The sequence below is a fragment of the Hydrogenophaga sp. FW305-3-2-15-A-LB1 genome (assembly GCF_058787875.1).
The window spans coordinates 1-53625 of sequence record NZ_JBYTAE010000034.1 but is presented as its reverse complement, the minus strand read 5'-3'; the positions used below and the strand labels follow the sequence as shown (position 1 = coordinate 53625).

49 protein-coding genes are annotated in these 53625 nt (G+C 63.2%); 14 read left to right on the top strand and 35 right to left on the bottom strand.

All coding sequences use genetic code 11. The features are described from left to right. Positions 1 to 206 precede the first annotated feature (206 nt). The 3 genes from AC3WPZ_RS12525 (at position 207) to hutC (ending at position 2497) form a co-directional block, all read left to right on the top strand. Positions 207 to 593 (top strand): RidA family protein, encoded by a 387-nt coding sequence (locus AC3WPZ_RS12525; protein WP_492439880.1) that lies wholly within the window; start codon positions 207 to 209, stop codon positions 591 to 593. A gap of 53 nt (positions 594 to 646) precedes the next feature. Then, the gene (locus tag AC3WPZ_RS12520; protein ID WP_444688952.1) at positions 647 to 1633 is read left to right on the top strand and encodes a Bug family tripartite tricarboxylate transporter substrate binding protein; all 987 of its coding nucleotides are present in this window, start codon (positions 647 to 649) and stop codon (positions 1631 to 1633) included. An 84-nt stretch (positions 1634 to 1717) separates the two neighbouring features. Next, positions 1718 to 2497, top strand: coding sequence for a histidine utilization transcriptional repressor HutC (hutC, locus tag AC3WPZ_RS12515; RefSeq protein ID WP_492439878.1), 780 nt, complete (start codon positions 1718 to 1720; stop codon positions 2495 to 2497). Positions 2498 to 2801: 304 nt separating this feature from the next. Here the strand turns inward: hutC and AC3WPZ_RS12510 are convergent, their stop codons facing one another. Continuing rightward, on the bottom strand, positions 2802 to 3518 hold the full coding sequence (locus AC3WPZ_RS12510) for a TetR/AcrR family transcriptional regulator (protein ID WP_492439876.1): 717 nt from the start codon (positions 3516 to 3518) through the stop codon (positions 2802 to 2804). Positions 3519 to 3646: 128 nt separating this feature from the next. On the opposite strand from AC3WPZ_RS12510, the gene AC3WPZ_RS12505 reads away from it, so the two are divergent. Both AC3WPZ_RS12505 and AC3WPZ_RS12500 read left to right on the top strand, forming a co-directional pair. Continuing rightward, a complete protein-coding gene (locus AC3WPZ_RS12505; RefSeq protein ID WP_492439874.1) occupies positions 3647 to 4411 on the top strand; it encodes a hypothetical protein in 765 nt (254 codons plus the stop codon). 19 nt (positions 4412 to 4430) lie between these two features. Continuing rightward, on the top strand, positions 4431 to 5429 hold the full coding sequence (locus AC3WPZ_RS12500; RefSeq protein WP_492439872.1) for a LysR family transcriptional regulator: 999 nt from the start codon (positions 4431 to 4433) through the stop codon (positions 5427 to 5429). On the opposite strand, the gene AC3WPZ_RS12495 is transcribed toward AC3WPZ_RS12500, so the two are convergent. The 16 genes from AC3WPZ_RS12495 to AC3WPZ_RS12420 form a co-directional block, all read right to left on the bottom strand. Next, a complete protein-coding gene (locus AC3WPZ_RS12495; RefSeq protein WP_492439870.1) occupies positions 5430 to 6464 on the bottom strand; it encodes an isopenicillin N synthase family dioxygenase in 1035 nt (344 codons plus the stop codon). 27 nt (positions 6465 to 6491) lie between these two features. Beyond that, complete coding sequence (locus AC3WPZ_RS12490; protein WP_492439868.1) at positions 6492 to 7355, bottom strand: NAD(P)-dependent oxidoreductase; 864 nt, start codon at positions 7353 to 7355, stop codon at positions 6492 to 6494. Then, a complete protein-coding gene (locus tag AC3WPZ_RS12485; protein ID WP_492439866.1) occupies positions 7356 to 8315 on the bottom strand; it encodes a Bug family tripartite tricarboxylate transporter substrate binding protein in 960 nt (319 codons plus the stop codon). A gap of 37 nt (positions 8316 to 8352) precedes the next feature. Next, entirely contained in the window at positions 8353 to 9501 is a 1149-nt protein-coding gene (locus AC3WPZ_RS12480) for an alpha/beta hydrolase family protein (RefSeq protein WP_492439864.1), read from the bottom strand. Between the two features lie 10 nt (positions 9502 to 9511). Then, on the bottom strand, positions 9512 to 11179 hold the full coding sequence (locus AC3WPZ_RS12475; protein ID WP_492439862.1) for a GMC family oxidoreductase: 1668 nt from the start codon (positions 11177 to 11179) through the stop codon (positions 9512 to 9514). A gap of 10 nt (positions 11180 to 11189) precedes the next feature. After that, complete coding sequence (locus AC3WPZ_RS12470) at positions 11190 to 11495, bottom strand: Dabb family protein (RefSeq protein ID WP_492439860.1); 306 nt, start codon at positions 11493 to 11495, stop codon at positions 11190 to 11192. 5 nt (positions 11496 to 11500) lie between these two features. Continuing rightward, on the bottom strand, positions 11501 to 11803 hold the full coding sequence (locus AC3WPZ_RS12465; RefSeq protein ID WP_492439858.1) for a YciI family protein: 303 nt from the start codon (positions 11801 to 11803) through the stop codon (positions 11501 to 11503). Positions 11804 to 11822: 19 nt separating this feature from the next. Next, entirely contained in the window at positions 11823 to 12785 is a 963-nt protein-coding gene (locus tag AC3WPZ_RS12460) for a sugar ABC transporter substrate-binding protein (RefSeq protein ID WP_492439856.1), read from the bottom strand. Next, positions 12782 to 13783 carry an ABC transporter permease gene (locus AC3WPZ_RS12455; RefSeq protein ID WP_492439854.1) on the bottom strand — a complete coding sequence of 334 codons (1002 nt, stop codon included), beginning with the start codon at positions 13781 to 13783 and terminating at the stop codon, positions 12782 to 12784. Before AC3WPZ_RS12455 ends, AC3WPZ_RS12460 begins: the two co-directional genes overlap by 4 nt. After that, positions 13780 to 14766, bottom strand: a complete 987-nt coding sequence (locus AC3WPZ_RS12450) for an ABC transporter permease (protein ID WP_492439852.1) — start codon at positions 14764 to 14766, stop codon at positions 13780 to 13782. Before AC3WPZ_RS12450 ends, AC3WPZ_RS12455 begins: the two co-directional genes overlap by 4 nt. Next, complete coding sequence (locus tag AC3WPZ_RS12445) at positions 14759 to 16261, bottom strand: sugar ABC transporter ATP-binding protein (protein ID WP_492439850.1); 1503 nt, start codon at positions 16259 to 16261, stop codon at positions 14759 to 14761. The genes AC3WPZ_RS12450 and AC3WPZ_RS12445 overlap by 8 nt, the downstream gene beginning before the upstream one ends. Beyond that, a complete protein-coding gene (locus AC3WPZ_RS12440) occupies positions 16258 to 17658 on the bottom strand; it encodes an amidohydrolase family protein (RefSeq protein WP_492439848.1) in 1401 nt (466 codons plus the stop codon). Before AC3WPZ_RS12440 ends, AC3WPZ_RS12445 begins: the two co-directional genes overlap by 4 nt. Before the next feature lie 44 nt (positions 17659 to 17702). Further along, on the bottom strand, positions 17703 to 18575 hold the full coding sequence (locus tag AC3WPZ_RS12435; RefSeq protein WP_492439846.1) for a dioxygenase family protein: 873 nt from the start codon (positions 18573 to 18575) through the stop codon (positions 17703 to 17705). A gap of 361 nt (positions 18576 to 18936) precedes the next feature. Then, positions 18937 to 19818 carry a plasmid partitioning protein RepB C-terminal domain-containing protein gene (locus AC3WPZ_RS12430; RefSeq protein WP_492439844.1) on the bottom strand — a complete coding sequence of 294 codons (882 nt, stop codon included), beginning with the start codon at positions 19816 to 19818 and terminating at the stop codon, positions 18937 to 18939. After that, positions 19815 to 20714: a plasmid partitioning protein RepB C-terminal domain-containing protein gene (locus AC3WPZ_RS12425; RefSeq protein WP_492439842.1), complete on the bottom strand. Its 900-nt coding sequence runs from the start codon at positions 20712 to 20714 to the stop codon at positions 19815 to 19817. The genes AC3WPZ_RS12430 and AC3WPZ_RS12425 overlap by 4 nt, the downstream gene beginning before the upstream one ends. Then, entirely contained in the window at positions 20711 to 22270 is a 1560-nt protein-coding gene (locus tag AC3WPZ_RS12420) for a recombinase family protein (RefSeq protein ID WP_492439840.1), read from the bottom strand. Before AC3WPZ_RS12420 ends, AC3WPZ_RS12425 begins: the two co-directional genes overlap by 4 nt. Before the next feature lie 1385 nt (positions 22271 to 23655). On the opposite strand from AC3WPZ_RS12420, the gene AC3WPZ_RS12415 reads away from it, so the two are divergent. Continuing rightward, the gene (locus AC3WPZ_RS12415) at positions 23656 to 24255 is read left to right on the top strand and encodes a helix-turn-helix domain-containing protein (RefSeq protein WP_492439838.1); all 600 of its coding nucleotides are present in this window, start codon (positions 23656 to 23658) and stop codon (positions 24253 to 24255) included. A gap of 22 nt (positions 24256 to 24277) precedes the next feature. Here the strand turns inward: AC3WPZ_RS12415 and AC3WPZ_RS12410 are convergent, their stop codons facing one another. Next, a complete protein-coding gene (locus tag AC3WPZ_RS12410; protein ID WP_492439886.1) occupies positions 24278 to 24832 on the bottom strand; it encodes a hypothetical protein in 555 nt (184 codons plus the stop codon). On the opposite strand from AC3WPZ_RS12410, the gene AC3WPZ_RS12405 reads away from it, so the two are divergent. The 3 genes from AC3WPZ_RS12405 to AC3WPZ_RS12395 are packed head-to-tail and all read left to right on the top strand — an operon-like array spanning position 24731 to position 28906. Continuing rightward, a complete protein-coding gene (locus tag AC3WPZ_RS12405; RefSeq protein WP_492439884.1) occupies positions 24731 to 25390 on the top strand; it encodes a TnsA endonuclease N-terminal domain-containing protein in 660 nt (219 codons plus the stop codon). The two genes, AC3WPZ_RS12410 and AC3WPZ_RS12405, sit on opposite strands and share 102 nt — an antisense overlap. Further along, on the top strand, positions 25381 to 27633 hold the full coding sequence (locus tag AC3WPZ_RS12400; protein ID WP_492439836.1) for a TnsB C-terminal domain-containing protein: 2253 nt from the start codon (positions 25381 to 25383) through the stop codon (positions 27631 to 27633). The genes AC3WPZ_RS12405 and AC3WPZ_RS12400 overlap by 10 nt, the downstream gene beginning before the upstream one ends. A 4-nt stretch (positions 27634 to 27637) precedes the next feature. Next, positions 27638 to 28906: an ATP-binding protein gene (locus AC3WPZ_RS12395; RefSeq protein WP_492439835.1), complete on the top strand. Its 1269-nt coding sequence runs from the start codon at positions 27638 to 27640 to the stop codon at positions 28904 to 28906. A gap of 39 nt (positions 28907 to 28945) precedes the next feature. On the opposite strand, the gene AC3WPZ_RS12390 is transcribed toward AC3WPZ_RS12395, so the two are convergent. From AC3WPZ_RS12390 to AC3WPZ_RS12380, 3 genes are all read right to left on the bottom strand, one after another. After that, the gene (locus AC3WPZ_RS12390; RefSeq protein WP_492439882.1) at positions 28946 to 29884 is read right to left on the bottom strand and encodes a TniQ family protein; all 939 of its coding nucleotides are present in this window, start codon (positions 29882 to 29884) and stop codon (positions 28946 to 28948) included. A 13-nt stretch (positions 29885 to 29897) separates the two neighbouring features. After that, positions 29898 to 30248 (bottom strand): hypothetical protein, encoded by a 351-nt coding sequence (locus AC3WPZ_RS12385; protein WP_492439834.1) that lies wholly within the window; start codon positions 30246 to 30248, stop codon positions 29898 to 29900. A 64-nt stretch (positions 30249 to 30312) separates the two neighbouring features. Further along, on the bottom strand, positions 30313 to 32049 hold the full coding sequence (locus AC3WPZ_RS12380; RefSeq protein WP_492439832.1) for a TnsD family Tn7-like transposition protein: 1737 nt from the start codon (positions 32047 to 32049) through the stop codon (positions 30313 to 30315). 288 nt (positions 32050 to 32337) lie between these two features. Between AC3WPZ_RS12380 and AC3WPZ_RS12375 the strand changes: the two genes are divergently transcribed. Together AC3WPZ_RS12375 and AC3WPZ_RS12370 are read left to right on the top strand one after the other, a co-directional pair. Further along, positions 32338 to 34086 (top strand): AAA family ATPase, encoded by a 1749-nt coding sequence (locus AC3WPZ_RS12375; protein WP_492439830.1) that lies wholly within the window; start codon positions 32338 to 32340, stop codon positions 34084 to 34086. Between the two features lie 369 nt (positions 34087 to 34455). Continuing rightward, positions 34456 to 35103: a hypothetical protein gene (locus AC3WPZ_RS12370; protein ID WP_492439828.1), complete on the top strand. Its 648-nt coding sequence runs from the start codon at positions 34456 to 34458 to the stop codon at positions 35101 to 35103. A 10-nt stretch (positions 35104 to 35113) separates the two neighbouring features. Here AC3WPZ_RS12370 and AC3WPZ_RS12365 read toward each other — a convergent pair whose 3' ends face one another. From AC3WPZ_RS12365 to glmS, 9 genes are all read right to left on the bottom strand, one after another. Beyond that, on the bottom strand, positions 35114 to 35515 hold the full coding sequence (locus AC3WPZ_RS12365; RefSeq protein ID WP_492439826.1) for a hypothetical protein: 402 nt from the start codon (positions 35513 to 35515) through the stop codon (positions 35114 to 35116). Then, complete coding sequence (locus AC3WPZ_RS12360) at positions 35512 to 36909, bottom strand: ubiquitin-activating E1 family protein (protein ID WP_492439824.1); 1398 nt, start codon at positions 36907 to 36909, stop codon at positions 35512 to 35514. Before AC3WPZ_RS12360 ends, AC3WPZ_RS12365 begins: the two co-directional genes overlap by 4 nt. Continuing rightward, positions 36906 to 37421, bottom strand: coding sequence for a Mov34/MPN/PAD-1 family protein (locus AC3WPZ_RS12355; RefSeq protein WP_492439822.1), 516 nt, complete (start codon positions 37419 to 37421; stop codon positions 36906 to 36908). Before AC3WPZ_RS12355 ends, AC3WPZ_RS12360 begins: the two co-directional genes overlap by 4 nt. Then, positions 37378 to 37836 carry a DUF7665 family protein gene (locus tag AC3WPZ_RS12350; protein WP_492439820.1) on the bottom strand — a complete coding sequence of 153 codons (459 nt, stop codon included), beginning with the start codon at positions 37834 to 37836 and terminating at the stop codon, positions 37378 to 37380. Before AC3WPZ_RS12350 ends, AC3WPZ_RS12355 begins: the two co-directional genes overlap by 44 nt. Before the next feature lie 10 nt (positions 37837 to 37846). After that, a complete protein-coding gene (locus tag AC3WPZ_RS12345) occupies positions 37847 to 38344 on the bottom strand; it encodes a hypothetical protein (protein ID WP_492439818.1) in 498 nt (165 codons plus the stop codon). A gap of 100 nt (positions 38345 to 38444) precedes the next feature. Continuing rightward, positions 38445 to 41690 (bottom strand): UvrD-helicase domain-containing protein, encoded by a 3246-nt coding sequence (locus AC3WPZ_RS12340; protein WP_492439816.1) that lies wholly within the window; start codon positions 41688 to 41690, stop codon positions 38445 to 38447. A 74-nt stretch (positions 41691 to 41764) separates the two neighbouring features. Then, positions 41765 to 42406, bottom strand: a complete 642-nt coding sequence (locus AC3WPZ_RS12335; RefSeq protein ID WP_492439814.1) for a hypothetical protein — start codon at positions 42404 to 42406, stop codon at positions 41765 to 41767. Next, entirely contained in the window at positions 42403 to 43134 is a 732-nt protein-coding gene (locus tag AC3WPZ_RS12330; RefSeq protein WP_492439812.1) for an RNA polymerase sigma factor, read from the bottom strand. The genes AC3WPZ_RS12335 and AC3WPZ_RS12330 overlap by 4 nt, the downstream gene beginning before the upstream one ends. 970 nt (positions 43135 to 44104) lie before the next feature. Beyond that, on the bottom strand, positions 44105 to 45961 hold the full coding sequence (glmS, locus tag AC3WPZ_RS12325) for a glutamine--fructose-6-phosphate transaminase (isomerizing) (RefSeq protein ID WP_492439810.1): 1857 nt from the start codon (positions 45959 to 45961) through the stop codon (positions 44105 to 44107). Positions 45962 to 46094: 133 nt separating this feature from the next. Between glmS and AC3WPZ_RS12320 the strand changes: the two genes are divergently transcribed. Both AC3WPZ_RS12320 and AC3WPZ_RS12315 read left to right on the top strand, forming a co-directional pair. Further along, positions 46095 to 46601 (top strand): Lrp/AsnC family transcriptional regulator, encoded by a 507-nt coding sequence (locus AC3WPZ_RS12320; RefSeq protein WP_382323077.1) that lies wholly within the window; start codon positions 46095 to 46097, stop codon positions 46599 to 46601. 149 nt (positions 46602 to 46750) lie between these two features. Continuing rightward, positions 46751 to 47509: a DUF2726 domain-containing protein gene (locus AC3WPZ_RS12315; RefSeq protein ID WP_382323076.1), complete on the top strand. Its 759-nt coding sequence runs from the start codon at positions 46751 to 46753 to the stop codon at positions 47507 to 47509. 102 nt (positions 47510 to 47611) lie between these two features. On the opposite strand, the gene glmU is transcribed toward AC3WPZ_RS12315, so the two are convergent. Continuing rightward, positions 47612 to 49033 carry a bifunctional UDP-N-acetylglucosamine diphosphorylase/glucosamine-1-phosphate N-acetyltransferase GlmU gene (gene glmU / locus AC3WPZ_RS12310; RefSeq protein ID WP_382162214.1) on the bottom strand — a complete coding sequence of 474 codons (1422 nt, stop codon included), beginning with the start codon at positions 49031 to 49033 and terminating at the stop codon, positions 47612 to 47614. 94 nt (positions 49034 to 49127) lie between these two features. Here glmU and AC3WPZ_RS12305 point away from each other — a divergent pair, with 94 nt between their 5' ends. After that, positions 49128 to 49952, top strand: a complete 825-nt coding sequence (locus tag AC3WPZ_RS12305) for a DUF6279 family lipoprotein (RefSeq protein ID WP_382323075.1) — start codon at positions 49128 to 49130, stop codon at positions 49950 to 49952. 6 nt (positions 49953 to 49958) lie between these two features. Here AC3WPZ_RS12305 and AC3WPZ_RS12300 read toward each other — a convergent pair whose 3' ends face one another. Genes AC3WPZ_RS12300 through AC3WPZ_RS12285 form a run of 4 tightly spaced genes read right to left on the bottom strand, consistent with a single transcriptional unit; the run spans position 49959 to position 53560 of the window. Then, a complete protein-coding gene (locus AC3WPZ_RS12300; RefSeq protein ID WP_492436135.1) occupies positions 49959 to 51239 on the bottom strand; it encodes an SLC13 family permease in 1281 nt (426 codons plus the stop codon). 34 nt (positions 51240 to 51273) lie between these two features. Then, positions 51274 to 52458, bottom strand: coding sequence for a cyanate transporter (locus AC3WPZ_RS12295; RefSeq protein ID WP_492439807.1), 1185 nt, complete (start codon positions 52456 to 52458; stop codon positions 51274 to 51276). Between the two features lie 4 nt (positions 52459 to 52462). Continuing rightward, positions 52463 to 52936: a nucleoside deaminase gene (locus AC3WPZ_RS12290; RefSeq protein ID WP_444688896.1), complete on the bottom strand. Its 474-nt coding sequence runs from the start codon at positions 52934 to 52936 to the stop codon at positions 52463 to 52465. Positions 52937 to 52942: 6 nt separating this feature from the next. Further along, complete coding sequence (locus AC3WPZ_RS12285; RefSeq protein ID WP_492439805.1) at positions 52943 to 53560, bottom strand: ankyrin repeat domain-containing protein; 618 nt, start codon at positions 53558 to 53560, stop codon at positions 52943 to 52945. Between the last annotated feature and the right edge of the window lie 65 nt (positions 53561 to 53625).

Here is a 53625-nt window from a genome sequence, read left to right as displayed (position 1 = left end):
TGTACGAGATCGGTGCGGGCACGAGCGAAATCCGCCGCATGCTCATCGGTCGCGAACTGTTCGCCGAGACGATGTGAGGGCCGGCGTCCATTCCGCCGCAGAACCGCCGGCCATCGGCATCCGGCCTGCAGATAAGTATTTACCCTGTATATACAGGAATAGCCTGCCCTATACATTGACAAAAATTTTCGTGATCAAGGACGACCATGCCCAAACGCGCTATCGCATCAGAACGAGTCTTCAAGCCTTCCTTGCCATTCGCGCAGGCCACCCTTGCGGGGGGATTCCTGTTCGTCTGCTCGACGGGGCGCAACCTGCAGGGCCAGTTCGTCGTGGGCGACGTGCGCGCGCAAACGCAGCAAGCCATCGACAACATCCAGGCACTGGTCGAGGAAGCAGGTGGCAGCCTGCGCGACATCGTCAAGTGCACGGTATACGTGACCGATCGCACCAACTGGGCGCCCATGAACGAGGTCTATTTCGCCAACTTCAACACGGACCCTCCTCACCGCGTCTCCTGCATTGTGAGTGGACTGGGGTCGCCCGATTGCCTGGTGGAGATCGACGCCACGGCATACATCGGCAATGAATAACGCACTCCGTCTTCCTCCCTGAGATCCAAAAACATCTTCACAGGACCACCACCATGTTCAACCGCAGATCCCTCCTGTCGCTCGCCCTTGCCTCACCCTTTATGGCAAGCGCCCAATCGACTCCCGGTCGCAGTGCAATGCGCTGGGTGGTGCCGTTTCCGGCCGGTGGGGCAGCCGACGTCATCGCCCGCAATTGGGCGAGTTCATATTCGGCGACTTCCGGTCAGACCATCGTTGTTGACAATCGAGGAGGTGCCAGTGGCCTGATAGGCATTCAGGCGATCAAGTCAGCGCCGGCGGATGGCAGCGTGCTGGGGGTTCTGAACGTCTCGTTCTTCACTGCACTGCCCTTGATGCTTTCACAGGCACCCTACGATCCAGCAAAAGATCTGACACCCATTGCCCGCCTGGTGACATCCACCGTCGTGTGCTGCGTGACCGCCGAACGAGCAAAAGAAAATGGTTGGACAAACTTCCGCAGCTTGATTGAGTGGAGCAAAAAGCCGGGGCACCAGTTGAGCAAGGGGTCCGCGGGCAATGGCTCGCCAGGGCATCTGCTGATTGCCACTGTGGCCAAGCGCACGGGCGCCAACATACTGCACGTGCCCTATCGCGGTGGCGCACCTGCCTTGAACGACCTGCTGAGTGGGCAAATTGACATGGTGTTCGACTTCATGCCGGCCTTGATGCCCCACATCAATTCCGGGCGGTTGATACCCATTGCTGTTGGAAGCCGAGAGCGCAGTCCCTTGATGCCCGATGTACCGGGGATGGGAGAGTTTGCGGATCTCGGACTGGCGGATGTGGACTTGCAATCCTGGAATGCGCTGACTGGCCCAGCCAACATGAGCCCCGCCGTGACGAGTGCCATTGCGCAAGTCGTGGCCCGAAGCGCCACGCCAGATCTGGCTGCCCGCCTCAAGAGTTCCGGTTTGGTGCTTGCCACGACCGACGGTGTCGAATCCACACGCGCCTTGATCGCAAAAGACGCCAAATTCTGGAAGGAAATGGTCCAGATCTCGGGGGCAAAAATTGAGTAGTCACCGACCCTCGTGCAGAGGGCGTCCCCATGGGCGCTCAAGGGGAGATCAGGCTGTCAAGCCGATCCCCGGGATGCATGGCGCATGAATTCGAAGACACCGCATTCGTTTCCAGCGTCAGCCCCAGCGGCGCCTTCCCCGACGCCCGGGCTTGCGCTGTATGCGCAAGTAAAAGAGCACATCGCACGCCGAATTCAGGATTGTGAATGGCCACCCGGTCATCGACTGCCATCGGAGCAGGAGCTGGTAGCCCAGTTCGGCGTGGCCCGGATGACCGTCAACCGTGCGTTGCGGGAGCTGGTAGGCCAAGGCAAGATCGTGCGGGTGCCAGGCGTGGGCAGTTTCGTTGCGGAAGCGAAGCCGCATTCAACGCTTCTGCAGGTGGCAAGCATTGCCAGTGACATCCGAGGACGAGGTCACGAATACGGCTTCTCGTTGATCAGCGCGGAACAAGTTCCTGCCGCACCCGACGTTGCAGCATGGCTCGACATCCGTGTTGGCGAGAACGTGTTTCACTGCATCTGTTTGCACCTCGAGAACGGCTTGCCGGTTCAGTTCGAAGACCGTTACGTCAATCTGCGCGCTGTTCCAGCCATACTCGATCAGGATTTCTCGAAGATCACGCCCAGCGAGTATCTTGTGCGCCACGTTCCATACGATGAGATCGAGCATCTCGTCGATGCCGTCCTACCGACGCCAGAGCAGGCACAGAGACTGGCAATGGATCCAGACGGCCCCTGCCTGCAATTGACGCGCCGGACCTGGAAGCGAGGAACGGTTATCAACTACCTTCGTTTGCTGCACCCTGGCCTTCGCTACCGGTTGGCGAGCCGTTTCGCGGCAGATGGCACTCATGTTGCCTGAAAGGGCCCCAGCAGCCGATGCTTGGGCTCAGCGCCACTGTTCTCGCCAAATAAAGTCGGAAACGGGGATCAAGCATTGACGCGGTCTGCCAAGGGATTGCTGCCAAAGTGTGCGCGACCAAAGTCGAAAACCCATGGCTGCCCGAACTTGTCGTCCAGAGACTCGCGGTAAATATTGTCGAAAACCGGAGTTCCTCCGCCTCAGGCCCCCAAAGGCACTTTTAGCAACGCTGATCGGAGGAGCGGCCCACGCTTCTTCAGTGCTCCGTTCACCTGACGGAGGTGTCCGATCGGACTCGCGGGAGTCAGGCCCGCATGACGATCGTCGAAGAAGCCAGGTCCCTGAATCCCGCCACCAGGAACGGCAGCATGGTCGCAAACACGCGCTCCAGGTCATGAGACACATAGCGGCCTGACGACAGGCTCTCCACGCGCCCGGGTTCGGCCACCAGCGACAGCATGGTGCCCACCATGAAGCTGAAGGCGTGATAAACCCGCTCCTCCTCCACGTCAGGAAGTGCGCGGAGAAACTCGGCCAGAAACAGCCGCGCCACGGCGTTGTAGTGCACGCCGATCACCTTGGCGTAGTCGGGCGCATTCGAAGCGCGCGCCACGAGCAGGGCGTAGTGCTTCCAGCCCTGGCCACCATTGCTGCTGCGCTCGACGAAGGGGTGCACATAGCCATTGACCAAGTCTTCCAGCGCCATCGGCCCACTTCCCGCTCGACCACGCGCCGCGTCCAGCAGTTGCATGCGCTGGTGCGCCATGTAGGAAGCCCGGCGCTCCACCACGCGATCGAACAAGGCCTCCTTGGTGCCGAAGTGGTAGGCCACCAGCGCCAGGCGCGCGTCGGATTGCACGGCCACCTCCCGCATCGACGTGCCATGAAAGCCATGCAGCGCAAACAAGACCTCGGCGGCGTCCAGCATCCGTTCGCGCGTCGCGTCTCCGGACTTGCGCCCATTCGGACGGGCCGCTCCGGGCAGGCTGGCACGTTCACCCGATGTGGCTGGCTTGATCATGGCTCCATATTAACTGAACCATTGACCAACCACTTTAATTATTGCCATTCCATGTGTATCTCACCTATACTTGGTCATTCGTTCAGTTATTAAACCGACTACCCGCCACCGCGTGAGGAGACAAGTCCATGAGCAACCGCCTGGAAGTAAGAATCGACGGCGACCTGGTCACGCCGGTCCAGATCGACGAATGGGAGCGCCGCCGCAGCCAGGTGGTGCTCGCCCAGCTGCGGCGCGCGCTCAAGATCCAGGCCCCCGCCCAGGGCAATGCGAGCGACCTCTCTTCCTTGCGCGAGGAACTGCTGCGCCTCAAGGAGCAGCTGGGCCGTCCCGGCCTGCGCGAACGCCTGCAAGGCAAGCTGCGCATGTCTGCCTTCTCCACCAAGCTCATCCTTAGACTGTCCGGTGCGCGGCGCAAACCGTGCGTGGTCGAGATGCGGGTCGCCGGTTGCAACGCGCAACAGCTGTCGCAGGGCATCGACGACCTGATGTCGGTCGACTCCCCGGCCAACCGGAGAATCAACCTCTTGGTCTGCCCGGACCACTACGTGCTGGAGCCGCGCGCAAATGTGCTGGAGGTCATCGAGACCACCGGTGGCTCGCCCTTCCCGGCCCAGTTCTTCATGCGGTTCGATGACGATTCGGGCTTGAAGACGCCGCGCGATGCCGCGTTTCCCTACCAGTCGACCGGCACCGCCCGCCTGGGCGATGGCACGGTCATCGGCGGTGTCCGCCATCAGTTCCGCGACGATGGGCACGGCGCACTTGCCCGCCTGATGGTGGAGTTTCCGCAACCCACGCCCGGGCACATGATCCGGGAACACCAATGGCATCTCGCCTGCGAGTTCTCCCACTGGATCCGCGAGGTCCAGCGCCGGGTCGAGGCCGCCTGAGGCCGAAGCGGGAGTCGACATGGACCGATGGACCGAGATGGAGCTGCTGGTGCGGACCGCGGAGCTCGGCAGCATGTCGCGCGCGGCCGAAGCCCTGAAACTTTCGAACGCGGCGGCCAGCCGGCACCTCACGTCGCTGGAGAACAGGGTCGGCGCCCGGTTGATTCACCGCAGCACGCGCTCCCTCACCTTGACGGAGGTCGGCAAGGACTTCTACCAGCGCTGCCGAGGCTTGCTTGCCGATATGCGCGAGGCCGAAGCGGCGGCCAACGCCTCGGCGCTCAGCCCCGCCGGCACGCTGCGCCTGACGGCGTCGCTGTCGTTCTCGGTGCACCACATCGCACCACTTCTCAAGGCGTACACGAACCGGTATCCGCAGGTGAAGGTCCACGTGGAAGTGGCCAACCGGTACTACGACCTGATCGACAACAATATCGACGTCGCCATCCGCACGCGCGAGTTCGAGAACGACTCCAACGTCACCATCCGCCGCCTCGCCTCCACCCGCCGCATCCTGGCGGCTTCACCGGGCTACCTCGACGCGCATGGCGCGCCGCGCAGCATCGAAGAGCTGGCGAACCGGCCGATCCTTCTCTACACCTACAGCAACCACCCCAACGATCTCACCTTCCGCCGCGGCGACGAAGTCCGCAGCATCAAGGTCCATGGCCTGCTGGAGTCCAACGAAGGGCAGGTTCTTCGCGCGGCCGCCCTCGACGGCATGGGCATCCTGGTGCAACCCAAGTACATCCTCTACGACGATCTCGTCGCGGGCCGGCTCGTGTCGGTGCTGGACGAATGGGACCTGCCCCGGCTCAACATCAACATCGCCTTCCAGAGCCGGCGGCTCATGTCCGCAAAGGTCCGGACCTTCATCGACTTCATGGCCGAGCACTTCGAGCGCATGGACCACGACCGGAAATGGACCAGCTTCGATCGAACGCCCGGGTACCCTGAAGGGGGCCGGCGTGGACCATCGAAGGAGCACCCCCTGTCGATGGCCGACGCCGCGCACTAGCTACGCCTTCTTCTCGGCGTACCCGAAGTTGCTGGCGGCGTAGCGCGCGTAGAAGTCCGCGAAGCTCTGATCGGCATACCGCTTCGGGAAGTCTTCGCTGCAGCAGGTCGGCACGCAGGAAATGGTGGCATCCAGGTTCGGGTACAGAAAAAAGATCGCCGAATAGCGCTCTTCCTCGGTCGATGCGAGCACACGGTGCGGCGTGGCGATGAACTGGTCGTTGGACCAGGTTCTCAGGGTGTCCCCCGTGTTCACCAGAATGCCGCCTTCCACGAGCGGTTGTTCGATCCAGGTCCCGGCCGCGGTCAGGATCTGCAGTCCGGGTGCCGTGGCCGGCGGGATCAGGGTCAGGAAGCTCAGGTCGGTGTGCCCCGGCAGGCCGAACTGGTTTTCTTCCGGCTGGACCACCGGGTAGTAGGCGCTGCGCATCACCGAGTCGGTCCGGCGGAACGGCGCGTCGAAGAAGTCCGGCGCCTGACCCAAGGCCACCGCCACTGGTGCCAGCAATCGCTTCGCCAGCGCATCGAATTCGGCGTAGTAACGCAGGAAGGCCTGCTTGTCCTCTTCCGGCAGCGCCTGGGGCCACTGGTTGTGACCGCGAAAGCGCCGCTCGCCCCGATGGTCGGGATCCGATGACTCGAGCTCCTGGCCGAACTTGAAGGCCTCGGTGGCCTGGGGCTTCACCACCTTGTCGAAGCTGTCGCCATGAATGGCGACATTCGGCGCCTGCCAACCCGCCTGGTGCTCGTTCATGCGCACCTTGTTCTTCTCCGATGCCGGCAGCATGAAAAAGCTCTCCATGGCCTTGAACGCACCGCTCACGGTGTCCGCGGACGCACCGTGGTTCACGATGTAGAAGAAGCCGATCTCGGTGCAGGCCTTGCGGATCTGGCTGGCCACGGCCTCCAGTGCGCCCGGCACACCTTTCAGGTAGGCCCCCACGTCGATGATAGGGATGTCCTCGGTGATGGCCTGCGATTGCTGCCCACCGACGTTGATGGAGGTCACTTCCTGCCGACGAAGAATGTCATTCATGTTTGTTGTCTCGTTGTTTCAATTCATTCACACCAAGCCCGCCGAGCGCTCCGCGCAGCGGATCACCGCCGCGTAGTCCGCGCCCGCATCGCCGTTGGCCGCGGCGGCGTGCAGTGCCTGCAAGGTCAGCGCCGTCTGGGGCAACGGCACCTGCAGCCGCTGGGCCTCGTCCAGGATCAGGCCGATGTCCTTGACCATCTGCATCACGGTGAAGGTCGGCGAGAAATCGCGCTGCACCAGTTGCGCGGACTTGGCCTTCACGATGGGAGAGGCCACAGCGCTGTGCGTCAGCACGTCCCACATGTCTTCCCAACGCAGGCCGCCTTTGCTGCCCAGGGTCAGCGATTCGGCCAGCATGGCGCTGGTCTGCGCGATCATCAGGTTCACCACCAGCTTCATGAGCCGGGACTGCTCCGCCTCGCCCAGCCAATACTGGTTCGGCCCGAGGAGCCTCAGCAGCGGCAGCATGCGTTCGTAAGCATCCTTTGGCCCCGAGACCAGCAGCGTCAGCTGGGCCGCCTCCGCCATCACGTTGTTGCCTGACACCGTGGCGCGCAGGTAGACGATGCCCTGTTGTGCCAGCAGGTCTGCCACACGGGCCGACATCGCCGGCGACACCGTGCTCGTGTCGATGTAGGTCGCGCCGGGCGTTGCGCGGCAGGCCACCGCTTGTGCCGCGCTCCAGAGCGCATCGTCGTGCGGCAGGGACGACAGCAGGACCTCCGCCCCCTCGATGCCCGCCGCCCCCAGCGCCGCGGTCATGCCCCTCGCCACGGCCTGCCTGAGCTGCGCTTCGCTCACGTCGTCCACCGTCACCACATGGCCCGCCGCCATCATGTGCCGGCCCATGGGCAGGCCCATCTTGCCTGCGCCGATCAGATGCACACGCATTCAATCCCCCTTGATGCCGAGTTCGGGCAACACTTTGCGAAAGCGCACCACGTCGGCTTCCAGCGATTTGCTATATGCCTGCGGCGACGACAGCACCACCTGAGCCTTGGTCATCTTCAGGTTGTTCTGATACGCGGGCTGCTTCACCGCCTCCGAGGCCTGGCGGAACAGTTCCTGTGCTTTCTCGGGTGGCAGGCCAGCGGGCGCCAGCAAGCCCGACCAGGCGGGCACGTCCACGTCGTTCATGCCGAGCTCGCGGAAGGTGGGCACGCCCGGGAACCCCGGATCACGTTCTTCCGACGAGATTGCCAGCGCCCGCACCCGACCATCGTTGAGCAGTGGCAATGCCGTGGACGCTCCCATGAACAGCATATGGATGTGTCCACCAATGAGATCGTTGACGGGCGACTGGTGCGGAACGTGGATCAGCTTGAGGTTCGCCGCGCGCGCGAACATGGCGGCGATCACGTGGGTGGTGTTGCCGTTGCCGAACGATCCGTAGTTCAGATGATCGGGCTGCGCCTTGGCCGCAGCGATGAGGTCCTGAATGGTCTTGTACGGCGAGTTGGCCGGCACCAGCAACGCAAAACCGGACGACTTGCTGACCACCGTGACCGCCGTGAAGTCCTTGACCGGGTCATACGAGAGATTGCTGTAGAGACCCGCGTTGGTGGCATGGCCAGCCGTTGTGAACAGCAGAACCGACCCGTCGGGTTTGGCTTTGGCGACCTCAGCGGTCGCGATGCGCCCACCTGCTCCAGGCTTGTTCTCGACGATCACCGTCTTGCCCGACACCTTGGACAGGCCTTCGGCGAACGCGCGCGCCGCGGTGTCGAACGGGTTGCCGGCGCCGATGGGCACGATGATGCGGACCAGGTCGCCTTGCGCGAACGCCAGGCCCGGCACCAGCGCGGCGACCAGTGCCACGCGCTTGCAAGCGGATTTCAGATGGTTGAACATGGTGTCTCCTTGTGTGGAACGGGTGGGGGGAATGGGATCAGACGGCCTTCAACACATCGGCGATCCAGTCGGCCATGGCGTTCGTCGCCAGGCTCATGTTTCCGATGCTGCAATGCTGTTCACCGCCCTCTTCGGCGCTGAAGATGCGAAGCTCCCTGCGGGGCGCGTTCACACAGCCCTCGTACGTCCGGTGGGCCTCGGCCACGGCGATCTGGCGGTCGTCCTCGCCGTGGGTGATGTAGATCGGCACGCGGATGCGCTCCACGACGCCGTCGAGGTTGAAACGGTCGAAGACCTCGGCGCAGGCCTCCACGCTGTCTTTCCCGAACACCCATTTGACGTGCTCGAAGTAGTGGGGCACCGACTTCTGTGCGTGGAGGGTTCCCGCGATGCGGGCGCGGAAGCGTTTGCCGCTGTCGTGGTTGGCCCCCCAGGCCACGCAGCAGGCGAAGCGCGGCTCGAAGGCCGTGGCGCGGGGCGCGTGGTAGCCGCCCAGGCTGAGCGCCATCATGCCGATGCGCCGGGGGTCCACGTCCGCGCGCGTCTCCAGGTAGTCGACACACGCGCCGGCCGGGATCTCGGCCTCGGGTGCGTTGTGCAGGCCGTTCTTGCGCAAGGCCTCGCCCACGCCCGGGTTGTCCACCAGAAGAATCGATATGCCACGCTGCGAGAGCATGGCCGGCAGGCCGCAGAGGTACAGGTACTCCTTGACGCCGTCCAGACCGTTGAAGTGCACGATGCAGGGCGCTGGCGTCTGCGCCGTGCCCACCGAGACCATCAGCGCCGGCAGGAACGACTCGCCGAACGGCACGGACACCCGCTCGCAGTTCGCCCCCACGCATTCGATGTATTTGCGGAAGGTCCACAGCAGCTCGTCGTAGGCGGCGAGCCGGGGCGCGTGGTCGTGCGCCGGAATGCGTTCGGCGGTGATGTACATCACACAGGCGCGACGGTACTTCTCGGCCGCCGACAGGAGGTGTCCGGCCTGCTCGTCTTCGGCAGCGGCGCGGGCCAGCTTCGCGGCGCCAGCTTCCCAGGCGCGGAAGAAATCGTTGGCATGCGCCTGGTCGTCGTCCACGTCGCGCAGGTCCCGGCACGCGCGGTCGACTTCGTCCATGTTGGCCCCGGCATCCAGCGCCATGGAGAGCGCGAGATTCCAGGAATAGACCTTGAAGTAGTTGAACATGGTGTGGTCCTCAGTTGGAAAGGTTCGCGATGCGCTCGGCCGCCATCTCGGCCAGCATCAGGGTGGGCAGGTTGGTGTTCGCGCTGGGGATGCGGGGCATCACCGAGGCGTCGGCCACGAAGAGGTTGTGGGTGCCGTGCACGCGGAATGACCCATCGACGACCGCCATCGGGTCCCCGGTTCGGCCCATGGCGCAAGTGCCGCAGGGGTGTCCCATCGGGCTGATCGACGACAGGATCTGTTCGTCCGAGATGGCGCGGCCGCCACCGTGCCGAACCACCGGTCCACCGCTCTTGAAGGCCCGCCCGAAAATCGCGCGACGCAACGGTCCCGGCGCGTTAGACGCGGCCGACGCGGCCAAGGCAAGCGCCTCGCCGGTCCACCCCGATCGGTTGAACTGCTTCACCGACAGCGCGCCCGGCAACAGGAAGGCCTCCTGGTATTGGGCCGCGACACCCGGGTCGCGCAGCAAGCGCTCGGCCCACCGCGCGGCCTGGAGCATACGCGGCGCATCGGCGGGATCGGACAGAAACCGGAAGTTGATCGACGGGTGGGCCCGTGGGTCAGCCTTCGACAGCTGGACCGTGCCGCGCGAGTTCGGTGAATACAAGGCGCTGCCCACCAGCGCGAAGTTCGGCCCGAACACCTGGCCGCTCACGCGCCCGATCACGAAGTTGAAGAGGTCCCCCTCTGGCGCACCGGGGAGATGAGAAGAGGATCGCATCCCCGCCACGGCGAACCGCCGCAGGTTCGCAGCCATGCGCTTGCCTCTGGGCAGCGTGAGCGCGAAGAACATGTAGGGGTGGTTCTGCAGGTTGCGCCCGACGCCGGGCCGATCCCTGGCCACGGGAATGCCAAGCGAGACCAGGTCGTCGGCCGGTCCGATGCCGGACCGCAGCAACAGGGCCGGTGACTGGATGCCACCCGCGGACAGAATCACGCGGCGGGCCTGCAGCCGGACCGCAGCGCCGTCGCGCACCGCCTCCACGGCGGACACCCGTCCCTCGCTGAGGTGCAGACGCGTCACCTGGGTGTTCGGCCAGATCACCAGGTTCGGTCGCGCCCGGACCGCTGCCGTGAGGTAACACGCCGCCGTGGTGACCCGGGTGTCCGTGTCGATCGCATTGGGCATGGGGAAAAATCCATCCCCCGGCTGCGCGTTGATGTCGGGCACGAGCGGCAGCCCCAGGCGGTGCGCCGCCGAGGCCATCGACCGAGCGAACGCCGGCCATTGCGCCTGAGGCACGCGGGCGATGGCGTGCGGCCCGCCCGCGGCATCCCGCCGGTCGAGGTCGTTCTCGACCCTGCGGAAATACGGCAGGACGGTGTCCCACGAAAAGCCCGAGGCGCCCGCATCGGCCCAGCGCGCATAGTCGGAGGGCACGCCACGCAACGCGAACAGCCCATTGATGCTGGAGCCGCCACCCAGCACCCGCGCCTGGGGGTATGGGGCCGGTGCACCGCCGTCCCTGGCCACGGCCGTCAGGCCGTCCCAGAAGTAGTGCGGGTTCAGCGTCGCGGTCGGAAAAGCATCCCGGATGTCGGCCGGCTCGCGGCCGGGCAGCACATCGCGACCGGCTTCCACCAGCAACACGCGGCGCGCCGCGTTTTCCGACAGGCGTGCCGCGAGCGCAGCGCCCGCGGTGCCGCCACCGACGATCAGGAAGTCAGGCTCCATGGACAGCGTCTCAGCCAACGACATAGTCCACCTGATGGCGGCTGATGCGCAAGTCGCCCAGCTCGTCACGCACGCGCAGGTGGGCCGGGTGGGTGGCGTACGAGACCAGGGATTCCTGGCTGTCGAAGACGCTGTAGAGCACCACGTCGCAGGCGTAGTCCGCGCCGCTGGAGTCCACACCCACCTCCAGGTGCAGAAGGCCCGGGATCTTTCCCAGCAGGCTCTCGAACTTGCCGCGCAGCAGGTCGATGGCCTTCGCCTTCTCCTGCGGCGATTCGCCGCGCAGGTTCCACATGACGATGTGCTTGATGGCCATGCTGCTCAGACCGGTGGAAAGCCGGCCTTCTGCGTCCAGAGGTTGGTGAACGGCAGCACCGACACCGCCTGGTACAGGCCGGCCTTGGTGAAAGGTTCGTCGGCCATCCAGCGTTCGGCGGCCTCGCGGCTCTCGAAGTCGATGACCAGCAGGCTGCCGATCATCGTCTGGCCATCGTCCTCGGTCAGCGGCCCGGCGAAGGCAATGCGGTCGGCCACGGCCGCCAGGTAGGCCTTGTGCTCGGGCCGCACGCGCTGGCGCAGATCGCCGGCGCCGCTGCGGTCGATGAGGTGGAATGCGAAGATCACGAGTGCTCCCTGCAACGGTTCATTTGATGGCTTCTTCCCACGTGGGGCAGCTGCGGGATTCGACGGGCGTCTCCCAGCGCTGGTAGTTGCTCTTGTCGATCACCGTGGCGGGAAAGACGATCTCGCTCTGCACCGGCAGCTTGCGCAGGTGCCGCACGGCGGTCATCGCCGACAGGCAGCCCTGCATGAAGCCGTTGTAGTCCCCGGTGGCCAGCATCTTGCCGGCCTTGATCGCATCGATCGCTTCCTTGGTGCCATTGATGCCGACTACCAGCGCCTTGCGGTTGGCGCCATCCAGCGCTTCGATCACGCCAGCGGCCATGGCATCGTTCGCGGCGAAGACGCCGTCGATCCGGGGGTGCGACTGCATCAGGTTCTCCATCACCTGCAAGGCCTGCAGGCGCTGGTAGTTGCCGGGCTGCGAGGCCAGCACCTTGATGCCCGGCGCGTCCTTGACGGCGTCGTTGAACCCGCGCACGCGGTCGATACTGGTGAGCGAACCCTTGACCCCTTCGAGCACCACCAGGTTGCCCTTGCCGCCCAGGGCCTGGACGAGGTGCCGGGCCGTCTCCAGACCGAGCTTGTAGTCGCTGGCGCCGACGAAGGCGAGGAACTTGCCGCTTTCGCTGCGGTCGGTGACGTTCACCGCGGGAATGTTGGCGCCGTTGATCTTCGACACGGCCGGCACCATGGCCTTGTAGTCAACCGGCGTGAAGACGATCGCATCGGGCTTCTTGACGATCACGTCCTCCACCTGGCTCATCTGTTCCGGAATGCTGTCCGGCTTGGTCGGCACGTAGTGGGTGACCTTGGCGTTCATCTGCTTCGCGGCCGAGTCGGCACCCAGCCGTACCGCCTGGAAGAAGGGGTTGGTCTGGTTCTTGGTGAACACCGCGATGCGTTCGCCATCGGCGAAGCTGGGTGCGGCAGCGCAGGCCACGGCCAGCGGCAATGCCATGCGAATCATCATTTTTGTCTTCATCTTGCGTCTCCTTTTCGAGTGAGGTTGTCGAGAAATACCGCCAGAACCACGATCACGCCCGTCACCACGGGTTGCCAGCTGGCACTGATCGAGAGCAGGTTCATGCCGTTGAGCACGAGGGTGAGAATGAGCGCGCCGATCAAGGTGCCGAACACCGATCCCACGCCACCGAACAGAGAGGTGCCACCGATCAGGACCGCGGCGATCGCGGGCAGGGTGAGCGATTCACCCACGTCGGCTTCGGCCGAGTTCAGCCGCGCCAGGTAGATCAGGCTGGCCAGCCCGGCCATCGCGCCGCTGACCGCGTACACCAGCACCAGGCGGCGCTTCACCGGCACGCCCGACAGCCGTGCGGCCTCGGGGTTCGCGCCCACCGCGTGGATCTCCTGGCCCCAGCGCGTGCGCTGCGCGAACAGCACACCGATCAGCAGGAACACCCCCATCAGGTACACCGGGATCGGGATGCCCAGCCAGTAGCCGCTGCCCACGGCCCGGAAGGCGGGCGGGAAACCATGGATGGTTTCGCCCTTCATGAACCAGTAGGTGATGCCATGAAGAATCCAGAGCATTCCGTAGGTCGCGATGAACGGCGGAATCCGGACCAGGGTGATCAGAAGCCCGTTCGCGACGCCGATCAGAAGCCCGCAACCCAGGCCGGCAAACACTGCCACCGCGATCGATCCCGTCGACTTCATCAGGGTCGCGGCCAGACAGGCGCTCATCGCGACATTGGCGCCGACCGAAAGATCCAGACCAGCGGTAAGGATCACCAGCGTGAGGCCCGACGCCAGCAGGAACAGCAGCGCCGCCTGCCGCAGCACGTTCACGATGTTCGCGCTGGTGAGAAACGCATCGCTGGCCAGGCTGAGCACCAGGCACAGGAGCCCCAGTGCCAGCAAGCGGAAGACCACGCTGCGCACGGGATCGGGCAGCGCGTTCCACACACCGCCGCTGGCCTGCGTGGCCGCCGTCTGGGCGGTATTCAAGGTGGTGCTCATGCTGTCCTCCCGCGCATCGCGTCGATCATCAAGGCGAAGATCACCAGGAAGCCGATCGCCGCCACCTGGACCGCCGAGGTCACACCCATCAGATTCAGCCCGTTGCGCAGAACGCCCACGGCCAGCACACCGATCAGCGTGCCGAGCAACCAGCCCTTGCCTTTCTCGAACGAGGTGCCCCCCACGGCGACGGCCGCGATGGCGTCGAACTCCATGCCCAGCGCGGCGGTGGGATGGCCCGAGCTGATGCGCGCCGTCAGCAGCAAGGCCGCCAGGCCCGCCATCAAACCGCCAATGACGTACACGGCGATCAGGTAGCCGCGTGCGCGGACACCGGCCAGGCTCAAGGCCTCCCGGTTGCCACCGAGCGCGAACACATAGGCACCGAAACGCGTGCGGTAGAGCACCGCGTGGAACACCAGGTAGGCCACCACGGCCACCCAGATCGGCGACGGCACGCCAAACAGCGATCCGCTGTAGAACATCTGCACCGCGTCGGGGATGCCGACCACGCTCTGGCCGTCGGTGATCACCAGCGCCAGGCCCTGTGCCACGCCAAGCGTTCCCAGGGTGGCCACGAAGGGCGGAATGCCCAGGCGGGCGACCAGGGTGCCGTTCAGCAGGCCGAACAGCGCGCCGACGCCGAGCGCGGCCAGCAGCGCGAGTCCCACGCCACCGGTCTTCACCGCGATGGTCGCCAGCACCACGTTGGCCAGCGTGAGCACCGCACCGGCGGACAGGTCCAGGCCCTCGGTCATGATGATCAGCGTCATCGGCAGCGCGATGAGCAGCAGGATGGTCGACTGCACCGCCACGTTCAACAGGTTGGCGCCGTCGAGAAAGTTGGGCGCCAGCAGCCCGAAGAACACACACAGCCCGGCCAGCATCACCAGGGCGCCGCTGGCGCTACCGCCGCGCCGCAGCCGGTTCATCCAGGCCGACAGGCCGCCGCCGGCATCTGTTTGGAGAGTCAGTTCACGCATGGTGCATTCCCAGGGTCAGGATGGCTTGTTCAGTCATGTCGCCACGGGCCAGGTGACCCGCCACGCGACCTTCGCGCATGACGTAGGTGCGATCGCAGACGTTCACGATTTCCGGCAGCTCCGAGGAAATCATCAACACCGCTGCGCCCTTCTTCACGAGCGCATCGATCAGCGCGAAGATTTCGGCTTTCGCGCCGACGTCGATGCCGCGCGTGGGCTCGTCGAAGATGTAGAGCTTCGATTCCGCACTCAGCCATTTGCCGATCACCACCTTCTGCTGGTTGCCGCCCGAGAGCACCTGCACGCGGCGCTCCGGTCCCGGTGTGGCGATGCGAAGGCGAGCGATCAGCTCGCGCGCCTGCCGCGCCGCCTTGCGCGGCGAGAACCAGCCCGACGGAAACAGCTTCGGCAGGCTGGCCAGCACTAGGTTTTCACCCACCGAACGGATCAGCGCCAGGCCTTGCGTCTTGCGGCTTTCGGGAATGAGCGCGACGCCCAGGCGGCGCGCGTGCGTCGGGCCGCCGGTCAGGCGTTGACCGAAGATCTCGATGCGGCCGGACTCGATGGGATCGGCGCCGAAGATGGCGCGAGCCACCTCCGTGCGGCAAGAGCCGACCAGGCCCGCCAGGCCGACGATTTCGCCCGCGCGCACCTCCAGGTCGATGTCACGGATGCCGCTGCGGGCCGTCACACCCTGCATCCGCAGCGCGGTGTCGCCGGGTTCCTGGCAGTACTCGCGGCCGTAGGACATGTCGACTTTTCGGCCAACCATCAGGCTCACCAGCTCGTCCGGCGCGGTCTCGCCGGGCATGCGCGAGCCCACCTTCTTTCCATCGCGCAGCACCGTGATGCGGTCTCCCATTGAAAAGACCTCGGCCATGCGGTGGCTGATGTAGGCCATCGCCACGCCCTGGCGCTTGAGCTGGTCGATCATGCGGAACAGCTTCTCGGTCTCGTTGTCCGAGAGCGCCGCGGTGGGCTCGTCCAGCACCAGGATGCGGGCCTCCTGCGACAGCGCCTTGGCAATCTCCACCATCTGCTGCTGCGCCACCCCCAGAGTGGCCACGACCGTGTCCGGATCCAGCGTCATGCCGAGCTGGTCCATGATCGCGCGCGCCTGCTGGCGCATCCGGGCGTGGTCGACCGAGCCCGGAACACGGCCCTTGGGCTCCCGGCCCAGAAAGATGTTCTGCGCCACGCTGAGGTAAGGCACCAGCGTGAACTCCTGGAAGATCACCGCGATGCCCAGGCGCTGCGCATCGGCCGGACCGGCGATCCGGACCGGCTGGCCCTGGTAGAAAAAATCTCCGGCGTCGGCCGTGTGCGCGCCGCACAAGACCTTCATGAGGGTGGACTTGCCGGCGCCGTTCTCGCCCAGCAGCATGTGCACTTCGCCGGCATGCAACTCGAAGGACACGTCGTCCAGCGCCCGCACGCCGGTGAAACGCTTGCTGATGCCGCGCAGCGCCAGCAAGGGAGGTTCGGGGGATGTCATGGGGTCTCCTGTTCTTGTAGAGGTTTCCAGCCCGCGTCGGCCACCAGCCGCCGGCCAGATTCGCGCAGCGCCGGCAGCCAGATTTCCGGATCGATCGCACCGCCGTCCGCGCCGACCAGCACGCCATGCCGCTTGCGCCAACGACCGGCGACCATCACTGAATCGATGTTGGCGAGGCTGGCCTGCATCAGCACCGCGCTGGCCGGGTCGTGCAGGGGCTGCATGTTGGGCAGCCGCGCATCGATCAGGATCAAGTCGGCCTGCTTGCCCGGCGTGAGGGAGCCGATGCGGTGCGACTGCCCGAGCATCTGCGCGCCCGCCACCGTCACCCAGCGCAGCGCTTCATGGGCCGTCACGGTCGTGGTGGAAGGGATCGCGGGGCCGTCCGGCTCAGCCGCCCGGCGAAAAGCCGCGTTGTCCATCGCACGCTGGTGCGCGAGGGCCACGCGCGCGGCGACCAGCATCTCGCCCGACAGGCTGGACTCCAGGTCCGTTCCGATCGAGGGCGTCACGCCACGTTGGCGCAGGCGCCCCATGATCGGGTGGCCATGGCCTTGTGCCATCTCGTTCTCGGGAGTGAGCGAAAAACTCATGCCGAGCGATGCGAACCGATCCAGTTGCGCGTCGCTCAGGTCGTTGCCGTGCACGATGTTGATGTTCGGGCCGAGCAGGCCCTCGCGGTCCAGCACCGTCCATCCGTCCACCGCGCGCGGTGCGCCACCGCCCTGGTGCATGGAGGCGATCAAGCCCAGCTCGGCGGCCAGCGCGAAATCGGCCACCGCGACATCGCGCGTCGCGTAGTGCGGCCCCAGGATGGCCATGCCCAGGCTCAAGAGGCCGCCGTCCTTGAAGCGCGGGTCGGTCTTCAACCGCTCGACCTCGCGGCGCGGATGGCGCAGCTCCCAGAACGGTACCTGGCCCAGCCGGGGATCGGGTTTGGGACTGCCATGAAAGAAGGCCGCGCGGATGCCGCTCTGCGCCAGCGCGTCGATCGCCGCGTCCGTGTGCGCGGGCGTCGGGTTGTTGTGGCACCAGTCCACCAGGGTGGTGGTGCCGGCATTCAGTTGGTTCATCGCACCGGCGTACGTCCCGGTGCGGACATCGTCCGGCGTGAAGCGCGTGGCCAGACCCGCATGCATCCAGCGGAAGTACTCGAGCAAGGTCCAGTTGCTCGCCATGCCTCGCAAGGCGGTCTGCCAGGTGTGCAGGTGCGCGTTGACAAGACCGGGGAACGCGATGAAACCGCTCGCGTCGATCATCTCCACCGAGGCGTCGGTCACGGGGTCCGTCGCCGGTCCGACGTGGACGAGCCGGTCCCCGTCGATTTCCAGCACGGCATCGCTCTGCACACCGATGCGGTCGTCCATCGACACCACCGTCGCGCCGGCGATGCGCATGCGCCGCCCGCTTCGATGCGTCCGGAATGGCACGTCCGTCATGCTCAGGCCGTCGTGGTCTGCAGATTCAGCACGAAGCGGAAATCCAGCGCGTGGAACGGCACGTCGCTGTGGGCGCCATCGGGCGTGAGGCCAGGCGCATGCTCGGTCCAATCGGCGATCAGGGAAGACCGCACACCGAACACCGCATCCGAGTCGAGGTAGCGATCGCCGTTGCGGAACACGTGCGTAATCAGCCGCTCGTAGCCCGGCGCGGTGATCATGAAATGGAGGTGGGCGGGGCGCCAGGGATGGCGGCCCAGCGCCTCCAGCATCCGGCCCACCGGGCCGTCGTGCGGGATCGGATACGCCTCCGCGAGAATGCTCTTGAAATGAAAGCGACCGTCCGCGTCCGCGTTCAAGGTGGCCCGTGCGCGATGGGGCGTGTCCGCACCGTACTGCACGTCGTAGTTGCCGGCAGCATCCGCTTGCCATACCTGCAGCTCCGCATGCGGCACCGGAAGACCATCCCGCCCCACCACCGTGCCACGCACGAAACAGGGTGCACCTTGTGCGCCATTGGCGACATCACCGCCCAGCTCGACCCGCGGCGAACCCTCGACGTGAAAAGGGCCGAACACCGTGGACTCGGTGCAGCCGTGTGGCTTCTTGTTGTTGAGCGCGGTCACCAGGGTGGACAGACCCAGCGTGTCCGACAGCAGAATGAACTCCTGCCGCGTGTCGCTGGTGATGTGCCCCACCTCGGTGAGGAACTGGATGCCCTGGAACCACTCGTCCTCGGTCAGCGCCACCTCTCTTGCGAACGCGTGCAGGTGCTGGACCAGACAGGTCATGAGCACACGCAGCCGTGGATTCAGCGCATTCACGTGCATGCCAATGACGGCACGCGTGATGTTGTCTTCGTCCAGGTTCCGCATCGCTGTCTCCATCGCTTTCGTGATGGAAGGACTTTAGAAATGCGGTCGATATCGATCCAGTAGGCCTAGCGAAAACGACGTTTCCGCTCACCGGCAAACCAAGGGTTTCCCCTGGTCAGGAGCGCTCACGGACAACCCGTGAAACCGCTGGACGGTGAAAGGCCCGGCGAATAGTGTCGAAAACAGCGCTGCCGTTATCCGGACTTCAGATCCCTCAGTAGCCTTACCGGCGACATGCACGCCGACTGACTACGCCGATACGACCATCGACGACCTCATGACACTCTTGGTCAAATCTCTAAGGTCGAATGCCGCGTCAAACGTCTCCCTCTACTCTGAAAAGCGAGGGCCTTCAAGCTTTCTATGCATCGATTGAAGTCGTTTCAACGATTCTCGAGAACTCTTCTAGCATCTCGGCATAGTGAGTCTGGAGGTACTTCATAACCCTTGGATTGTCTAAGAGCTTCGCGACGTAGCCGCGTGCAAGCATCAGATTCAACATGTCCTCACCATGCGACTGCTCAGCGATCTTGTACTGGCCCAGCAGGTTTTCCATCTCTTGCTCCATTCGAGCGACTTGTTCCGCAGACAGGGAATGATTCTTAAGTGGCCGCTTTCCCTCTACGAGCATAGATGGAGGCGTGGCGGCAAGTAGAGAGCGGGCGTAGCTAGCGGTCACGCTGTTCGCTGCAATCATCAGCTCCACACACTCGATCTGGCGAGTAGGCTTCATCCGACGAAGGGCGGGAGTTACCTCAGTCGAAAAATTTCTGTCCCTGAGGAGCTCGACGGCCTCCGTACAGATGCCGTCGAGCAGAGAGCCCTTCTTCTGAATGAGAGTCACGTCGATACAGAGCCCCTTTGCCAGTTTGGAGACCGGTATTCCACGGTCGATAGCCCGCCGAATCATCAGATGTTCTTGGACGGTCGAGAGACGGTTGACGTGGTTGTTGTAGGTAAATGCCTCATCGTCGGTAGCCACCAGACAGGCGACTTCTGAGAAGCCTAGCTCCTTCATCACTTGCAGCCGGAGGTGTCCGTCCAACACAAGGTGCTGGCCGGACTTTCTATTCACTGCAGTAACCGCAAGCGGCTCTATAAGTCCGATTTCGACTATCGACGCTCGAACTTGCCTGAACTTGACCGACGTGAGCATTTTGGGGTCCAAGCTTACCGAGGGAAGCAGACCATCGACAGGCAGGACAATTGGCTTTGGCAGAAAAGCAATCGCAACAGAGTTCATCTCATGCCCCCTCGGTGCGACACACGCTCAGCCAAGTACTTCGGAAGCGTGTCCAAGCCTTCCAGTCGCAACACATTGACGAAGTTTTCGTCCTCAAACATCTTGCGCAAAGCACCGAAGAAGAAAAGAAGACGCTGCTGAACAAGGGTGGACTTGCGCACCATGAGCTTCTGTCGCGCTACTTCCTTCTGATACGCACGAACAAGACTGGTGGACGTCAGTTCAGGCTTCTTGCGCGAGGGCGATCGCGCAATTGAGCGCCCCAGAAAATGCCTACGCTCCACCAAACGCTTCGCATACATTAACTGTGGCCCACGCAACTCGCCTGATTCGTATGCAGTTTGCATGGCTGCTTGAACAGCCTTGTCATCTTCGCCGGCGGCAACAATCAGAATCGCCACGGTGATGGGCATCTTTCCCCTTTCGACCGCCACGACGAGGCGTTCTTCACCCCTGTCAACCAGGTCCAGAATCTGCCGCACGTAGGTGTCGTGGACTCCAGTTTTTCGAGAGATTTCCATAACTGAGAAACCCTTGTCTCGCAGCAGGGTGAGGCCTCGCAAAAGCTCCAGTGGTTTATGGCGGCGCCTAGCAAAGTTTTCTACCAAGCTCATAACGAAGGCATCTTCGTCGGACAGCGTGACGACCAATGCAGGAATCCGAGATTCACCCAGTCGCTTGAATGCCTTGTAGCGTCCTTCGCCACAGACCAGCACGTAGCGCTCGGCTCCATCTTCGCCTGGACGCGGCGTCACCGTAATCGGCTTCTTCAAGCCCACCGCCCCTATGTTGTCGACAATCTGATCGAATTTTCGGGGGTTGCGTTCACGAGGATTGAGCACCTCGATTCGCTCCAAGGGAATCAGACGGAGCTCGGGGGCGGTTGTGTCCGTCATGCTGCCAACCTTGGCCGAGAGCGCGCGGCCATGCCATATAGGTACTCGAGCGTGTCGAAGCGATAACTTTCGAGTTCAACAGGATTGTGCTCGCCCAGATGTATACGAGGTATGCCGAACTCGAGCCGCGGGAGCAAGTAGTAGTCGAGTGCCGCCTCGTTTCCTGGCGCCAGGCGCACGGCGACCGTCAAGTCTGGTACGAGGCCTGTGTCAAATCGCACTTTCCAAAATAGCTGGCCAGAGTCACGTTGCTGGCAACGTGCAAGCACCAATGAGGCGCGGAACTCGTCGTTGACGTTCAAGAGCTCCGTGCTTGGGTCGCGCCAGATCTTTCCACCAAGTGCCACCATCTGCTCTTCTGTCTGGGAGACAATGGTCGGGTGCAGGCGCCTTAGGAAGCGATTGATTTCAATGTACTGAAAGTCGCGCGAAGGGACGTAGCCCACCAGCTGATAAGCCCGGATGAGGCTACCAAACCTCATGGCATAGACAGAGGACGATGGCATCCCCTCTGTCGAATTGATGATGACCCCAGACAAAGCCTGGCGGCTTTGATACAGCGTTCGAAGTCGCTCGATGAGCTCTTCGTCTGTATAGCGTCGAGAGCGGGCTCGGATGATGCCCTGGGCAGTGTAGAAGTCTTCCTTTGCAACGATTGGCGTGAATGCGTCCTGCTTTCGAATCCACATCTCGCTGGGATTCACGACGCGCAGCTTTCTCAGTTTGAACGACACCCGGTTATAGACGTTGGTGCCAATGTACTTTTCGTTGATGAGAATCTCGTGCACCGTCGCACGAGTCCAAGGCCTACCTCGGTCCGTGCTGATGCCTCCAGCACTCAACCGAGAGGCAATCTCTGCTTCTGATACTCCATCTCTGACAAACCACTGGTAGATGGACTGAACGATGCAAACCTCTTCATCTGGGCCCGGCACAAGAATCACGCGATCTGTCTGCAGGCTCTTTTGCTCACCCCTGCCGAGCTCCCCCTTCTGGACGCCAGTTTGGTCAACGAGCAGTCGCCGTAATCCGAATCCGGCAGGGCCGCCCTGGCGAAATCCTTTCTCGACAAGACGGCATTGCCCCGCGAAAACCTTTGCCGACAGCTCTCGGCTGTACTCACCGGCCATCGCTCTCTTGACACCCTTGACGATAGTGGAAACTGGCGAGCCGTCGTTCTCAAACTGCTCGGCGCAGTAGGCCACCTGAATGCCCGCGCGCTTGCAGATGTACTCGTAGTACGCACTCTCGTCAGCATCTTGAAACCTGCCCCACCGACTGACGTCATAAACGAGCACCATCGTGAAGTCTGCGCTGCCAGCCTCCACATCACGAATGAGCTGCTGCAATGCGAGTCGGCCCGCGATGCGCAAGCCGCTTTTTCCTTCGTCCGCATATGTACGGACAACCTCGATGCCCCGATGCGCCGCGTACTCGCGAATCTTTTCGACCTGGTTCTGCGTTGAATACTGCTGATGCTCCGTGGACATGCGGACGTACTCGACTGCACGTACAACGCCGACTGTGCCGCTCGAAGATACAACGTCAGAGTTCATGGTGCTGCCCAGTGCTCAAAGGGCCTCGAATTTGAGCCCTCTAGTGTCCCAAATGCTGCGTTGGAACGACGGTCTCGACACAGTAGCAGCCGCAATCAGAGATTTCGATGACGTCCTCTCTTTGCAATCAGTTTGCAATCAATCAGTATCACTCATGTGTTTGAGACTTGGATGAGGCGAACCGTCCATTGACGGATGAGGCCCTTTTGAAGGGGGGCCAGAAGAACCAGTCGGAAGATGCCTTCACGTGGAATAGAGCTGTCAGACGCGTCGTCTTTTGCAATCACGGTGTTCCCACCATTCCTGCGAGCGTTTCTCGCTCTCTGCTGTTGACGGTTTGAGGCGACGTAGTCAGGGTGCTCTTCGCGATACTTGCGCCAATAGTCCGGGTGGTTACGGCACCACAACTCTTGAGCAGCAGCTTGATTTTTCCGATAGTCGTCATCGGTACTCCGTTTTGCTCGCTGCCAGAGCCGCTTACGTGCTGACTGACAGGCCTCTTTCGTACAGAACGCCTGCCGCGGCGTTTGCGCCCGAGGTTCAAAAGCGGCCCCGCAGGCGCTACACCATCTTTTCTCCATGGCTTACCTCTGTGACTGAAAACCACACCGCCGTAGTTGAACCGGCCCTCACCTTTTATCACCAGCGCGATGCCCTAGACCCCGTCGATGCACATGAAGCACAGTGCGTAACTGCCCTCGCCCAGCAAACGATCCAGATCCCTCGAGTTGACCACTGCTGCGTTCAGATATCTGAACCATTGCTGCAGGAACAGCTCTGCGCGGAGGCGGTGACGGCATGTATTCGTACGAAGACAGGATTCGAGCAGTCCAGCTCTACATGAAGCCGGGCAAGCGCATCAAGGCCACCATCTGTCATCGGGGTTCCCCAACCAAGAATGCCTTGAAGAAAAGGCACCGTGAGTACCAACCACGGCCAGCTTTGGGTTGTCACGCAGCAGGGTGTCGGCCGTCGCGCTCACCTGGATGCAACAGGCTCCATCCAGCACAAGAACACCGGTATCGAACCGGTCGAGTGACCATCGGCTCTCGTGGCGCAGCCATTGTGGCACTGAGGTGTGTAGCGTCACTACTAAGAAGGCCTCGAAGGTGCCCAAGGTCGGCGAAGAACCGGTGGCTAACCAACGGGCTTTCTGCCCTTCCAGATCGTCACCTCAGCCGAGGGAATCCGGTCGCCGGATGTCTCCGGAGAAGTTCAGTTCGGCCCGGCCGGGAGCCGCAGTGCGCCTGCTGACGCATCAGTCCGGAAGACAACACCGGCATCCTCTGATAGACTTTTCTCACGCACCTGAAAGGCGTGCGTCTTCTCCGTCTCAATCAGCAGAGGAATAAGCAGCGCGACTTTCGCGAAGATGGACTCAACAGGTGAATGTTCGTTTCAACACGAAACCGAATCAACCTGCTCCAAAAGATGTTCTTCCGGTTTGCACATCGACATCTCCGCAAACCACAATTCCCGCCTCCTATGGCGCGCTGTTGTTTGAGCTGCGCACTCGCCAGCAGCTTCCCCAGTCGAAGGTCGCGACGAACGCCGGAATTTCGGTGGCGTACTACAGCGCGCTAGAGAACAGCAAGCGCCACCCACCTCCAAATCGTCGGACCAAACAGATCGCACGAGCGCTTGGCGCCGACGACTCTGCCTTGGCGACCTTGCTGGAATTGGGCTCACGGGAGCGCTTCTGCGAGATGCAGCTTCCCGGGTTGCCTACCGCCCTTCAAGACCTCATCACGTCACTGATTCGCTCGGCTGACAAGTTGACGCCCGCGCAAACGAGTGAGTGGCTCTCGCAAGTGACAGCCCTTGAACATGCGCCTCTAGGCGTGACGGACATCGATCAGGGCAAGCGCTTGGCCGACGTCTATTCAGGCTCGCGGTCGGCGCATCCAACGAGGATGCCCAAAAGCACCTCCATCGGGTCTACATCCACAGATGGAAAGCGGTCGAGGAGCACTCACCGGTACTGATGCTCTCGGCTTAACTCCCCCATTACGCAACGAAAGGAGATTCCATGTAAACGCAGAAGATGAAACGGCCAACCGCGTTCCACCACGGCCAGCCGATCACCTGAGGATTGCCCAGACTTGCTAGTTGACGGGCACAGTCTACGTTTCCGATTCCGGAAGCGTCAATCCTCTGTTCACTTTTTTTGTTGCCTATCTCTTCCGATGGGCGCAAGGAGGATTCGTGCGCACTCAAAAACGCTTCACCCCCACCGTGCTTGACCGCTTCACTCGACAGGGACGCGGTCAAGGTACCCATGAGGAGTTTGCACCATGGCATCAGGTCACCCGAGGTGATCCCGCGAGCGAAGGCAGAAGTCACCTCTTCCGGTACCGAGATCGACTGCGTCATTTGCTTTCGGATGGCGAGTTCAGGATCCAACTCTTCATTACGATGCTCCCTGGCCTGGAGGACGTTCTCGAGCAACACCGTTTGGACGTGGAAGATGCCGTACACCCACAATGCGCCTTCTTTTCTCGGCCCGATCTGACGCATTTCCCTGGCACCGCCGCGGTCGCCCAACAACTTGGCCTGCGCCATCCGATATGCAGGGGGAAGAGCAAGAACGGGCTCGTACCGGACAAGGTGCTTTGGACCATGTCCACCGACTTTCTGGTGGTCACGAGGTCCTCGGCAGAAGCGCTGCAGTTCTTGGCCATCGCTTGCAAGCCAGAGTGGGAAAGCCTCACGCGCCGAAAACGCGACTTGCTTCGCATCGAACGGGAGTATTGGGTTGCGCGGGGGATTCCCTGGTTGCTGATCACACCCGAGCTATACGACGAAGCGGCCGGTCAAATGCTGGCTCGCACGGGGTGCTGGGCGCTCAATGAGCCCGCCCCCAGTCATCACGTTCAGATAGCCGCATCCGTAGCTCGACAATCGTCGTGGGCCTCGGTCACCGACGTGATCCATGCCATCCAGCTGAGAGTGGGCTCCAAGGAGCACGCACAAACCACACTCTGGCAGGCAGTGTGGTCCGGCAAGCTGCCAATCGATCTACGAAGAGGATGGCGACCACACGTGCCACTCAAGCACATCAGCGAGGATGCGTTCTGGCAGCAAAACCCGGTAGCGTCAAGGAGGTCGGCATGGATCTAGTTCCAAACTCCACCTTCCGGCTGCTGGCGCAACCACGCCCCACGACACCTCACGCACCTGGTATCTATCGAGTCATTTTCGGTGATCCTGTCTCAGGCGAGACCATCACCGTGCTCATTCAATCAGAAGAGCCAGCGAAAAAAGGACAAGGTGGTCGGCCTCAGCAGGAGTTCGTCAGGAGACCACGCAAGACGCCACGCCCCCCCTTGATCGGAAAGCTGGTCTGGATGATCCGAGAGGATCTGCGGGAGCTAGAAGATGAGAAGGCTCTAGTCCCCATTCAGATCGAAAGGCAATCCAGCGCCTATGTTCGCCCCCACTCGCAAACCGGCGAAGACCAGTATGTGAGGCGGATTGAGGTGATGGGGGGATTTCTCGACCTGCCGAACCTGCATGAGAGCATCATCGTGCACAGGAGCCTGGGGGGACTTGTGGACGAGGCAACCAAGCGAACGGGCTGTAGCAGGGCCTATGTCTACCGGCTTTGGTCATTGCTGTGCAAGTTCGGCATCACAGCCACCAGCCTCAAAACCATGCATGAAAAATGCGGCGCAAAAGGCAAGGCCCGCCCTGTTGATCCGGGTGGTCGAAAAAAAGCCGGCAGAAAAACCCTCGAGCAGAACATTGCACGGGTCTACGGCGTTCATATTGATGCTCGTCAGCCTGGCATGTCCACCGAGTGGGCCGCTGCGGTCCGAGCAGCCGACAAATTGATCGCCGAGCCCAAACCATCTTGGAGCAAGCGATGCGCAATCATTGTCAAGAGCGCTTTCATTGGCCAGGCCATTGAAGAGAACGGCCGCATCACACTGATCAAGCCCGCAATCGGCACCTACCCCAACGACGCGCAGATTCGGCGCGTCCTCACGGTGGAGAAATCCAGGCTCCACCTTCTCTTGGAGAGGACCACAAAACATCACTTCAAAAGCGCACGCCGTGGCTTGGTGGCGAGGAACTGGCAGGGTGTTTCAGGACCAGGGCATACGTGGGCCATCGACAGTACCGTTGGCGATATTTACCTTCGATCATCCATCGATCGCTCCTGGGTGGTTGGACGCCCCATCGTGTATGTGATCGTCGATGTCTGGTCCACAGCAGTCGTCGGCTTCCACGTTTGTCTGACTGGCCCGAGTTGGGCCACAGCCAAACTGAGCTTGTTCAATGCCACCGCAGATCCAGCGTTGATAGGTGACCTCTGGGGATACGAACCCATGTTGCCGTTGAACCCGCGACCGACGATGTGCTACTGCCTGCTGTGTGACCGTGGAGAGTACCTATCTAGCGGACACCGTGAAACGGCCATGAAGTTTCTTCCATTGACGAGCTACACACCGCCCTACCGAGGCGATCTCAAGGGTCTTGCCGAGGTGCTCCACAGGATCGAGAAGGACGAGCAGTTCTTTTTCATCCCAGGAGCGATGGACTACCGGCGCAAAGAGTTGGAACTGCGACGCGTGAATCCGAATGACTGCGTGTTGACGACCCGTGAGTATGTTCAATTTCTTCACGAACTCTTCGCAGAATACAACCTGACGGCCCAACGTCGACATCGGGTAGATGGCCATATGGAAGCTGCAGGGGTATTCCCAAGCCCAGCTGGCCTATGGTCGTTTGGACACCAAATGGGCATTGGCTTTCGCCAGCACATCGAAGAAGCCGACCTCATCACGCACCTGCTTCCAACGGGATCAGCTCGGGTTCGCAGAGACGCCATACGTTTCATGCAATGTGACTTCTCATCAAAGGAAGTCAATGAAGAGCAGTGGACCGCCATCGCAAGGAACTTTGGTGGCTGGGACGTTCCCGTCCACCACTACGGTGGCTCGATGTCAAGAATCTGGACACCTGCGCCCGGGCGTGCTGGCCTGATGTCCCTTTCTCTGCGAGACGAATCAAAAATCTCTCCAGAGGCCACCCAAGAAGAATATCTTGACACGCTTGCGCATGCCACCATGCGCCAGCCTGAGGTGGATCATATGAGGAAGATGCTCAAGATGGACTTCCTGAGAAGCCGTTCCGAGCTGATACAGCGTGCCACACAGAAAACGGCTCAGGCACTGTCAAAAGGATCCGGCGAGAGCCCCACCATGACTGAGGCACGCGCCATGGAAAACGGCGCTATCCACGCCGGCCTGCAGCCTGAATCGGAGATGGCACATGCCGTTGCCAACAACACGGATATGTCGGCATACGAGGCCATGCTGGGCACCCTGCTTCGCGCTGCAGATGCCGGAGGGGAATGAACAGATGGCTACCACGATTGATCAGAGTCGCTACGCCGGGAACACTCTTGTCGACGGCCTGGGCGAGATTCCCTCGACTGAGGAGGCGTTGAAATCACTGCTCTACTTGCCAGAACAGCCCAGAGACATGGGTGGCATTCCCGTTCATGTTCGACTTCACTGGCTGATGGACGTCCGAGATATATACATACCGCCTATGGCCGGGGTGCGTTTGAGACAAACCACAGACCTCATGGTCAGGCAAGGGTATCGGTATCGAGACCCTCGGAAATCGTCGACCTGGCGTGCGGTCAGCGGTGAAGAAAGACCAACAGGAAATCTCCTACCTCAATCCATGGCTGCGGTTGTTGATGGCCTGCCTGGCGTGGGAAAGACACAAGCTTGCGCGCGCTGCGTTCACGCGTTTCCGCAGCAGGTCATTCATCACGACACCTTCCCTGGACTTATCGGAGGGCTCCAACAAGTCGTTTGGCTCTCCGTCGAAATCCCCCCTTCGGGCAAGGCCAAAGATCTGGCCATCGTGTTGATGGAGGCTTGGGACGAGGCTTGTGGCTCGCAGCGCTTTTCTTCTTGGCGGTCGAAGGAACGTATTGCGGATGGCATGCGCGCACTGGAAGAATGGCGCCAAGTAGCAACGGCACATTTTCTAGGTGTGCTGCACCTCGATGAAGTGCAGAACTTGTTCAAGATCAGCAGCCTTAAGCAACGATTGAGCCGAGGGGGGACATCGCGCGCATCCGAATTGAGCATCGTGGAAGACCAAGCGCTACGCTGGCTTCTCTCCATGTTCAACAGAGGCACCCCCCTGTTGTTCTCCGGAACGCCAGATGGCATTGGCGCTCTTTCCAAACGACTGAGCACGCTGGAGCGCGTGGTAACGGCCGGCTACCACAGGCTCGCACCTTTCGAAGACTGGCGTTCTCCTGAGTTTCGCAACCTGTTCTTCCCCCGGCTGGCGAGATATCAATACGTTCGTCACCAGCTACCACCAGACGACAACCTGGCCAAACTGCTGATTGATCTGACCGGAGGGATACAGCGTGTCATCATCGCCCTATGGGTCGCAGGCCATCGCGTGGCCTTCGAGCGCAATGATGATGCGCTTCAAATCGAGGACTTCATCCTCGCCGCGTCCACGTGGCTTGCACCACTGGCGCCGGCCATCGCGGCCATCCGAGAAAAGAGCGAGAAAAAGATGGCTCAGTACAGCGACCTCATGCGACCAGAGAACGATTTCTGGAGAGACTTCTGGGACAACGTCGCTCGAACTTGATCAGGCGCGCTGTGCAGCCGTCTGCGCCTGCTTTGAAGCTCAAGAAGGCGAGGACTGCGACGTCTGACTAGCGGCTCGATTTCCGGCATGTGACGCGCACGTCATTGCGTTGATGGCTTCATCCGCTGATTGGTAGAGCGCACCGAAGATGAGCGCGCTCACAAAAGTGGAGTTCCATACGCCTGCGTTCTTGTTGCGCAAAAGTCCAGAAACATTGAAGCGAAAAGCGGACTTCAACCATCGCTCGTCGAAACACCCCTGAACTTCAGGACTCCACAGCAGGCTTCGGAAGACACATCTTTCATCTACCTCCATGCCGAGTTGATTTGCCCTCCTCACCAAGACGTGTGATACCGCCTCGCTGCTCAACACCTTCGCTCCGAGTAAGAGATGGGAGCAGATTTCAAGATACCGATCAACAGCTGGCGAGGATATCTGCCCAGAAAGCAGCTCCGGCGGGGAAGGATCGGATTCCGACAGAATCCATGCTGGCGACTGATGAAATGCATGGTGTCGGCGCGGTTCGACCGATCTCAATGGCATCCCATGCTTTCTGCATTGGTATTGCCCAGAAATTTGATGCTCTCTTCGCCAATACGAGACTCCGTGGAAGCCCAAGTCTTCCTCTATACAGGCGCGACAGAAGTATGCGCGAGACCTCGGCATCCAAAATAGCTGCCTCAAGGCGTGTTCTCGGCGACTTCCCTCGCCCAGCAGTCCCCCGCCTACGTCAACGACAACGGCCCGTAGTAGCGGGTACATCGAGTGACTTCGTATAAAGCTTTCGAGCTCAACTTGGACCATAAGCGCCAGAAGTTGCCCCATGGGCATGTCTCGGTGTCTGACCCTCTTGCCCATGAACTGCTCCATCATGGACGACTCACCCAGTCGATCGTCGCGCCAACCATTCATCCGTAAGACACGACCGCGATAGCCTCTCGCATACTCATCGGGCAGTACAGAGGGAGTAACGACCATTCGGACCATCCCTTCAGCTGCGGTCACGTCCTAAGTGAGGCGGCCGTAGCGTCGCTAGCGACCTTATGACCCCCGACAGGGCTTTGGCATGCCCCGCAGATCCATCCCATGCAGCACGCATGGCCTCAATGAGCTCTTCGTTACCTCGAACGGCATCGGCGGTGACGCCGACGTCGTACCGCTCAACGTACAGGCACACCTCCTCCAACAACCTTGAACGACGAAACCCATGGCCGCCGAGGATGCGGCTGACCTGGGATTGGCTCGAGCCAACAGCTGCCGCGATCTGAGCCTGTGAAATGCCGTGCAGGCGACACACATCGCGGGCTTTTACCACCCGGGCCTTCAGCGCCTCTTCAATCATGCATTTAGGTTAATTCAATGCATATACGCATGTCAAGGTCGCGCTGAATCTAGATTGAGAAAAGTCAGAACAGTCCTGGCGATCGAACCTCACGGGAACGGCGCGCCAGGATGGCATCCAAGGCTTTGCGCGTAAGTGGCAGCCGATCGAGTTGCCCGAGCTTGGTCTTGAGTTCGGGCAACGCCTGATAGAGCTGCCAAAGCCGCAGCTTCGCCGAGCCGTTTTGACTCAGCACCAAGGCCGTCTGCTGAATCCGCACGCTCAACTGCGCATCGCGCTCATCCCAGCGCACCGAATCACCTCCCCCAGAAGAGCGTTCGACATGGGTACTTGGACGATTCGCCTGCAACCAGGCCATGTCGTTTCGATACAGCCATGCGTAGGCAGCAGGTTGCATTGAGCGCATCCATTTCACGCCGAGCCTCTCACCCTGGCTCATCACGGACAGCCAATTGCCCCGCGCAATTTGCCGAGCACGGTCTTGGCGCGCCTTTGCCCACTGCGCATGCAATCCCACTTCGGTCCGGAGGAGGCGGGTGATGGTCTCAATTGACACGTTGTGCTGTCGCGCGAGGCTGTCTTTTTCACCACCCTCACGTAGCTGCTGGTGAAGTTTCGTCAGCGTCGACGGCGTCAACTTCTTAGGTCGGCGCCGCGCAGAAACTCCTTCCGAAGCGGCCCAGGCCGTGACCGTCACCACGTCCAAGCCGTACTCCCGCGCCACCGCGGAAGCGGACGCGCCTTCGCGCATGCGAACGAGCACTTGAGGGCGCACTCCACTTGAGTGGACCGCAGGAAGAACCACTGGCACTTCAGACTGGGGCACGCAATGATCAACTTCCGCCGCAGCCATGGTTTCGATGAAGTCCTCAACATCGTCAAAGAGCCATGCCAAAACGATCAACCATCGTAGTGGGTGCGTGCCAGTGCGCATAGGTCGCAGCAAGCGGCCGAGCTGATTTCTGGCCGCCTCGCGATCGATGGGTAGAGAGCCCAACTCCGGGATATTCTGAAGTGGCTGCGCGTGGTTCAGGAAGGATTCCGCGGCCTGATCCAAACGGTTCCGCCCGGAAGGCAACAACCACCCCATTTCCTTCATTCGGATGCGCACCGCAGCCTGAATGCGCAGTGGGTTCAACCAGCCATCTTCTTCACGCGAGGCAACCAAGGCCAGGACGAGGGTGGCTAGTTTGAAAGCGCCTGGTTCGAGATCTTTGGAGTAAAAATTGAAGGGTGTACGCAACGAGGCTACCGACGGCAGATGCCATTGGAAGCGTTCCACCCCGGTGGACTTCAGCGTCGCCTCCTGCAAGGGCTCCCGATGTTCTGGGCACATCCAGACACCAGGGAACTGATGAGCAAGATGCCAATACGCCCAGCCATGCAGCTCCACGTCGCGCCGCATGCAGCTTGAGCAAATCTTGAGCGGATGGTTGGCACGGAATCGGCTGGTCAGCAGTCCCAGGCGGAATTTCAAATGCGCCACAGAACTGCCGCACATCGTGGCCACAGAATCAGTCACAAGGGTGGCTTCAAGAAACGGTCTGTAGAAGCGAAGCACCGTACGGTCTTTCGCGATCTCGGCAGCAGTGCCGAACCTTCCCACCGTGCGCGCTGAAAATTGATCAAGCGCGCTTGGTAGATCGTGCTGAACTCCTCGTCGCGCAGAGCCGAACAGCAGTTGCGTCGACTGTGCGGACGTGCTGTATCCCCAGAGCCGATGGTGACGACTGCAAAGGCTGAACAAGGTCTCGCCCGGTAGCCAGGGAAGAAGTGAGGAATCAACGGGAAGCAATTCCACAGCAGCACACGGTGTCGATTACTGTCGGAGGGGTTTTTCGCCGATCGCCTCAAGCGCTCGTCGATCCATGGGTTTTGCGCACTCGCATATGGGGGGGGGTTTCTCGTTTCCGCAGTCGCAAACTTCTCGTTCGTCGGCTGGTGACCGAGTACTTCTTGCGTCGACGTCATGACAAGGGTAGCCTGACATGGTGGGAAATGTCTTCCACTTATCGGAGGTTGCTCTCCGACCGTTCGGCATCACGTCGAACTTGCACCGCAACCGTTAGACCATCCATTGGAGGTGATCATGGTTGCTGCAAACAATGGCCGCACTGGCGGCGACTTTCTCTCAAAATCCTTCGGCGCGAACGATTTCTCGCACCCCCTGCTGCGCATTGCGGCGCGCGTAGACGACACACCAAAGACCTTTCAAGCATTCCACCGCCTAGTGAGGCGCGCGTTGGATGCGCCTGACTTCACACAGGAGCGTGCCGACCTTGCCGTAGAGGTGCTGGACACGCTTGGCGATTTACTCCTAGACGACGAGAGCGCCGAGGCCTTCCGACTTGAGTGGCTGACAAAGGTGTCTCATTCTGTCGACTGCGCCACGCTCCATGAAGCAAGGGCAATGGCCGAGATTACCCATGCGGGCCTTGCTCTTCCACGTGGTGTTTGGAAAGCCCGTCCTCCTCTTTTAGGGGGCGCCTCGTTCATCAGGCTCATCCGTGCCGATCCCAAGGTGGAAGAGTCCGATCGGTCTCTGGAGTTGCCTGTCAAGGCCGCCGCCGCATTGCTCTGTTGCATCGACTCTGCCCTGAACGCGCATCGGGATGCATTCCTTCAGACATGGCCTGCCAGGGATTGCTTAGCAACCCTTCGCGCTATTGCATTGCTCTCGGTGCTGGAATCGCAGCACCAAGCCTCGCGCCAGGCCGAGAGCCGCAAGGAATACTTCCTCGGGGTTGGCCAAGGCCTTTGGACGGTGGTGGCCAAACGTCTTGAGGCGCTGCCCGAGGCAGAAGACCACGAGTGTTTCTGGGATGGGAGCCTTCAACGCCTGGTGGCTCTGCACGTCAGCGGTCGCGCGTTCGTCGATGCACTTGCACCCGACTCGCCGCTCAGCACCTCTAACGAGGCTCAGATAGTGGCTCCCGCCTCTGCCGCCGCGGGGACGTTGCAAGTGGTCCATGGCCCGATCCCCCCGTCCGCCAATCGCGAAGATGCGCAGACCTTGCGCATCTTCTCCCCGCTGCTGGTGCCCCAGCCGATTGCAGTCATGCCCGCGCCCAGCGAAGTCGAGTTGGTGCTAATGGCCTTGTCGCGGGAGTTTCCCTGGGCGACCACCGTCGTCGATGAGCTCGGCTGCATGATGCGTGCGCGCTCCCTCTTTGGCGTGCGTGAGCTGTGCCTTTCGCCCGTCGTGATCGTTGGGCATCCTGGCGCGGGAAAGACCCGTTTCGTGCGGCGTCTGGCCGAACACCTGAAGCTGGCCTACCTGCCTCTGGCTCTGGGTGGGCACACCGACAGCAGGCTGCTAACCGGCACTACGCGAGGCTGGGCCGGCGGTGAGCCAACGCCCTTGCTGCGGCACATGCTGCAACAGCGCACCGCCAGTGGGATGGTCCTCCTGGACGAAATCGACAAGGTAGGTAGCAATGATCTATCCAGCAGACCTGCGACCTCGGTGTTGCTAGACATGCTGGAGCCGGAGACGGCGTCCCGGTGGTACGACACCTTTCTGCAGACCACCTGCGACTTCAGTCGCCTGTCCTTCTGGGCAACGGCCAACAGCCTGAAAACACTGCCAGCGCCCCTGTTGTCGCGGTTCACCGTCCTCTACATGCCAGAGCCTCGGCCCGAGGACACGGTGGCTCTGATTCAGGGCATCACAGACGACATTGCCAGGGAATGGCGTATGCCGCTTGGTGTTCTGCCGCTCGCACCCAGATGGGTGTACGAGGAAGCCAGGCTGAACGCGCGCGGGTTGCGGAGATTGATCTTTCGGTTCCTGAGCGAGTGGGCCGATGAAAATCGGCGCCCGGAACGGCTTCACTGATTCGAGTGAAACGGACTCGACCCGTTAGCGAATGCACTTGACTGCTTCAGACTGATCTCGGTCGTTCCTCGGTGGAAATCTAAGTGGCCGCTGATTCCAGAAGCGGTCACCCAACCTGGTGCGGCCTGTCCGGCAGCTTCGCCGAAAGAAGCGGCTGTCCGGCGCGCGTGGAGGCGGTTGGACTTTTTGAGTGATCGCTGCCAGTGGCGACAGTCCTGTGGTGCATTCCGATCGAGGCGGCCAGGCTGGCTGGCTCGAATCGCTGACGCCAAGCTGGTCCGCTCGTTGTCACGCAAGGGATGCTCGCCGGAGAACGCGGCGTACGAGGGCTGTTGACACGCCGGAACAACGGCATGGATGATGTGGCTCATGCGCATCCCTTCCGAACGCCTCGCCTTCTGGTTCTTGCGGCTCAACGGCTTTCTCACCATCCCGAACTTCATAGTGCATCCCGAGGGACCTCGCGACGACGGCGCCTATCCGCAGCAGACGGACGTTGATGTGCTGGGGGTGAGGTTCCCGTTTCGCGCGGAGAACCGACAGCGGCCCATGCCCGACCATCCGCTGTTCATGGCTGAACGTCGCAGACCGATGGTGGTGCTTTCTGAAGTGAAAACGGGGCAGTGCGGCTTGAACGGGCCGTGGACGGACCCAGAGCGCCAGAACATGCAGAAGGTGCTCTGCGCCGGTGGATTTCGACCAGCCGACCAAGTCAAGGAGATTGCCAGGGCCCTCTACGGTCATGGCGTGTGGCAAGACGAAACCTTGGTCATCCGTATCGTGTGTTTCGGCAATCGGCACAACTCAGGACTGGCGAGAAGCCATCCATCGGTTCCGCAGTTGATTTGGCATCAAGAAATTCTGCCTTTCGTCTACCGCCGCTTCGACGAATACAAGCTGGAGAAGCAAATGCACCACCAATGGGACGAGGACGCTCGACAGCTGTTCGCAGCGGCAGGGCAGGTGGCCAACGCCGATGAGTTTGTCGCGTCAGTTGAAGTGGTCGACAAGCTCTGAAGGGGACGGCTCAGTGCAAAGTCAGCCGGCTGATAACCTTGGAGATGTAGCTCAGGAGGGTCACGTCTTCATTATTGAGCTCGGCATGGTCGAGGAGCTTCCAGACGACGAGGGCCGAGCACACTAGCAGGATGGCGATGCCGATCCATTGGCAAGGTGATACGAAGCGGTGCCACAGAACCTGATCCAGCAAGTTCGCGAAGGCCGTCGCGGCCGGCCCCTTGAGGCTGGCCTTGCGCTCTTCGATCCAGGCAATCATGCAAAGCGGCAACACGGTGTAGAAGACTCCGAAACCAATCACGCCTGTGCATAGGGCACCGACGGGGCCGAACGACGCGGCGATATGCGCGGTGTCGTCAACCGCTGAGGAAAGGCCGCCGCGTCCCCGGCGGCTGTAACGGCGCCTGCTCATGTCGCCTCCCGCGTCGAATTGACCTGCCGCTTCTCTGCCTGGACGAAGGCCGTCTGGAGGCCCGGGTGTCCGGCGGGCGGTGCGCCGGTGCGATGGCGCAGGCTTTTCATCTGCACGTCCAGTGCGGCGTAGACCAAGCCACCGTGTAGCGGGCGCATCACCTCGGCCAGGGCCAGCACCGCCGCCAGCGCACCAACGAACGGCGTGGCCACGGCGCGGGAGGCCAGCAGCGTCATCCCGCAGATGTCTCTGCGCTCCTCGGCCAGCTTCTTGTAGGCGTCGTTCAGCTCGGTGGCGGCTTGCGCGGTGGACTCGGCCGTCCAAATTTGGGACGGCAGACGCGGCCCTGGGAACGTGTGCAGGCGGATGTTGCGAAAGTCGCGATATCCGCTACCCAGCCCGGTCTCGACGACCATCGCAAACCCAGCCGTGTCGAGGTCGCGACGGGCGGTGACGTTGTCCACGCCGAAGATGGCTGTAGTCGGCTCGTCGACCATCACTCGGTGTTCAGGACCGAACCGGCGTTCGACCAGCGCGGTGGTGAAGCCGGCGGCCTCGAGGCGTCTCGCGACGGCCCTGACCTTCGGCTTGAGCAGGTCAGCCGCCCACAGCAGCAAGCAAGTGCTGAGGTTGGACTTAGCTGCCTTGTCGAAGTCCTGAAGCACCAGGTTCGGTCGGCTGTTGACCGGGTAGGGCAGCATGCCCAGCGTCCAAGCATAGGCCTGACCGAGGTGGCCCAAACCGACGAGCCACAAGGACTTCGGCAGGTAGGCGAGCGCGGGTCCTTTGTACGCATCGTCGCGCCAGTCGGCGACGGCCAGCGGGTTCCAGAGGGACATGCCGACGGCGCGATGACCAGCCTCGGCCAGGTCTCCGCGGACGTGCATGAAGGCTTCGTTGACGCCCAGCGCGGCGGCGCCAATGCCTGCAAGTGGGTTGTCATCGACGCAGGTCAGCGCGCTGTCGGCGCCGACGCGTGCAATCTGGAAGCGCCAGTGGTCCCAGCCAAGCTGGATGCAGAAGGCAGGCGGAGGGACGTCGGGGGCGGCACCGAGCACGAGCGTCGGCAGCTCGGTGGTCGCGTTGATGGCCACCCGCGCACCAAGCTCCTCGGCGACTTGCCGGGCGCTGCGAGCTTGGTACAGCGGGACGTCGAGGGCATGGCTCAGGTCGCCGTAGACCTCGACGCCGCCGAGGAAGGCGCGCACGGCCGTGTTCAGCGCGGTCAGAAAGCTGGCCTGCCCGGCCAGCGTGTCGGCCCAGCCGCGGCCGAGATGGATGCGGAGCCGGTAGCGCGAGAACAGGACCACTGCCTCCTCGGGCGAGGCCACTTCACCGGCATCCAGGGCCATCTTGGCCAGCCGGTGCATGGAATCAGCGTCGAGCTCGGTCATTGAAAAACTCCAGCATCGGTAAGTCGCAGGAGGCGGCCGACATCGGAACCCGAATACGCCGCCCACTGGTGGTTGCCTTGGTAGACATAGAGCCCGAGGTCAGGCGGGCGCGGGTTACCCTTAGCGAACCTGGGCACGATGAGGGCGATGTGGTCCTTCAGCGCGACCATGGGGTTGGTGCGATCCGAACGGCTCTGGCCGGGGCCGAAGGGGTGCGTGTGGACGTCGGCCACGACCGTCATGTCGGTGGCGCGGCAGACTTCCCAGAGCTTGGCGAAGCTGTCGGACTTCAAGGACACGTAGTCGTTGCTGAAGGCGTCGGGCTGCAGCTGCTCGTAGGGAACGAAGCGCTGGACCATGCGTCCGGCATCGGTCTTGCGCCCGAGGAGAAAGGCGCCGCTTTCGCGAACGCCGGCACCTTGCTCGCGCAGGTGGGCCATCAACTCCGCCCAGAGCGCGGCCGGCACCTCAAGCAGGGGCGCAGGCGTAGTCGCGACTTTGAAGAAGTTCATGGACGACCTCCAGGTAGTGGGTGATGCCCTTGGCGGGCTTCCAGATGAGCTGCGGGTACTGGGCGAACCAGCAGTCGTGGCCGACGATGCTTTCGCGGTCGCAGGGGATGTAGAGCGCGTCGCCGTTCTTCCAACCAGGCTTGAAGGCCAGCTGCAGGCGCTCGCCGCCCTGGGGCCACTTGTCGAAGGTCAGCTTGCTGTTCGTCGACAGGTCCCAGAACGTGCCCGTGGGCGGCATGTTCGGAAAACCGCTGCAGTTCAGGCGCAGCGTGTACTCACGCCGGTCGCGGGCGATGACGTCGATGTAGGCGAAAGGCCATTCCAGCTTCTTGAACTGCCAACGATTGCGGTCCTCTCCCGAGAGAAAGCGCGCCGACGCGAGGTCGGCACGCAGCGATTGCTCGTCCGGTGCCATACCTCGCCCCTTAGCCGTTGATGCGGTGCGCGGGCACCAGGTCGAACGTCACCTCGCACTGCGGGTACTTCGTCAGCGTTCCGACGTGGACGTCGACGTCGGGCTGCTCGGTGGTGCCGGTGATCTGCAGGACGTGTTCGGCGATGTCGCCCGGCGCCATGCCGAACTTGTCGCCCGCCCACAAGCGCACGCGGCCAACGGTGGTCGCCGGGCGGAACTTGTGGCGCACGACCTCGACACCGAAGCGGACCTTCACCTCCACCTGCTTGCAGCGGTGGAGGTGCACGCGCACGCCGTGCTCCTTCTTGAGGTGCTTGACGTGCGTCAAGTGGCTGTGGGTGTCGTCGTCATCGTCCTCGACCGAGAGGGTCAGGTCGGTCGCGTCGGTGCCGGGCGGCAGCAGCGCCAGGGCGGCGTGCTTCAGCTCGGCGACGGTGGCCTCGTCGTTGACTTCGACGAACTTGATGTCAGGGAGATACTCGGATTGGATGTAAACGCGGGTTGGCATTACTGCTCCTTACAGCTGGGTGAGCTGCGCGGGATGCGCTGCTCATGCTGGGTAAGTCGCAGGAAGACCTGGAAATCGGAAGTGCTGGTACGGGAGCGGCTCAGGCCGGGCAATGCAGGAAGTGCCTGCACTTCGGGCATTCCCAGGAGCTAGGCTTCGCCTCAAACTTGCCGGCCGCCAGCGCCTGTGCAATCGGCACCAAGAAGAAGCCGTCCGGAAGCCGGCCGTACGGGGAGACGGATTCTTCCGTGCCTGTGCTCAGGTCGTAGATGCTGCCCTGGAACGAGTGCCGTGGATAGCCTTCCGCAAGGTACTTCAACACCCACTTCAACACCTTGTGCTGCCGCGACCACTTGCCGGACGGCTTGATGCGCACGAATTCCAACTTCACCACCAATCCCGATTGAGATCTGGAGGTGCGATGCGGCGTGATGTGTAGCGGGACGCCTGCGCACTCGATGTCAAACGGCTTACCCATCGCGGCGCGCTTCGTACCGAGCCATCTTCGACCAAAGCTTCGTAGCTGTTCAGCGTAGGACCTCAAGTGCGGTACGGATTCCTTGAAAGCGGGGCCGAGAGAGGCAAGCACTTTTTCCACTTCCGCAGGCGGTTCGCCTGGCTCTAGGCCATACGGTACGAATAGCTCTCGCATGACCGCACCTTCGACCAGGGCAGCTGGGTGCAGGCCTGCTGCCGGGCTCAGCTCCTTGATGAAGTCGTAGTAGTACCGCCGAGGGCACACTCGATACGACAAGAAGCCTGCGAGCTCAAATGAGGCAGCTGGGGCGGCCACGCTGCCATCAGTGGAAACCACCGGCGACTTGGACAAGGTGGCTTTGCCTTGAACGCGCTCGAGTAGATGCGCGGCGCCGGTGATGGCCGCAACGCATTCAGCGTTGTACATAGCCTTGGTTTCATAGAGTACGAGGTGCTCGCGGGCTCTTGATAGCGCCACATAAAGCTTGTTCGACGCCTCGCTCTGCTCCTCGAAGTTCTCAATGGGAGCGATGGATTTCAGCAAGGACTGGGGCACTAGGTCGGAGTCGGTGCCCATGCGGAAATGCCTGGCGTCGATATCCACAAGATGGACCGCCTCGAACTCCAGGCCCTTGCTCCCGTGGATTGTCATGACAGCAACCGCGTCGAGGCTATCCGCCTCAGGAGGCGGGATGCGAAGCTCGCGGTCATCACCGATGCGCAGACGTCGGCGTAAACGAGTGATGAAGCTGCCGACGGTCTGATACGCGTGGCTGCCATCCGGCACGCGCAGGTAGTAGATGAACTGCCAGAGCGCAATACGACGTGTGATGTCGAGGATGCTGTTACCAGCAAGATGAGCCCGGAGAATGCCCGTCCGGTCCAGCAACAGCTGGCAGGCGACTTCCCAGGGGGAATCCGACGAGTCGAGGTCTGCAAAGGCGGTTGCCCACTGGCCCAGAGCGGCAATGCCCTTTCCGGAGAGCCCTGACGGTGGGGCGCTGACCCATGAGAGCGGTGCCGGTCGATTCGCCTTGCACCAGCTGAGCAGCTTCTCGATGTCAGTCGGCGGCAGCTCGAGTCCTGGGAGACGAGCTACTCGAAGCACGCCGCTCCCGGAGCGATCAATGAAGAGTTGCAGCAGAGCCAACAGGTCCTTGACCTCGGGTCGCTGGAAGATGTCGCCTAGGTGCAGCGCTGGCACCCCGACCGCATTCAGGCTGTCGGCCGCAGTTCGGCAGGTCTCGTGGGTGCTCGCGAGGATGACTTGGTCGCGAAACTCTACGCCAAGGCCGCGAATGCGGCGGACGTTGGCTGCGAGTTCGCCGTGGACGACATCGTCGGTGGAGCACTGGACGTGACGCGGTTTGATGCCGCTGTTCCCCCGCGCCGAACCGACGTCATCAAGCGGAAGCACCATCTGAAGAGGATTTCCCTCACGGCCCGTGTGCTCAAAGACGCGGATGACCTCTTCGAAACTGCGTCGATTCTCGTTGAGAGGAAAAGTCTTGTGCGCCGGAAAGTCGTCACCGAAGCGGACGATGTTGCGCATGGACGCGCCGCGAAATCGGTAGATGGCTTGCCGAGCATCCCCGACCACCCATAGGGTCTTGGCGTGAGCGGCAAGCGCCTTCACGAGCTGGGCGCTTGCCCGGTTCACGTCCTGGTACTCATCGACAAGGATGTGCTTGAACCGACCGGCACTTGCGGTGTACTTGGCAAAGTCTTTCGTCAGTGCAATGGCAGGGAGCATGACGAGGTCTCCCATGTCGACGAGGTTGCCGTTTGATTGAATCTTCGACTCATAGCACCTGTACAGCTTGGCGACGTCGTATTGCTTGGCCAGCACCTCATCCGAAGTGTCGAGAGCCGACCGGTCCACCGCATCGGCAAACTCAGTCGCATCCGCAAGCTCGTCTTTGGCTCGCTGGATGGCCGAGGTGACTTCCTTTAGCCAGTCAAGCGGATCGCCAAGGGGATTGAATGCGGTTAGGCCGAGTCCGTAGATGTGTGGCTCGATGATCGCAATCTGAGCCATTTTGTCGGCGACGCCAAAGCGGGCTTGGAGGCCGAACTGGTCGTGGTTCTTGCGCAGGAACTCCAGGCCAAAAGCGTGAAACGTGCCGACCCAGATGTCATGAGCATTCGGGACGCCCATCTGCTGCAATCGGTCAATGAGCTCTCGGGCAGCCCGATTTGAAAACGTGAGCAGTAGCAGTTCCTCGGGTTTGGCCCCCTTGGCGAGCAGGTGCTGCACCCTCATGAGGAGCGTGGCCGTCTTTCCAGTCCCTGGCCCGGCCACGACCAATGAGGTCGTCGCAGAGGATGTGGCAGCGGCGAGCTGTTCTTTGGTCGGTGTGATGGGCTGGGACTGCTCCTCACCGGGCGTAGCGGGTTCGGGAAGAAGCAATCCGTCGAGCAGCTGTTGTCGAACCAGCTCTAAGGGGAGGTCCAATTCTTGCGCCAGCTGCGTCGCGTTTTTCCCGCTGAGGAACAGGCCGCGTGCCACCGTGCGCGGAAGCAGTAGCTCTCTGGCGAAGATGTTCGCCTGCAATTCGGCGCGTTCTCGAGCGCCGTAGGCCTCGACTTTCTGGGAACCGAATGTATCACCGTCCTCTGGCTTCAAGGTCGAAACGACGACCTTGTGGCAACCCTCGTGACCTTCGTCATGAAGCTTCCAATGCCCGAATTCATGTGCGACGAGAAACGCCCGTTCCCCGCTCGGCACGTCGTTGCGCACGACGATTTGCCGGAATTTGCGAACCAAAACAGCATCAGCGGTTCCTAGAGCCTCGTCGTCAGGTGCAGCATCCGAGATGTCGAAGTCCTCAGCGTCTTCGGTGGCTTCGATGACTTGCTTCGATGGCATACCGGACGACGCCTCGTCGCCGAACAGCTGGTGCCTCAGCTGCCTCGCAGCTTCTCTAGCTCTATGGAATGGGGTCAAGAGTCGCCCTCCTTGAGCTGCTGTAGCGCGAGCAATCGTCGCTTCTCTTCGTCGCTGACCGACAGGGACTGGACCGCGGCTTTCCAGGTTTCTTGAGACGAAGTGTTTGGCGGGGCTTTCGACCGATAGCTCTTCGTCCCTGCCAGTTCTGGTCCCAAGCATCTTTTGAGCCCGCCAGGCGAAACATCTAGATGCGCAGCCAAGTCACTCAGCACCTTGATAGGAACGTCGACGATGCTTTTTGTGAGGACCTTCGTTAACAGCAGCGCAGAAGCGCCCAGGCCCGCGGCAGCGGCGGCTTGCTTGAGGCGTTTCCCGGCGAGCAAATCGATGGCTCTGCGTGCAGCTTCAGCTTGTGAGTTTGTCCCAGCACCGTTGTCCAGTTCATGGAGCCGGTTGAGCACAAAGCTCTGCAGGCGCGAGACAGACTCCTCAGAGATGTTGGCGATCTCTGCAGCTGAGGTCTCGGATGAGGCATCGTGTGCTGTCCAAAGGGCTGCAAACTCGAGGATGTCCTCGCGATATTGAGGATGGGCTTCGCAGGCGCGAAGAACCATGGCGGGCGACGGCTTGTCGGCGGAGAAGAAGAACTCGTCCAGAACTTCCTCGAGCGACAGCCTACGGGTGGGCGATGTCATTGCATGAACTCCTTCCGCATCCCTGCGACTTTGTCGAGGGCGGTGTTCTTATAGGTGTTGACGGTTCGAGGGGTGACTCCAAGCGCAGCTGCAATGTCCTTGACCGGCATGTCTTCGACGAAAAGCATCGTATAGACGTAGTGCTCTTGCTTGGTCAGCACAGCTTGGAGCCGCTTAGCAACTTCCGCGTGCCATTGCCGAGCGGCAAGGGCGTCAGCCGGCGTATCGTGCTGGCGCAGCGCAGAGACCTTGCGAATGGTCTTGTCGGGGTCTTCGTCCTCGTCTGAGCGTTCCATGGCATCCAGGCTGTCTTGGAGGTTGCGCTTCTTGGCCAGCAGACGGCGCTGAAAATCGAGCGCGCGGCGTTTAAACAGCTGCCCGAACAGTTTTTCAGCATGCGCCGCGTCGCCTGGCCGAGTGACAAGGCACTCCCAGACGTACTGCGACAGCTCTTCCGCGGCCTGGTCGATGTTTCCGATGTTCCGGGGGTAGATGCCGCTGCGCACTGCGAAGCCCTTGGCGAGGCCCAGCAGGCGCCGCGACAGCACCCTTGAAAGCATCCCCGTTCGGCTGGTGTTTCCAGCATCCCGAGCGCGCCCGAACATGCGAAAGACCTGCTCATCAGCGATGAACAGTGGGTCATGCTCCCAGTCCGTACGCGCCAGCCTGGCCAGCAAGGCGCGGTCATCGAGGGCCTCTACGGCCGCGTCAGGTTCTCGTGTGTGCATCGTTGTTTTCCGTTGGTCATGCGAACACCCCCCCTATGGTTTCAGGGGAATGCCCCCTCGCATGACTAAGTCGCAAGATGAGCCGGAAATCGGAAGCTGTCGGGGGTAGCGGGTTGAGATGACCCGCAAGGCTGTACCGACGGCGGCAGTTTTCCACCGGCCCAGTATGCGATAACTTTTCGTTACATGCACACGGCCCATGAGTTCTTGGGCGTCACTCAGTGCTGGAGTTCTGAGCCACCTGGGCCGGCCGGCGCCTCACAGGCCGGCTTGCGAGAATCCGGCCGACAAGCTAGCCATCTTGTTGAGATAGGGTGCCGGTTTGGATGCAGCCGCTGCCGAGGTCGCCCCAATGGTGCTAGGCATGGACGAGCTCGACCGCGATAAGCCAGATTCGCTCGTCGCGCTCAAGAAGTGCTTGGTAGAGGTGATGCAGAAGGGTCAGGACGCTCTGAAGTCTCAGCCGCCCAGCGCGGGCTGACGTGTTTGCTGCTTACCCGATCCCAGCTCTCAGCCAAGGGCCCCAACTCAAAGAACGGGATTGAAAGCTGCCGGCCCGAGGTCACGACGGCTCATTCAGCCACCCAGGAATTAGGTGGCGGAGCAGCGCATCGTGAGGCCTGTCCGCCTCGAACTTGGCGTCGCTCGCGTTCGGCAGTAATTGAACTGCGGAGGTAAGCAAACATTCGCTGATGTTGAAGTCGGCTCGCCAGCATGCACGCAACGAGCGGCCGGTTCAGCCCCCAGACCGGTCGGTCGAACCTTGTGTCGGCTCTTGGCTCGATGACCGGAATTCACTGATGACACGTCTTACGACGCACGGCGCGGACCGACCGAGATCGCTGCATGCCGAGCCATAGTGAGTGAGGATCACCGACTAGTTTTCAACTTTATTAGCGAGTTTTCGACTTTATTAATCTGTTTTCGACTTTATTTGGTCAGAACAGCCACACACCCAATTCCAAACCCCTCACTCCACCGTCACACTCTTCGCCAGGTTGCGCGGCTTGTCCACGTCCGTGCCCTTGGCCAGTGCCGTGTGGTACGCGAGCATCTGCAGCGGCACCACGTGCAGCAAGGGACTCAGCGCGCCGTAGTGCTCGGGCATGCGGATGACGTGGATGCCCTCGCTGCTGGCGATGCGGGTGTCGGCATCGGCCAGCACATACAGCACCCCGCCACGCGCGCGCACTTCCTGCATGTTGCTCTTGAGCTTTTCCAGCAGCGCGTTGTTGGGCGCCACCGTCACCACGGGCATCGCCGCCGTCACCAGCGCCAGCGGGCCGTGCTTGAGCTCGCCGGCCGGGTAGGCCTCGGCGTGGATGTAGCTGATCTCCTTGAGCTTGAGCGCGCCTTCGAGCGCGATCGGGTAATGCAGGCCCCGGCCCAGGAACAGCGCGTTGTCCATGCGCGCGAAGTCTTCGGCCCAGCTGATCACCTGCGGCTCGAGCGCGAGCACGGCCTGCAGGGCCACCGGCAGGTGGCGCATGGCCTTGAGGTGCTCGGCTTCGGCTTCTTCGCTCAGGTGCCCGCGCGATTGCGCCAGCGCCAGCGTGAGCAGGAACAGCCCGGCCAGCTGCGTGGTGAAGGCCTTCGTGGACGCGACACCGATCTCCACCCCCGCGCGGGTGATGTAGGCCAGCTCGCATTCGCGCACCATCGCCGAGGTGGCCACGTTGCACACCGTCAGCGTGTGCTTCATGCCCAGGCTTTGCGCGTGGCGCAGCGCGGCCAGCGTGTCCGCCGTCTCGCCGCTTTGCGTGATGGTCACCACCAGGGTGCGCGGGTTGGGCACGCTGGTGCGGTAGCGGTACTCGCTCGCCACTTCCACCTGCGTGGGAATCTTCGCAATCTCCTCCAGCCAGTACTTGGCGGTGCAGCCGCTGTAGTAGCTGGTGCCGCAGGCCAGGATGAGCACGTTGTCGATCTCTTTGAACACGCTGTACGCGCCGTCGCCGAACAGCTCGGGCGTGATGCCCTCCAGGCCTTCGAGCGTGTCGCCGATCGCGCGCGGCTGCTCGAAGATTTCCTTCTGCATGTAGTGGCGGTACGGGCCGAGTTCGGCCGCGCCGCTGTGGGCCTGCACGGTCTTCACCGGGCGCTGCACGGCGCTCAGGGCGCGGCCTGCGCTGTCGAGTACCCAGTAGCGGCCCAGCTGCAGGTCGACGAGGTCACCTTCCTCCAGGTACACGATCTGGTCGGTCACGCCCGCCAGGGCCATGGCGTCGCTGGCGAGGAAGTGTTCCGCCCCGCCCTGCCCCACGCCGAGCACCAGGGGTGAGCCGGCGCGCGCGCCGACCACGCGGTGCGGCTCGTCCTTGTGGAACACGGCCAGCGCGTAGGCGCCGTGCAATTGCGACACCGCGCCCTGCAGCGCGGCGAACACGTCACCTTCGTAGAGCGAGTCGATCAGGTGGGCGATGACTTCGGTGTCGGTCTGGCTCTCGAACACGTAGCCCTTGGCCTGCAGGGCGGCGCGCAGTTCGTCGTGGTTTTCGATGATGCCGTTGTGCACCAGGGCCACGCGGCCGGCCGCGCCCGCGACGGTGCCAGGACCGTGGCTGAAATGGGGATGGGCGTTGTGCACCGCCGGGGCGCCGTGGGTGGCCCAGCGGGTGTGGGCGATGCCGGTGCCGCTGCCGATGGACTCCTGCTGCACCTGCTGCGCGAGTTCGGCCACGCGCGACGTGCTGCGCGCGCGCTGCAGGCCGCCGCTGTGCACGGCCACACCGCAGGAGTCGTAACCGCGGTACTCCAGCCGCTGCAGGCCCTGAACCAGCACGGGCACGATGTCACGCCCGGAAACCCCTGCCACGATGCCGCACATACTCGCTCCTGAAAAATGGGATGCGTGATGCTAAACACGGCACCAAGAAATTAATGATCAAATAATGACCACAGACGGCTGATAATTTCTGAACACCATAAAAACCGTCAAATATTTCACCAAACTCGATTCTATGGAACCGATCGACATCGACGAAGCCGATCTGCGGCTGCTGGAGCTGCTGCAGGCGGATGCCTCGCGCAGCAACCAGGCGCTGGCCGAGCTGGCCCACCTCTCGCCGCCCACCAGCCTGAGGCGCGTCAAACGGCTGCGCCAGCTCGGGCTGATCGAGCGCGAGGTGGCCTTGCTCAGCGCCGACCGGCTCGCCCCGCTGCTGGGGCATGGCCTCACCGCGCTGGTGGAAATCACCCTGGAGCGCCAGGGCGCGGAGCACCTGGACGCCTTCGAGGCCCGCGTGCTGCCCACGCCCGAGGTGCAGCAGTGTTACCGCGTGAGCCCGGGGCCCGATTTCATGCTGGTGGTGCACTGTGTGGACATGCCGGCCTACCTCGCGCTGGCCCAGCAGCTGTTCACCAGCGACGCCAACGTGCGCAACATCAAGGCCTTCTTCAGCCTCAAGCGCGCCAAGTTCGATCCCCGGCTGCCGCTGGGCCGGGGGCGCAGTGGCGGGGGCAATTGAATACCTTCGTAAACCACGTCGGGCCGGATATTGATGCAAACCGCACAAAAAAGGACCTCACATCGGTCCTGAGCGGTTGACGGCCCAGGGCACCTGTAACACGCTCCTAAAATCCCATCTCCCGATCCGCTCGGGTTCAAGGAGCTTGCATGGATGTTGTGACGATCGCGCTGCTCGGCGCCGCCGCCCTGGTGGTGCTGGCGCTGTGCGTCTGGGCGGTCCGCCGCCTCAGGCGCCGCGAGTCGTCCGGCCGCGACGACCGGTACTCACCGGAGCGCATCCTCACGGCCGAGCAGGCCCACATGCTGGACTACCTGCAGGACACCTTTCCGGGCCAGATCGTGCTGCCCAACATGATGCTCAAGGACATGCTGACGGTGCGGCGCGCGGCCGACCGCAGGCGCGCCGAGGAGCGGCTGTACGAGCAGAAGGTGGACTTCGTGGTCTGCGGCCCGGACGGTCGCCCCAGCTTTGCGTTCGACGTGGAGCAACACCACCTGAGCGATGCCAAGGCCAAGGCCCTCAAGGTCAAGATCAAGAACCGCATCCTCAAGACAGCGGGCGTGCGTTTCGTGTTCCTCAAGAACGGCATTCACCGCATGCCTTCGCCGGCCGATTTCCGGGCCCAGCTCAACCTGGCGGAACTGCCCAAGCCCAGGAGCCGCGAAGAACGGCGCGAGAACGCGCGCCAGCAGCTGGAAAGCCAGTTCTCCGGTTTCGACCAGCAGCACGGCAACACCGGCTTCCGCGAATCGGAAATCATGGGCATGAGCGGGCTGATGGACCTCAACCGCAATGGCCGCCGCGGTTTCGACGAGGCCCGGCTCAACGGCAACAGCGGCTTTGACAGCCACGAGCGCGGCGACAGCCGCTTCGACGGCAGTTCACAAGACGTGCGCGGGAGGTAGAGAAACACCCCCGCCGCGCTGCGCGCGTCCCCCTCAAGGGGGCGCACCTGGCAGCCCGGCAAAGCCGGTTCTGCGGGTGCTCTGGACGAAAGCCCTTCGCTCCTAGCTTTTCTTCTTGGTCGGGCGCTGCCAGCCGTCCAGCACCATCTGCTTGCCGCGCGCGACCGCGAGCGCGCCGGGCGGCGTGCTCTTGGTGAGGGTGGAGCCCCCACCCACCGTGCCCCCCGCGCCGATGGTGATCGGCGCCACCAGCACGCAGTTGCTGCCCACGTGCACGTCGGCCTCGATCACCGTGCGGTGCTTGTTGGCGCCGTCGTAGTTGGCGGTGATGCTGCCCGCGCCGTAGTTCACCCGCTCGCCCACGGTGGCGTCGCCCAGGTAGGCCAGGTGGTTGGCCTTGGCGCCGGCGGCGAGGGTGCTGTTCTTCACTTCCACGAAGTTGCCGATGTGCACCTCTTCGCCCAGCTGCGCGCCCGGGCGCAGCCGCGCGAACGGCCCCACCAGCGCGCCGCGCCCGACCGACACGCCCAGCTTCTCGCCGTCGATGTGGGTGAAAGGATGGATCACCGCGCCCGCGTCGATGGCGGCGTTGGCGATCACGCAGTTCGCGCCGATGCGCACGCCGTCGCCGAGTTTCACGCGGCCTTCGAACACGCAGTTGACGTCGATCTCCACGTCCTGGCCGCAGAGCAGTTCGCCGCGCACGTCCAGCCGCGCCGGGTCGGCCAGGCGCACGCCCTGCTCCATCAGGGCATCGGCCAGGCGGCGCTGGTAGGCGCGCTCCAGCTCGGCCAGCTGCACCGGGCTGTTCACGCCCGCCACCTCGACCTCATCGCCCGTGGTCACGGCACGCACCACCAGGCCTTGCGCCACGGCATGTTTGACCACGTCGGTGAGGTAGTACTCGCGCTGGCTGTTGTCGTTGGTCAGACCCTGAAGCAGGGGCTTGAGCAGGGCGGCGGGCGCGGCCATGACGCCGCTGTACCACTCGGTGATGCGCCGCTGCGCCTCGTTGGCGTCCTTGTGTTCCACGATGGCATGCACCGAGCGGTCCGCATCGAGGGCGCGCACGATCCGGCCGTAACCGGTGGCGTCGCCACCCGTGTCCACGCTCAGCAGCGCGAGGTGCTGCCCGTCGCAGGCCTGCAGCAAGGTCTCCAGCGTGGCCTGTCCGATCAAGGGCACATCGCCATTGAGGATCAGCACCACGCCGTCGTCGGCCAGCACGGGCACGGCCTGCTGCACCGCGTGGCCGGTGCCCAGCTGGGGCTCCTGGCGCACGAAGCGCAGTTTCGGGGCGGCGCTGTCGCCGGTTGCCACGGGGGTCGTGAGGCCGGCCTCGACCTGCTCGGCGCCGTGGCCGGTGATCACCACCACCGATCGCGCGGACAACCGCGCTGCACAGTCGATCACATGCTGGGCCAGTGCACGCCCGCCCAAACGGTGCAACACTTTGGGCCGAAGGCTTTTCATCCGCGTGCCTTTGCCGGCCGCCATCACCACCACATCCACAGGGAACGACATGAACACCTCTTGCAGAGACGGGTTGCACGGCGTTCTTGCCGGCCATCACCAGCCGGGCATTATCGCCCGCCGTGCGCTGCGCCTTGGCGCACTGGTGACGCTGGCAATCCTCCTTGTTGCCTGCACCGCCACGCGCTTGGCCTACAACCAGGCGCCCACCCTGAGCTACTGGTGGATCGACCGCCACGTGGACCTGACGGACACGCAGACCGCGCAGACGCGCGAAGACCTCAAGGCCTTCTTCCAGTGGCACCGCCGCCAGGAGCTGCCCGCCTACGCCAGCCTGCTGCGCCAGTGGCAGACGATGGCGGTGGACCAGGTCTCGCCCGCGCAGGCCTGCGCGCAGTTCGAGGACATCCGCCAGCGGCTGGAGCGGGCCGCGGCCGAGACGGTGGAACCGTTCGCGCGCCTGGCCCTGCAGCTGACCCCGGAGCAGCTGGAGAACCTGAAGAAACAGCAGGCCGAAAGCAACGAGGACTTTGAAAAGGACTTCCTGCGGGGCAGCCCCCAACAGCGCCTGAACAAGCGGCTGGACAAGGCCGTCGAGCGCAGCGAATCGTTCTACGGCAAGCTCAGTCCGGCACAGCGCGACCTCCTGCGGGACTGGCTGCAGCAGTCGCCCTTCGACCCGCAACGCACCCAGGCCGAGCGCCTGCGCCGCCAGGCCGACCTGCTGCAGACGATCCGCGACGCGCAGGCCACGCCCGCCAAGGCCGAGCAGCTGGTGCGCGAGCACATCGCGCGCATCCGCCAATCGCCCGAGCCCAGCTACCACGCCTACAACCAGGCCCTCGTGCGCCAGGGCTGCGCCCAGTTCGCCACGCTGCACAACGCCACCACGGCCGAGCAGCGCGCCAACGCCGTGCGCGTGCTCAAGGGCTACGAAGACGACCTGCGCACGCTGAGCGCGCAACGCTGAGGCGCGCTAGGCGACAAAGCGCATCCAGCCCCACACCACGGCCAGCGTGAGCAGCGTCACCGGAATGCCGGTGACCGCGTGGCGTTTCCAGTCGATCACGATGCCTTGCTGGCGCGCCAGGTCGGCCACGATCAGGTTGGCGATCGAGCCCACCAGCAGCAGGTTGCCCGCGAAGGTGGTCACCAGCGCGAGCATCGCGCCGGCCTGCGCGCCGCTGCCGCCCAGGTGCGGCAGCAGCAGCATCACCGCCGGCACGTTGGACACCAGGTTGGACAGCACGGCGCTCACCACCAGCAAGGGCCCCGGCTCGGCCAGGTGCACGCCCTGCGTGCCCAGCCAGGCCACCGCCTGCGCGGCCAGGCCGGTGGTCTCGAACGCGTGGTTGACCACGAACAGGCCCATGAACAGCAGCAGCAGCGGCCAGTCGATCAGGCCCAGCACGTGCGAGGAGTGCAGCCGCCGGCTGAGCAGCAACAGGCCCGCGCCCACCAGGGCCGCCACGTCGCGTGGCCAGTCGGTGAACAGGAAGATCAGCATCAGCGCGCCCGCCACCAGCAGGCCCTTGGTGGTCTGCCAGGCATCGAAGGCGGGCTCTTCGGGCGGCGCTTCGGCCATGGCCGCGAAAGGCCGGCCGGCGGCCTCGGGGGCGGACGCGGTGCGCGCACCGGGCCCGAACGCGAGCCAGAGCCACAACAGCAGCAGGCTGATCAGCACCGGCGCCAGCGCCTGCCGCACATAACCGCCAAAGGGCAGCTGCAGCACCGAGCCGATCAGCATGTTCTGCGGGTTGCCGATCAGCGTGGCGGCCGAGCCGATGTTGGCCGCGCAGGCCAGGCCGATGAGGAAGGGCAGCGGGTTGATGCCACGCTGCAGGCACAGCCGCGCCACCACCGGCGTCATGGCCAGGCAGATGATGTCGTTGGAGAACACCGCCGAGAGCGCGCCCGAGACCACGATCAGCGCGGCCAGCAGGCCGTTGCGCGACAGCGGCAGCGCGCCCACCCGCCGCGTCACCGCACCATAGAAACCGCCCAGGCGCATCTGCGCCGAGACCACCATGAACGCGAACAGCAGCACGATGGTGGGCAGGTCCACCGAGCGCGCCGCGTCCTCCACCGGCAGGCCGCTCAGGCCGATGACCGCGATGGCGCCGAGCAGGGCCACGCCCGAGCGGTCCAGCTTCAGGCGCGGCAGGCCACCCAGGAACATGCCCAGGTAGACGACGGCGAAGACCGCGACGATGCCCCAGTCGGTGGCGGTGTGGTGTAGGGCGGAAGTGGTGGGCATGCGCTGCGGATCGTAGCGCGAGCGGGGCCGGCACTCAGGTGGCGCGCGGCACCAGGCGGATCGCGCCCGGGTAACTGGCCGGGGCCACGCGCCCGTACAGCAGCGCGACGATGGCCACGCAGGCCAGGTGCATCAGCCAGCCGGCGCGAAAGCCTCCCGTCGCGTCGCGCAGCAAGGCGATGATCCAGGGCGGTATCGCGGCGATCAGGAAGCCGCCGCCCTGCATCAGCGCCGACAGCGCCCCCGCCTGCCCGGGATCGGACAGGTGCTCCAGCGCCACGATCAAGGACAGCGCGAAGCAGCCCCCCAGCCCCGTGCCCAGCAGCACCACCCAGGCCAGAGGCGCCGCATCGGGCCACAGCGCCAGCGCAGCGAAGCCGATGGCCTGCAGGGCCAGCGTGAACCACAGCCAGGGCCGGCGGTCTTCGCGCCGGCCGGCCAGCATCGGCAGGCCCAGGGCCGCCAGCGCCTGGCTCAGCGCCAGCACGGCCAGCAGCGTGCCGCTGCCGGCAGCGCTCCAGCCATGCTCCTGAAAGAACGGTGCCAGCCAGGCCACGACGGTCGAATAACCACCGTTGACCAGGCCGAAACACAGCATCAGCAGCCAGACGCGCGGCCGCCGCAGGTAGGCCGTCACGGCCAGGGTGTCCTGGCGGCCCGGGGCGTCGGGCGGCAGGCTGCGCGCTGCCAGCGCCACGGCGAGCAGCGCGGGCACGGCCATCCAGGCCAGGCCCAGGTGCCAGTTGCCGCTGGCCGCCGCCACCAGCGGCGCGACCTGCGCGCCGAGCGCGCCACCGCCCATCAGCATCGCCGAGTACAGGCCCATCACCACACCGACATGGCGCGGAAACTGCCGCTTGACGACGCCGGGCAGCAGCGCCTGCACCACCGCCGCACCCAAGCCCAGCAGGGCGGCGGTGCCCACCAGCTGCCAGCCGTTCTGCGTGAACAGGCGAAGCATGGAGCCCAGCACCAGCAGGATCAGCGCGGCCACCACGGCGCGCCGCGCTCCGATGCGGGTCTGCAGCCAGGGGCCCGCGAAGGCGAACACGCCCATCAGCAGCATCGGCACCAGGGTCAGCAGCGACATCCCCTTCAGACCGAGCCCGGTGTGCCGGCCGATGTCGGCCGCCAGCGGCCCGATGCCCGCGATGAAGGGCCGCAGGTTGAGCGCGATCAGGGCCACCGCGACCAGCAGCCAGCGGACGTTCACCTTCACGGGCCTAGGCCTTCCGGTTCCGTGCCTGCGCCTGCGCCCATTGCGCGTACAGATCAGGGCGCGGCACCGGCAGGTGGCGAATGTGCATGGACTGCTCGGCCAAGGGCTTGGCGAGGTCTTCGTAGATCGCCGCCGTGGACAGCCCGAACGGCGCGCCTTCCTCGTTCGAATAGGCGTAGGCGACCCGCACCACGCCGGCCAGCCGCATCGCCGCCAGGCACATGGGGCAGGGGTGGCCGCTGGCGTAGACAGCGCAGCCGCTCAGGTCGGGCGATCCGAGCCGGCGGCTGGCGGCGCGAAGGGCCGACATCTCCGCGTGGGCCGTCGGGTCGTGGGTGGCCAGGATCTCGTTGACGCCGGTGGCCAACACCTCGCCACCGCGCACCACCACCGCGCCGAACGGGCGGCCGCCCTGGGCCATGTTGTCGCGCGCCAGTTCGATGGCCTGGTGCAGGAAGTGGGTGTCTGTGTCGCTCATGGGGCTTCAGCGCGCGTGGGCGGCCAGCAGCATCGCTTCGATCGGCTTCTGGCCCTTGGTGCGGGCATGACGCAGCGGCGTGACGCCGTCCTTGTCCGCCAGGTTGACATTGGCGCCGGCCTTCACGAGCAGGCCCACGATCTGCTGGTGGCGCTCGCCGCCGTCGCCCAGGATGATGGCCTCCAGCAGCGCGGTCCAGCCGAGCCGGTTGACGTGGTCGACCGCGACACCCGCCTCGATCAGCGCGCGCACCGTCTCCACATGGCCGCGCTCGGCCGCCGGGATGAGCGCGGTGCCGCCGTAGCGGTTGGTGCTCTTGAGATCGGCGCCGTGCGACAGCGTCATCTTCAGGATGGCCAGGTGGCCCCGGGCTCCCGCGTAGAGATAAGGGCTGTCGTTGATGCCGTCCTTGGCATTGACGTCGGCGCCGGCCTCGATCAAGGCGCGGGCCGCCTCGACGTGGTTGGCATGGGTGGCGACCAGCAGCGCGGTCGCGCCACTCCCGTCGCGCGCGTCGATCGGCGCGCCCTCGGCCAACAGCCGACGGATGCCGGCGACATCGTTCCGGCCGGCGGCGACATGCAGCAGGAAGGCCTTCCCGGCCTCACTCCCCGAGGATGGCATGGACGCCTCCTGAGTCTTTTTCGGTCACGATGGAGGTCCCATCCACCTACCAAGGAGACCGCCAT

What these genes read in the sequence shown, in the direction of transcription:
- AC3WPZ_RS12335 (WP_492439814.1), bottom strand. Translation starts at nt 42,406, where the DNA reads ATGACATCGCCCACCCGTAGGCTGTCGCTCGAGGAAGTTCTGGACGAG.
- AC3WPZ_RS12365 (WP_492439826.1), bottom strand. Translation starts at nt 35,515, where the DNA reads ATGAGCAGGCGCCGTTACAGCCGCCGGGGACGCGGCGGCCTTTCCTCA.
- AC3WPZ_RS12370 (WP_492439828.1), top strand. Translation starts at nt 34,456, where the DNA reads ATGCGCATCCCTTCCGAACGCCTCGCCTTCTGGTTCTTGCGGCTCAAC.
- AC3WPZ_RS12450 (WP_492439852.1), bottom strand. Translation starts at nt 14,766, where the DNA reads ATGCGTGAACTGACTCTCCAAACAGATGCCGGCGGCGGCCTGTCGGCC.
- AC3WPZ_RS12460 (WP_492439856.1), bottom strand. Translation starts at nt 12,785, where the DNA reads ATGAAGACAAAAATGATGATTCGCATGGCATTGCCGCTGGCCGTGGCC.
- AC3WPZ_RS12290 (WP_444688896.1), bottom strand. Translation starts at nt 52,936, where the DNA reads ATGAGCGACACAGACACCCACTTCCTGCACCAGGCCATCGAACTGGCG.
- AC3WPZ_RS12510 (WP_492439876.1), bottom strand. Translation starts at nt 3,518, where the DNA reads ATGATCAAGCCAGCCACATCGGGTGAACGTGCCAGCCTGCCCGGAGCG.
- AC3WPZ_RS12360 (WP_492439824.1), bottom strand. Translation starts at nt 36,909, where the DNA reads ATGACCGAGCTCGACGCTGATTCCATGCACCGGCTGGCCAAGATGGCC.
- AC3WPZ_RS12375 (WP_492439830.1), top strand. Translation starts at nt 32,338, where the DNA reads ATGGTTGCTGCAAACAATGGCCGCACTGGCGGCGACTTTCTCTCAAAA.
- AC3WPZ_RS12470 (WP_492439860.1), bottom strand. Translation starts at nt 11,495, where the DNA reads ATGGCCATCAAGCACATCGTCATGTGGAACCTGCGCGGCGAATCGCCG.
- AC3WPZ_RS12355 (WP_492439822.1), bottom strand. Translation starts at nt 37,421, where the DNA reads ATGAACTTCTTCAAAGTCGCGACTACGCCTGCGCCCCTGCTTGAGGTG.
- AC3WPZ_RS12455 (WP_492439854.1), bottom strand. Translation starts at nt 13,783, where the DNA reads ATGAGCACCACCTTGAATACCGCCCAGACGGCGGCCACGCAGGCCAGC.
- AC3WPZ_RS12395 (WP_492439835.1), top strand. Translation starts at nt 27,638, where the DNA reads ATGGCTACCACGATTGATCAGAGTCGCTACGCCGGGAACACTCTTGTC.
- AC3WPZ_RS12480 (WP_492439864.1), bottom strand. Translation starts at nt 9,501, where the DNA reads ATGTTCAACTACTTCAAGGTCTATTCCTGGAATCTCGCGCTCTCCATG.
- AC3WPZ_RS12435 (WP_492439846.1), bottom strand. Translation starts at nt 18,575, where the DNA reads ATGCGGAACCTGGACGAAGACAACATCACGCGTGCCGTCATTGGCATG.
- AC3WPZ_RS12390 (WP_492439882.1), bottom strand. Translation starts at nt 29,884, where the DNA reads ATGGTCGTTACTCCCTCTGTACTGCCCGATGAGTATGCGAGAGGCTAT.
- AC3WPZ_RS12300 (WP_492436135.1), bottom strand. Translation starts at nt 51,239, where the DNA reads ATGCCCACCACTTCCGCCCTACACCACACCGCCACCGACTGGGGCATC.
- AC3WPZ_RS12475 (WP_492439862.1), bottom strand. Translation starts at nt 11,179, where the DNA reads ATGGAGCCTGACTTCCTGATCGTCGGTGGCGGCACCGCGGGCGCTGCG.
- AC3WPZ_RS12420 (WP_492439840.1), bottom strand. Translation starts at nt 22,270, where the DNA reads ATGAACTCTGACGTTGTATCTTCGAGCGGCACAGTCGGCGTTGTACGT.
- AC3WPZ_RS12525 (WP_492439880.1), top strand. Translation starts at nt 207, where the DNA reads ATGCCCAAACGCGCTATCGCATCAGAACGAGTCTTCAAGCCTTCCTTG.
- AC3WPZ_RS12315 (WP_382323076.1), top strand. Translation starts at nt 46,751, where the DNA reads ATGGATGTTGTGACGATCGCGCTGCTCGGCGCCGCCGCCCTGGTGGTG.
- AC3WPZ_RS12485 (WP_492439866.1), bottom strand. Translation starts at nt 8,315, where the DNA reads ATGTTCAACCATCTGAAATCCGCTTGCAAGCGCGTGGCACTGGTCGCC.
- glmU (WP_382162214.1), bottom strand. Translation starts at nt 49,033, where the DNA reads ATGTCGTTCCCTGTGGATGTGGTGGTGATGGCGGCCGGCAAAGGCACG.
- AC3WPZ_RS12520 (WP_444688952.1), top strand. Translation starts at nt 647, where the DNA reads ATGTTCAACCGCAGATCCCTCCTGTCGCTCGCCCTTGCCTCACCCTTT.
- AC3WPZ_RS12340 (WP_492439816.1), bottom strand. Translation starts at nt 41,690, where the DNA reads ATGCCATCGAAGCAAGTCATCGAAGCCACCGAAGACGCTGAGGACTTC.
- AC3WPZ_RS12350 (WP_492439820.1), bottom strand. Translation starts at nt 37,836, where the DNA reads ATGGCACCGGACGAGCAATCGCTGCGTGCCGACCTCGCGTCGGCGCGC.
- AC3WPZ_RS12410 (WP_492439886.1), bottom strand. Translation starts at nt 24,832, where the DNA reads ATGGCGCAGGCCAAGTTGTTGGGCGACCGCGGCGGTGCCAGGGAAATG.
- hutC (WP_492439878.1), top strand. Translation starts at nt 1,718, where the DNA reads ATGAATTCGAAGACACCGCATTCGTTTCCAGCGTCAGCCCCAGCGGCG.
- AC3WPZ_RS12425 (WP_492439842.1), bottom strand. Translation starts at nt 20,714, where the DNA reads ATGACGGACACAACCGCCCCCGAGCTCCGTCTGATTCCCTTGGAGCGA.
- AC3WPZ_RS12495 (WP_492439870.1), bottom strand. Translation starts at nt 6,464, where the DNA reads ATGAATGACATTCTTCGTCGGCAGGAAGTGACCTCCATCAACGTCGGT.
- AC3WPZ_RS12500 (WP_492439872.1), top strand. Translation starts at nt 4,431, where the DNA reads ATGGACCGATGGACCGAGATGGAGCTGCTGGTGCGGACCGCGGAGCTC.
- AC3WPZ_RS12320 (WP_382323077.1), top strand. Translation starts at nt 46,095, where the DNA reads ATGGAACCGATCGACATCGACGAAGCCGATCTGCGGCTGCTGGAGCTG.
- AC3WPZ_RS12430 (WP_492439844.1), bottom strand. Translation starts at nt 19,818, where the DNA reads ATGAACTCTGTTGCGATTGCTTTTCTGCCAAAGCCAATTGTCCTGCCT.
- AC3WPZ_RS12345 (WP_492439818.1), bottom strand. Translation starts at nt 38,344, where the DNA reads ATGCCAACCCGCGTTTACATCCAATCCGAGTATCTCCCTGACATCAAG.
- AC3WPZ_RS12385 (WP_492439834.1), bottom strand. Translation starts at nt 30,248, where the DNA reads ATGATTGAAGAGGCGCTGAAGGCCCGGGTGGTAAAAGCCCGCGATGTG.
- AC3WPZ_RS12445 (WP_492439850.1), bottom strand. Translation starts at nt 16,261, where the DNA reads ATGACATCCCCCGAACCTCCCTTGCTGGCGCTGCGCGGCATCAGCAAG.
- AC3WPZ_RS12285 (WP_492439805.1), bottom strand. Translation starts at nt 53,560, where the DNA reads ATGCCATCCTCGGGGAGTGAGGCCGGGAAGGCCTTCCTGCTGCATGTC.
- AC3WPZ_RS12440 (WP_492439848.1), bottom strand. Translation starts at nt 17,658, where the DNA reads ATGCGCATCGCCGGCGCGACGGTGGTGTCGATGGACGACCGCATCGGT.
- AC3WPZ_RS12400 (WP_492439836.1), top strand. Translation starts at nt 25,381, where the DNA reads ATGGATCTAGTTCCAAACTCCACCTTCCGGCTGCTGGCGCAACCACGC.
- AC3WPZ_RS12330 (WP_492439812.1), bottom strand. Translation starts at nt 43,134, where the DNA reads ATGCACACACGAGAACCTGACGCGGCCGTAGAGGCCCTCGATGACCGC.
- AC3WPZ_RS12490 (WP_492439868.1), bottom strand. Translation starts at nt 7,355, where the DNA reads ATGCGTGTGCATCTGATCGGCGCAGGCAAGATGGGCCTGCCCATGGGC.
- AC3WPZ_RS12505 (WP_492439874.1), top strand. Translation starts at nt 3,647, where the DNA reads ATGAGCAACCGCCTGGAAGTAAGAATCGACGGCGACCTGGTCACGCCG.
- glmS (WP_492439810.1), bottom strand. Translation starts at nt 45,961, where the DNA reads ATGTGCGGCATCGTGGCAGGGGTTTCCGGGCGTGACATCGTGCCCGTG.